A 57671-nucleotide genomic window follows, 5' to 3' on the forward strand; every position below is an offset into this window, starting at 1 on the left:
TACCTCTGAATTTGTTAGAGGATTTGATGATAAAGTAGTTGATTTTTTTGTGAAAGTATTTGCAGTTGGAAATGTGGTGATTGGTCACGTCTTAGCTTGGTTTGATAAAGATATTGTGGACGGTTGTGTAAAACTATTTACTCGTTTTATGCAATTACTTGGTGATGTTTTTAGAAAACCTCAAGGTGAAAGATCTCAGAGTATGATCGCATGGTCTGTGATATTATTAGCCATCATATTAGGTATCCTTATTTAGAAATAACGAAACAAACGTTTATAGATAGATTATGAGTCAATTATTGCTCACTTTATTAGTATTCGTTCCTATTTTAGGAACACTTTTTATTCTCCTACTCCCAAATAGTTTTAAAGATCATTTTGGGAAAATTACTATTGCAATAAATAGTTTTCAGTTAGTGGTAGCTTCTTATATCGTTTTACAATACGAGGGCTTCCATGAAACGATGAATGGCGTTTTATCTTTGGATAACTTTCAGTTTTTAGAAAAGTACCAATGGATCGAATTAAATTTGGGAAGTTTTGGTAGACTATCTGCCGAATATCTTCTTGGAGTCGATGGAATTAGTAACTCAATGGTGCTTTTAGCAGCTATAGTGTTATTGATAGGGGCTATATCATCATTAGAGATTAAAAATAAGAGAAGAGGCTTTTATGCTTTATATCTATTGTTGAGTGGAACAATTATGGGTTGTTTCTTAGCATTAGACTTTTTCCTATTCTATTTATTCTTTGAGTTTATGTTACTTCCAATGTACTTCTTAATTGGTATATGGGGTGGTAAGAACAGTGAATATGCATCGATAAAATTCTTTATCTATACTTTAGTTGGATCTATCTTTATCTTGGTCATTATGATTGCTTTAGCTGCATCAGTGATAGACCCTGCAACAACAGCTGTTCAACTTGGTTTGGTGAGCAATTTAGATCAAGTCACACCAGATATTATTTCTAAAGTACAGCAAATGCTTATTTCTGGTAATATCGGACAATCTGACTATGTAAGAACGTTTACTTTAGTCCACATGATGGACGCTAAGAACTATATTCCTGATTCCATTTTATCATTAGATTATGGAGCAACACTTTTTGGTACAAATGTTCGTTTTGTAGCCTTTTTAATGGTGTTTATTGGTTTTGCTATCAAATTACCAGTGGTTCCATTACACACTTGGTTACCTGATGCACACGTAGAAGCACCAACTTCTATCTCTGTTGTGTTGGCAGGTGTTCTTCTTAAAATTGGTGGTTATGGTATGCTTAGAATTGCTTATTCAGTATTCCCTGATGGAGCACAGTATTTTGCTTGGTGGATTGCCCTCTTTGGAGTCATATCCATTTTATATGGTGCTTTTGTAGCTTTAGGTACTCATAATTTAAAACGTTTGATTGCCTACTCATCAGTTTCTCATATGGGATTTGTGATGTTAGGTATTGCTTCTTTAACAGCTGAAGGAATATCGGGTGCAATGTTCCAAATGTTTTCTCACGGAATTATCTCATCAGCATTGTTCTTAATTGCAGGTGTATTGTATTATAGAACAGGCGATTTAGAAATAGAAAGTTATAGTGGTTTGTCTTCTAAGATGCCAAGGTACACGATGTTGGCAACAATAGCCTTTTTTGCCTCTTTAGGTTTACCTGGCTTCTCAGGTTTTATGGCAGAACTATTTGTATTCTTGGGAGCATTTAATTCCTCAGCAGTCAATCACCTAATCCCTCGTTGGATGACGATTACAGCAGTTTTAGGTTTAGTTCTTAGTGCAGCTTATTACTTATGGGCAATGCAAAGAATTTTCCTTGGTAAATATTTTATCAAAAATAAGTCTTGGGAAGAGAAATTAGGAGATCTTACCTCAAGAGAATTGTTGATGTTGGCTCCTTTGGCTATAATGACACTTCTATTAGGTATCTATCCGAAACTATTAATCAACTTAATTGAAGGATCAATTACAGAATTAGTGGAGTTTGCCAACTTTGTTGGTGCAGATTATATTAAAACAATAATAGGGGGATAACGATGGAGTTAGAATTATCAGGGAAACTAGATATTATTTTAAAAAGTTTACCTTTTTTAAAGTCTGAAATATGGATTGTACTATTGATAATAGGATGTATCATTATTGATTTACTTCCTTTAAATTTCAATAGAAGAAACCTTTATTTAGTGTCTTTATTAGGGGTTTGTCTTGATATAATTGTATTGTTATTCTTTGTTGATGCTAACAGTTCTACATTTACCTCTTTTACTATAGTCAATTCTACATGGACCGTTAAGACAAGAGTTTTATTGGATGTCTGTAGTATTTTATTTTATTACTTTTTGTGGAGTAATAAGACGAAATACGATGATCAAAATCAAAAAGTATCAGGCGAATCAGAATGGGTTGCTTTGAGCCTTGGAATGTTATTGGGAGGTCATGCATTAATAGTATCGAATGATTTTATTTTTGCCATTTTAGCATTAGAATTGATTTCCTTACCCTCTTACATTCTCACTGCATTCAAAAACAATAAAGTATGCACAGAAGCTGCGATTAAATATTTCCTATTTGGTGCAGTATCTACAGCTATCACTATTTATGGTGTTTCCTTAATCTATGGTATTTCATCAGCCATAGATTTGGTTTCATTACAAAATCCGCCTGTTCAACACTCCTTGTTGTATTCAATAGGATTAATATTAATTACCATTGGATTTTTGTTTAAACTCGCTGGATTCCCAATGCATATTTGGGTACCAGATGTTTATGAAACTGCTCCTATTGAAGCTGTTGCTCTATTTTCTACCTTACCAAAGGTAGCAGCAGCTGTATTTTTATTCCGTTTTTTCGAAAATATCGATATTACTCAGAACAACTTCCTAAGTTATTTTATCTTGATTACAGCCATTGCTTCAATGTTTGTTGGTAATCTTTCTGCCTTATATCAAAAAGGTCTTAGAAGATTGATGGGGTATAGTTCTATTGCACATGCTGGTTTTATTTTAATTGCTTGTCTTAATACGCAAGAGATTTCATACAACGCATTATTTTATTTCTTGTGTACTTATGTGATCGCAAATTTTGCCTTCTTCTTTTTTATTAATGAAATCGAAGTTCAAAAAGGTAACGATTATATTACTTCACTTAAGGGTACAGGTTGGACGAATAGTTCTCTAGCATGGGGGCCTGCTATAGTTGTTGTCGTCATATCATTAATCGGTTTACCACCAGCAGCAGGTTTTACAGCAAAATTATTGATTTTTACTTCGCTTTGGGAGGTATATCAAATGAATGGTGATACATTTTATATGGTCGTCATGATGCTAGGTCTATTAAATACAGCCATCTCAATTGCCTATTATATTAAAATTCCATTTTCAATTTATTACAGAAAAGGTAGTTCTGAATTAGCAATTTCTTCTCTAAGTAAACCTATAATTTTTATTTTAGGCTTAGGTTTGTTTATATTGTTTGTAGCTCCTGCTATATTATTATAATTACACAAACAACACAACTATGACTGATATATGGTCTTCCATATTTTTAGTATCTATTTTCTTATTATTGGCACTTCTAATTTTTCATCAATATAGAATCATAAAAAAGATGAAGTTTGAGTCTGATAATACCGTAAATAGGGATTATAAGATGCTCAATCTTTTGATGGAACATTCTCCTGATGTAATTTTTTCAGTTGATCAAAATTTTAATTACCTCGCTTTTAATAATTCACACTTTAAGACCATGAAAAATTCTTATGGAGTGAAGATAGAATTGGGTAAAAATATCCTTGATTACATGAGGGTGAAAGATGATGATGATAATGCAAAAAAAGACATTCAGAGAGCATTAAATGGTGAATCATTTTCTATTATAAGAACATATGGAGATGAAGATCATAAAAGGTCACATTTTGAGGCTACCTATACACCTATAAAGGTAGACGAGACGGTAAGAGGTGCAGCCGTTTTTGTAAGAGATGTCACAGAACAACATTTATCAAACTTAAACATTCAACGTTCTGAACGAAAGTATAAGCTGTTATTCCATTATAACTTTTTGGGTACATTAATCATGAAAGATGGTGTAATTAATGATGCGAATGATAAAGCAGAGAGCTTTCTTGGAATGGAAACCCACGAGTTAGTAGGTAATACGCTTTCGGATTTATTTCAGATTCAAAGTGATGCTACAGTTGAAGATCAAATCAAAGAATTTTTTACTACCTATATCCACCCAAGTGGTGAGAAGTTATATTTTGTCATTAGAGAACAAACAGTATTTGATTTTAAAGAAAATCATCAAACGGTTTTTATCGAAAATGTTACAAGTAAATACAAAGCAGAACAAGAATTAATTAAAGTCAATCTACAAAGACAAGTATTAATTGAATCGGCAAAAAGTTATATCTTCTCAATTAATACAGACTTTAAAATTGAGACCTTCAATACTAAATTTAAAGAATTATTAGAGGAACAATTGAATGTGCAATTAAGTCCCAATATGAATTTGAAGTCTTTTGATCATGTAAAACATTTAAACTTTTATATTGAGCAAATTCAAATTGCAATTGAGACGAAGAAACTTCACGAAGTAGAATACGAAATATCCAATAATTTAATTCTACAGTCTGCCATATCTCCTTTATTGGATAAAGAAAACAACGTTTCTGGTGTAGCAGTTTACAGTATTGATATTACAGAAGAAATCACTCAGAGAAGAGAAATTAATTTACTTAATACTTCATTAGAACAAAAGGTAAGGGAGAGAACTTCTGAATTAGAAGAACAGAGGTTGAAGCTCGATTTAGCCATGAATGCCGCAAAAATTGCCGCTTGGTCTTACATTGAGGGTGTTGGTTTTGAATGGGATGATAAGTTCTCAGAAGTTTTAGGTTTTGTTCATGGAATAGAATATGCTAATTTCAATAATATTATTGATATAGTTTTAGATGAGGATAAGAAAAGAGTTCTTGATATTGTAAGTCAAATACGAAATAAAAAGATAGAGGAGTTTGATTTGACTGTAAAAATTGATCACCCAGAAAAAGGTGAGCAATATATTCAATTATATGGAAGATCATCGAATAATGATCGCTATGAAATGTATGGTGTATCTTGGAATATTACAGAACAGAAGAACTCCGAATTTGAACTAGAAAAGGCCAAAGAAGAAGCAGAAAAATCGAATCAAGCTAAATCGATGTTCTTAGCCAATATGTCACATGAAATTCGCTCACCATTAAATGCAATCATCGGATTTAGTAATATTCTTTTTAAGAAATCAGAAACATTACAACTTTCTGATGAATACCTTGAACAGTTGAAATATATCTACCTCAATGGAGAATATTTATCAGAACTCATCAATAACCTTTTGGATTTATCTAAAATTGATGCTGGCAAACTATCAGTTTATCTGGAGGATATTGATATAAGAGATCTTATCAATATGGTTGTCAAAATTCATGAAGTAACAGCCAATGAACGATCTATCAAAATTCATCTTCACATAGATGAGAAGATTCCAGAAAAAGTTCTTTTAGATTCAACGAAAAGTAGACAGATTCTAACCAATCTACTTTCTAATGCTATCAAGTTTTCTAAAAAAGACACTTCAATATTTGTGGATATTGTTAGAAGTGAAGAACAGATTCTTATTCAAGTAAAGGATCAAGGTATAGGTATACCGAAAGATAAATTAAATCTAATATTTGATTCATTTGAACAGGGTGATAACTCTGTCACTAGAAAGTTTGGAGGAACAGGTTTGGGACTGGCGATTACTAAGAAATTAGCAAGCATGATGAAAGGTAGAGTAGAGGTCTACAGTGAAGAAAATATTGGGACCACTTTTTCTGTGTACTTACCTTTAAATGTAAATCAGTCTAAAATTGCTCATCAGTCTAATGTAGCCAAAGAAGAACAAGATTATAATTTTAATTTTGATGTTTTGGTTGTAGAAGACAATAAGATGAATCAAATGATGATGTCGGCACTTCTTAATCAACTTAAAGTAAATATAGCTATTGCCAATAATGGAGAAGAAGCTATTAATATGATACAGAAGAAATCTTTCGACTTAATTTTGATGGATTTACACATGCCTATTCTTGGTGGGATTGATGCTACTAAAATCATACGATTTGAATTAGGACTACTTGATGTTCCTATCGTAGCTTTAACAGCAGATACTTATTGGGATAAAAGGTTTGATGCATTCTCTGCAGGCATGAACGATTATTTGACAAAACCTTTAAGTAGGCCATCGTTAATTCATATTCTTGATAAATACTTGTTGGATAATGAAAATAAAGAGATGAAATACCTCGATCCAATAAAGCATAAGGAAATCATTAAAGAATTAAAAGAGATAACGATTACAAAATCTCAAAATGATAATGAAAAACTTCGTAGACTAAGATCTTTACGTCATCTGCTTCAGGATTACGATACTGGTTTTGTAGAATACATAGATTTTGTAACAAGTGCAATAGCTAATAATAAGGAGATTGAAATATTCTAATATCAAAAAAATAAAAAAGCTCGGAAATTAAATCCGAGCTTTCTTTTTTATTTGAAAAATATGGAATCTGTTTTTACTTCTGCTTCCAATTGATGTAGAATTGAATACAATCCGAAATATGTACGATTCAAATACAAACCATCTCTTATACCTCTTGGTTTTTTAGATTTTCTCAAGATATTCTGGTTTTCCTGATTTTCTGCTAAAGCTTGAATTTCTTCAAAATAGGCAGCCTCTCCAAAATCAAAAGTATCATGATGGAAAGGTCTAGCCAAAATGCTTATCATAGACTTAAATAACTGATCAAGGAACTGTTTGTCAGACTCAGAATCGTCATCATATATAAATCGCATACTAGCAAAAACTGACTTCCTTTTTTCTTCATTGTTCATGTTTTCAGGAATCATCAGATCGAAATAATTTCTGTAAAAATCTGATGGTATTTCTTTAACACAACCAAAGTCAATAATTCCCAAAAGGCCATCTTCTGAAATAATGAAATTACCGGGGTGAGGATCTGCATGTACTTCTTTTAGTTGATGTACTTGGAAGTCGTAAAAGTCCCACAAAGCCTGACCAACTTTATTTCTAATTTCCTGTGATGGATTCGTTTCTAAAAATTCATTTAAGTGTTTTCCTTCCAACCAATCCATAGTTAAGATTTTCTGTGAAGAATACTCTTTATAATAGTTTGGGAAATAAATATTTTTGATGTGCTTACAAGCTTCAGTAATTTTTTGTGATCTCTGTAATTCAAGTTCGTAATCAGTTTCAGAAAGTAGCATCACTTCAACTTCTTTCATATAATGATTTACATCTTGTTCATTAAGACCCATCATTCGAACAGCAATGGGTTTTACTAATTTCAAATCTGAACTAACACTTTCAGCAACTCCAGGATATTGAACTTTTACTGCGTATTTTTTTCCATCTTTTTCAGCAAGGTGAACCTGACCAATACTTGCTGCATTTACTGCTTCTTTAGTGAAAGTATCAAATAGTTCGTAGGGTGCTTTACCAAAAGACTTGATAAAAGTTTTATTGACTAACGGTAACGATAGAGGTGGGGCAGAATATTGTGACATCTGAAACTTCTCAATGTAAGCCTGAGGTAACATATTCTTATCCATACTCATCATTTGAGCAACTTTTAAGGCGCTTCCTTTCAGTTCGCTCAAAGCTTCGTACACATCAGTAGCGTTTTCTTTGTGTAATTCTTCTTTGCCTGAATAATCGTTATCGAGAACTGTTTTTGCGTAATGTTTGATGTAATTCGTACTCACTTTCGCACCTACCTTCACAAAACGAGATACTCTCTGAACTTTGGAAGATGGTATAGTCTTTTGGATTTTTTTATCAATTTCGGTCATAATTATTTTTGGAATATAAATTTAGCGAGTTGAAAAGCCGAATCTGCGAAGTTTGGTCCAATGAGATCCATAATTAAATGCACACTTTTCTCTACTGCTTCATCGGTATTTTCTTTTTCATTTGATGAGTCTTCTGTCCAATATTTTGTGATTAAAAAGAATTGAGTCAGCATCACATTAATGTAATAATCTTGTACAAATACTCTGTCTTCGATCTCACCACTTGATAAGCCTTCTTGTATCAATTGATTAAAATATGGTGATACAGTATCAACAATATTTTCTCTTCGATCGTTTATCTCCTTTAACTCAAATAATGAATGAATGTTTGATGAGAACGTAAAGAATTTATCATATTGATTTAAACATACAGTGTAATTAAAGAAAAAGGATAACAGTTTCTCTCTGATTGAGTACTCTCCAAAATTGGGATCGGTACTCGCATTATGATATGCTTTGTGAATCGTGTTGTTCCAGATATTATTTTCTAAAGTGATAAGTGAATAATTTGTCAAATTGATAGAATCATCAACTTCTATTTCTTGAGACTTAATTAACTCATTTATATTATTTGGCCTTTTAGAATTAGACGAAATATAGTTGATATAAGATATTTCAATCTTTTTTTCAAATTTCTCCATAAGAGTTTAGGTATTTTAATTAATAGATGTTAATTTCATTCTCGAAGTTTGTTTGTTAGTTTAGTTTATTAAAGTGGAAGGAACCTCTGATTTTCGGGGGTTTCTTTTTTTATATAAACTAATCAAGGAGATAATTGTTAAAATTGTATTTAATAGAGAATGATATTTATTTCATTATCACCATAATAAAATTAAGATATAGTTTTAAATCATAGACACTATAACGGTAAAATTTTATCAAACGAGTTGAATTTTTTTAAGTTTTGCTTAAACGTAGAAAATTGAATCAAATAATAGTATTAGAATTCTATAACATTAGAAAATTTTAATTTTCATGCGATTCTTTAACTTTGTGAGTTACTTTTACAAAAAGAATAATCAATTAAATTTTCAATAGATCGTGAATAACAAGCAAAGTGCAGCTCTATTTGACAAAGCACAACATACTATTCCGGGTGGGGTTAACTCTCCAGTAAGAGCATTTAAATCTGTTGGTGGAACTCCTCTTTTTATCAAAAGTGCTCAAGGAGCATATATTACAGATGAAGACGACAACAGTTACATTGAGTTAATTAACTCTTGGGGACCAATGATTCTTGGTCATGCTCACCCAGTGATTACTTCAGCTGTACAAGATGCTGTAAATAATTCATTATCATTTGGAGCACCAACATCTAAAGAGATCGATATCGCAGAATTAATTTGTGATATGGTTCCATCTATTGAAAAAGTAAGAATGGTAAACTCTGGGACGGAGGCGACAATGTCTGCTGTTCGTGTAGCTAGAGGATATACTGGAAGAAATAAAATGATTAAGATTGAAGGATGTTACCATGGTCATGGTGATTCATTCTTAATTGCAGCAGGTAGTGGTGCTGTTACTATGGGTGTACCTAACAGCCCAGGTGTAACTGAAGGTACTGCAAAAGATACATTACTTGCTCCTTACAATGATATTGAAAAAATTAAAGAGCTTGTAGCTGAAAATAAGGATGAGATTGCTGCCCTTATCATTGAGCCTGTTCCAGGTAATATGGGGTTAGTGCTTCCAAAGGATAATTACCTACAAAAATTAAGAGATATCTGTACAGAAGAAGGTATCGTATTGATTTTTGATGAAGTAATGACTGGTTTCCGTTTGGCTAAAGGTGGCGCACAAGAAGTATTCGGTGTTACTCCGGATATGACAACTCTTGGTAAAATTATCGGAGGCGGAATGCCTGTAGGTGCATACGGTGGAAAGAAAGAAATTATGGATTTTGTTGCTCCAGCAGGTCCAGTATACCAAGCAGGTACACTTTCAGGAAATCCTGTGGCAATGGCTGCCGGATTGAATATGTTGAAATACCTTAACGACAATCCATCAGTATATACTGATTTAGCCGCTAAAGGTGAGAAACTTGCAAAAGGTGTTCAATCAGTATTAGATAAACATGGTCTTCCTTATAAGGTCACGCTATTAGGTTCTATGATTTGTATCTTCTTTACAGATCAAGAAGTAGTAAACTTTGCAGATGCTCAAACTACTGATACGGCTAAATTTGGTAAATTCTTCCATCAGATGTTAGCTAATGGTGTATACTTACCACCATCACAATATGAATCTTGGTTCATGTCAAATGCATTAACTGATGAAAACTTAGATCAGATCATCGATGCTGTAGATAAATCATTAGAAGCTATTAAATAATCCTTATGTCTCAGAGAAGAAAAGGATTTCAAGATAAAAAGAATGTTGTCACTTGTAAAAAATATAAGTGGCAGCATTTAGTTATTTACGGTTTTAGGTTAGAGAAATCTAAATGTCCTATTTGTAAAAAACATCCCGAATATACTGATAAGGAAAGGATGTTTATAGATTTGGGCTTAGGTTTTATTTTCGCAAGCATTTTTGTTACCTTGCCGATCGTATTCGATGAAATGGGTCTGATCTTAGGACAGCTTGGTTCTTTGTTGATCGTTCTTGCCTTAGTTTTATCAATCAGATCTTATTTTAATAACTCTTTCCCGAAAAAGAAAAAGTAGGGATTAATATTCAATTATGAGAAATAAAGTTCAAAAAGTTCTATTGGGTGCTGCTTTACTTACCTCAATAGGATTCGCAGCAAATGCACAAGAGGCTCCAAAAAAGGAGGCTCCTGAAAATTGGTTCAATCTAAATTATGAAAACGACGGTGTTTACGGAGTAGGAACTGAAAGAGCATATTCTGAAATACTTAAAAATAAAAAGTCTAAAAAAGTTGTAGTGGCAGTTATTGATAGCGGTATTGATATCGACCACGAAGATTTAAAGGATGTTATCTGGAAAAATGAAAAAGAAATTGCGGGTAACGGAAAAGACGATGACAATAATGGATACATCGACGATGTAAACGGATGGAACTTTATTGGTGGAGCAGATGGCTCAATGGTCAATGAAGAAAACCTTGAAGTTGCTCGTTTATATGGAACATTAAGCAAAAGATTTGAAGGTGTTGCTGAAGAAGAAGTAGCTAAAGCTGATAAGAAAGATTATCAACTTTGGTTAGAAGTAAAGAAATCTTTTGAAGAAGGTTTAACAAAAGCGGAAAACAATTATAGCCGTTATGCTACTTTCTTACATCAATTCCAAAGAGGTAAAGCTTTATTTATGGCTTACTTCGATTTAGATGATGAAAGTGAAATTCCTGGTGCTTTAGAATCTTTAGAATCAGAAGATGAAGTATTATTAGGAATGAAAGAAATGACTTTAGGTCTCCTTTCTCAAGGTGTGACTGATGAGCAAATCCAAGAAGGAGTAGAGTACTTCGAAGGTCAGGTTAAATATAACTACAACCACGAATTGAATACTCGTGAAATCGTAGGTGATAATATCGATGATAAATCTGAAAAAGATTACGGTAACAATAAAGTAATGGGTCCTGATGCAATGCATGGTACTCACGTTGCAGGTATAATCGGAGCATCAAGAGGTAATAACATCGGTATGGATGGTGTTGCTGATAATGTTGAAATCATGGTAGTTAGAACAGTACCTAACGGTGATGAAAGAGATAAAGATGTTGCTAACTCTATCATTTACGCTGTGGATAACGGTGCTCGTGTTATCAATATGAGCTTCGGTAAGCCATTTTCTCCTTCAAAAGAAGCAGTTGATAAAGCAGTTAAATATGCTGAATCTAAAGGTGTTTTATTGGTACATGCAGCTGGTAATGATCACAAAAACACAGATGTAGAAAATAACTTCCCTAGAGATAAATATAATTCAGGTAAAACTGCTAAAAACTGGATTGAAGTAGGTGCTTCAACTTGGCACACAGATGAGAAATTACCTGCGTATTTCTCAAACTATGCTAAGAAAAATGTAGATTTATTTGCACCAGGTTTTGATATCTATTCTACTGTTCCAGGTTCTGAATACCAAAACTTAAATGGTACTTCAATGGCTTGTCCAGTAGTTGCGGGTTGTGCAGCTGTATTAATGTCATATTATCCTGAGCTTTCAGCTACACAGGTGAAGAAGATATTAATGAAAACAGTAACTCCATTAAAAAATAAAGAGGTATACTTGCCAGGTTACAATAGCTTAGAAGAAGGTCAGGAGCCAGAAAAAGTAAAATTTGGTTCTTTATCTATCTCAGGAGGTGTTGTAAACCTTTATGAGGCAGTGAAGTATGCTGAAAAAATTTCGAAATAATTAGTAGTTAATTCGAACAACAAAAAAGGGATGTTATCTAGTAACATCCCTTTTTTGTTGTTTTATTTTTTTAGGTTTCCTATTCCACTAATATATTATCAATTAATCTAACCTTACCCAAATGTGCGGCAATAACAATTGCGTATCCTTCAGGTAATTGATAGTCATCCACTTTTTCTAAAGTATCAGTAGAGACAATTTCAAGATATTCTAAATGGAAAGAATGATTTTTATGAATTGTAGAAATTCCCCATTCAAGTACTTCTTTAGGTGCTTGGTTATCCTTCAACATATCTTTCATTTTAGTAATTGTTTGATATATGTAAGGGGCAACTTCAAGTTCTTCTGCTTTTAGTCTTAAATTTCTTGAAGACATGGCTAAGCCAGTTTCTTCTCTCACAGTTGGTACACCTATAATATCAATTTGAAATGATAGATCTTTCACCATCTTTTTAATAATAAGGTATTGTTGTAGGTCTTTCAGACCAAAATAAGCTTTGTCCGGTTGTACCATATGGAATAGCTTACTAACTACAATGCCTACACCATTAAAATGCCCAGGTCTAAATGCACCTTCTAATCTTGTTTCTAAAGATCCAAAATTGAAACCCAACATACTGTCCTGAGAAACGCCATTAGGATACATCTCTTCGACATTAGGAAGGAAAACAGCAGAACAACCTGCTTCTTCTAATAATTTAAAATCTTTTTCATGCTGAATGGGATAATGCTTTAGGTCGATCGCATTATTAAATTGGGTTGGATTAACGAAAATACTGCAAATCGTTATCTCATTTTCTTTAATAGAATTCTTAATTAATGTGAGGTGTCCATCATGTAATGCACCCATCGTTGGGACAAATCCAACAGAAATATTCGTTTTTCTACAGTTATTAATAAAATTTTTTAACGTGCGAACTTGATCAAAAATGTCCATTTTAAGGCTTGATTTTTATAAATTTATTTATTAAGTAAAAAGACTTATTTAGTATAGTTTACTTTCAAAGGTTGAATTTAAGTAAGTTCTTCCGTACTTTTGCGTAGAAAAGGTGTAAATACGGTAAAATATGTCGAAATTAAAAATTCTTTACGTTTCAAGTGAGATAAATCCATTTTTGAAAACTTCTGAAGTTGCAGATTATGTGAGAAAGCTTCCTCAACATATGCAAGAAAGAGGTATGGAAATCAGAATTATGGTTCCTAGATTTGGATTAATCAATGAGCGTAAGAACAGATTACATGAAGTGGTAAGACTATCGGGAATGAATATTGCCGTGGGCGAGGATGAAAAACCACTTACAATCAAAGTAGCTTCGATACAAAGTGCTAAATTACAAGTTTACTTTATAGATAACGAGGATTATTTCCATAGAAAATCAGTTTTCAGAGATAAGAAGAGCGATGAGTTTTTCTCAGACAATGATGACAGAGCGGTTTTCTTCTGTAAAGGTGTAATTGAAACAGTGAAGAAACTTGGTTGGGCTCCAGATGTTGTACATTGTAATGACTGGTTTACTAGTTTCATTCCATTGTATTTAAAGACTTCTTACAAAAATGATCCAATGTTCAAAAATGCTAAAACAGTATTTACTGTTTATGATACACATTTTGATCATAAATTCGATCATGAGGAGTTAGCTAAAAAAGTAAAAATGTTAGACATTGACGATTCAATGTTGACAGAGCTTTCTACTGCAGATTATAACAGTTTCATTAAAATTGGTTCTGAGTATGCTGATAAAGTAACTAAAGGATCAAATTCTATCAATGGAGAAGTAGAAGAAGTATTATCTACTTACGGTGAAAAGGTAACGGAAACGGAACCTGAAGGAGAGGAATATGCTGATTCTTATTATGACATTTATACTGGGTTGACGGAATAGTTACCCTATAAATCATATTTTCACAAAAAAAAGGTTATTGAATATGTCAATAACCTTTTTTTATTTGTGTACGTCTAGATAATTTACAATTTTTGTCCCACCGTATTTATACTTTGCTTTCAACCTTTTTGGTATTACCATTGTCTACAAAGTAAGAACAGAAAGCCTTTATATTTTTGAGTAAAAAAATCAAATGAGTAATAAATTTTTATTAAAAGCATTTTCGCTAATTTTTATAACATTATCTTTTTCTTGTACGAGAACGGATTTACAGACAATTGTTATTGGAGGTGACTTAATTGACGATCAAACTAAGATGTGTTATGTGGATACTTTGGAAATTGAAATCCAAAATATGCACGTCGATTCAATCATTACAAAAAATTCAAATTACTTTTTAGCGGGCTATATAGACGAAGGCACTAAGATAGGTAAGACAACTACTGCAACTTATACACAATTAAGTATAGGATCAGAGGAAGGACTTAATTTTGAAGATAGGACTTTAGATTCTATTGAATTTGCCATTGCATTAGAAAGAACATCTATTTATGGAGATACCTCAAAGAATATCACATTAGAGGTATATGAGATCACTGAAGATATCGAAGGCGATTCTGTATTGTATTTTGCAGAAGACTCTGTGGCTACAGATGCCAATGCGATTGGTTTCAGAACATTTAAGCCATCTGATATCGGATCAACAGATACAGTAAGAATTACTCTAGATAAAGCTTTTGGTCAAAAGATTATTGATAATGCCGAGTATGCAGATCAAGAAGACTTTAGAAGTAAGATCAAAGGTTTAGCTATTAAAGTAAGACAAGGGCAAGAATCAGCTTGGTGTGGTAAATATTCATTAGATAACTTCGGTACAGTGGTAACTATGAATATGTCATACATGGCAGAGAACGGAGAAGATACGCTAAGAACACAATACTACTTTGGTTTTAGCCAACGCTTTAATCAAATAAAATACGAACCAGGAACGCTTACTTCAGGTATTAATGTCGGAGATATTGTAGATACCGAACAAACGAATAACTTAGGTTATGTCATTGAAGGTACAGGTATGGTTGCTAGTTTAAGATTTCCTACACTAATCGATTTATTTAAAAAGCCACAAGGTGTAGATGGAGATAGTTTAAGGGAAGTGCATTTAAACCGAGCCGACTTGATTATTTCTCCGGTAGGTGTAAATGATGACCAAGGAAGAATATTCCCTGATGATAATACCCCACCACCATTGACAATGTTTTTTGGTTTTAGAGAAGGAGAGAATATTAAAAGAATATCTGATGATAATAGAAATTACAGATATTTGCAAGCACAATCTCCAGCTTCTGGTGACCAATCGATTTCATATAGTGGAAATATACAAGCATTTTCTCATGCTAAACTTGCACAATATCTTCAAGAACGTACAATAAATGAATTTTATGACGTACCTTTGAGCGATGATGGTTTAGTTATCATCCCTGCACAACAAAATCAAAACGTTAGGAAATTGTTTTTTGCGGATGATAAAAGTACCTTATTAAACCCATTAAATGGACAAACTATGCGAATGAGACTCGTTGTCTATTATGCTGTTTTTAATGACGAGTCCTTTCAGTGCAAGTAATTATTATTCATCTAAAATTTTTTAATTATGTGCGGAATTGTCGGGTATGTTGGGCATAGAGATGCTCTAAATATTCTGATTAAAGGCCTTGAACGTTTAGAATATAGAGGCTACGACAGTGCTGGTATTTCTCTTATCGATCAAGATGATGTTAAAGTTTTTAAGTGTAAAGGCAAAGTAGCCGATCTTAAAAAACAAATTGATAATAAAGACACTAAAGGTACGACAGGTATAGGTCATACTCGTTGGGCGACACATGGTGCCCCTAATGATGCTAACGCTCATCCACATTACTCTTCTGATAGTAATTTGGCAATGGTGCATAATGGTATCATCGAAAATTATGAGGCTTTAAAAAGTCAACTTATTGAAAAAGGACATGTTTTTCATAGTGACACAGATACAGAAGTATTTATTCACTTTATAGAGCAAGTTCAAAAAGATAACAATTGCGACTTAGATGAAGCAGTAAGAATTGCTTTAAACGAGGTTGTGGGAGCATATGCTATTGTAATCACTCAAAAAGATAAACCAGGTCAATTGGTAGCAGCCCGTAAAGGCTCTCCATTGGTGATTGGTGTTGGTGAAAAAGAATTTTTCCTTGCATCGGATGCTACTCCAATCGTAGAGTACACAAAAGATGTAGTTTATATTAAAGATGAGGAGGTTGTATTACTTAAGGATGGTAATATGACAATTACTGATGTTAAGAATCAGGTCCAAACTCCTTACTTACAGACACTAGAACTAGAATTAGAAGCTATTGAAAAAGGAGGATATGATCACTTCATGATGAAGGAGATTATGGAGCAGCCTAAATCAGTTTCTGATTGTTTAAGAGGTAGAGTTATCTCTGAGAAAAACCACGTTAAGTTAGGTGGTATCTTTAATCACTTTGATGATTTATTAAATGCGAAACGTATTATTATTGCCGCTTGTGGTACTTCTTGGCATGCTGGCTTAGTTGCTGAGTATATTTTTGAAGAATTAGCAAGAATTCCAGTAGAAGTAGAATACGCTTCAGAATTTAGATATAGAAATCCAATCATCGGAAAAGGAGATGTATTAATTGCTATTTCTCAATCTGGTGAAACAGCGGATACTTTGGCTGCAATGAGTTTAGCAGAATCCAAAGGTGCAGTTGTTCTTGGAGTTTGTAATGTAGTAGGTTCTTCAATTGCAAGAAACTCACACGAAGGTGCTTATACTCACGCTGGACCAGAAATTGGTGTAGCAAGTACAAAAGCATTTACAGCACAGTTAACAGTTCTAACAACAATGGCTTTAATGTTAGCTAAAGAAAAAGGAACTTTAACTGAAGCACAATTACACGATTTATTGGTGGAATTAGAAAACATTCCATCTAAAATTGAAAAAGTGCTTAAAACAAATGATGCTGTAAGAGAAATGTCTGCCTTGTACAAGGATGCAAAGAACTTCTTGTATCTAGGGCGAGGCTTTAATTTCCCTGTAGCATTAGAAGGTGCCTTAAAATTAAAAGAAATTTCTTATATTCATGCTGAAGGCTATCCTGCAGCTGAAATGAAACACGGTCCTATTGCACTTATCGATGAAGAAATGCCAGTAGTAGTTATTGCTACTCGTGATAGTTCTTATGACAAAGTAGTGTCCAACCTTCAAGAAGTGAAAGCAAGAAGTGGACGAGTGATTGCCGTAGTTACAGAAGGAGATGCCTTAATTCCAGGTATGGTGGATCATGTCATTGAAGTACCAGATACTCATGAGGTACTCATGCCAATGATTTCATGTATTCCATTACAGTTATTGTCTTATCATATTGCAGTGATGAGAGGATGTAATGTTGATCAGCCACGTAACTTGGCAAAATCAGTAACAGTAGAGTAAAACAATAAGTAGCCTCCTAATTCAAAGGAGGCTACTCATATAAAAATATTATGCAAGAAGAATTTAGCTATAACACAGGACGATCTGATATTGTTCTTAAAGAGTATGGAAGAAATGTAGAGAAACTAGTAAAGTATATTTCTTCATTGGATGACAAAGCTTTAAGAACTCAATATGCTTATACTTTAATTGCTTTGATGAAACAATTACATCCAATTCAAAAGCAATTAAGCGATAGCCAACAGCGTGTATGGGATCACCTGACAGTTATGTCTGAATTTAATTTGGATATAGACGCACCTTATCCATTGCCAACAGAAAACCAAATGCATAAGAAACCACGTAAAGTGGCATATTCTCAAACCAACATCAGGTTTAAACACTTCGGTAAAAACTTGCAAAAGATGGTGGAGAGTGCATTAGAACAAGAAGGCGAGGATAAAATAGAAGAAGCAATGGTGAAAATCATTAAGTTGATGAAATCATTCTATTCTATGCAAGTAAATGACCAAATCGAAGATGAGGTGGTGATCAATACCATTAATACACTTTGTAAAGGGAGATTTAACGTTCGTCCATTAAAACAAAAATATCCAGATGCTTTTAAGAATGTAAAAATCCCAGCAGGAAATGTACTAACACAAGGTGCAACTTCAACTGCAAAATCAAATAATAGTAATTCTTCTAAGAAGAAGAGAAGAAGGAAAAGAAAATAATTATCCTCTTAAATAAGTGGTGACATAATATAAAATACCAAGTGATAGTAAAAAGAAAGAAGTCATCTTCGTCAATTTTAAATATCTACTTGAGAGACTTAGCATAGCACATAATAGACAAGCTAGGATAGAAAAAGTTAAGTCATAATTAAGGGTGTAATCGTAATGGATTGGACCCTTTATTGTTAATATAGAAGAGGCAAGAAGGTAATTGATGATGTATGAACCCATAATGTTACCGAAGGCAATATCTTGTCTTTTTCTTCTCATTACCGAAATAGTAGTGATAATCTCAGGTAAAGAGGTACAAATTGCCATGATACTTACCCCAATGAATCGAGCACTTAAATTAGAGTATTCACTTAGTAGTAGTGCTTCAATCACAGAAATATAAGCACCCCCTCCAATAATAAGTAAGCCTACAATAATATCACGGGCTATACTATGATGATGTAATAACCCTTGAGGTATTTTTTTAATTAAATAGATTTCTTTTTTATTCTTACTACTCGCGAATATGATAATATAATAAGTGATTAAATACCCAATCAAATAAAATGCATCAAAAGGAGTGAGGAAGTTATCTTCGGCGTTAAAAAAGAGTTTCTTATTCAGTAGAAAAAATAAGAGACAACCACTTCCTAAGGCAAAAAGGGTATCTCTCCAGATATTTTTTGATAACACTCTAACTCTTATGATTAGAGCCGAAATTCCTAAACCGAATACAATATTAAAGGTGTTGCTACCTATAATAGTACCAAAAGCCAAGGCTTCCGCATCTTTGTAGACGGATATGGTAGAAACACAAATTTCAGGAATTGAAGTACCTAATGCTACTACTGTTAGACCAATATGTACCCCAGAAAAATTAGATTTTCCACTTAGTGCTGTAGCACCTTTTGTTAGTAATAAGGCACCATATCTCATTAGTAGAATACCAGAGATACCTAAAAAAATATGGAAAAGAAGTGTATCCAAAAAATATTATAGTTGTAAAGTGAAATGATCTGCATCTAGATGAGTTGGAAACTTCTCTCTTAGATTATGAAGTTCTTTATAGTTAAGAGTAACTATTTTTATTTCATCATTCTCATTTAACTCATTAAGTGCTTTACCTTTTGCTGAATAAACAGCAGACTGACCATTGTAATTTACTTGGTTAGGGTCTTGTCCAATTCTATTTACACCAACTGAGTAACTTAGATTCTCAATTGCTCTAGCTTTCAGTAAAGTATTGAAAGCATCAATCCTTGGTGCTGGCCAATTGGCTACACATACAAGAATGTCATAATCATTATTAGTGTTTCTACACCATAATGGGAAGCGTAAATCGTAACAGATGATGGGGTTTATTCTCCAGCCTTTCCATTCTTCAATAACCTGGAAATTACCTGGTTCAAAAGCCATATGTTCTGAAGCCATTCTAAACAAGTGTCGCTTGTCATAATGTGATATATGACCATTAGGTCTAGCAAAGATCAAACGGTTGTACACTTTGCGATCTTGTCGAACAGGATAGCTACCCAATATTGCGGCACCCATTCTTTTTGATTGCTGTAACATCCACTTACTCGTTGTAAGACCGATGGGCTCTGCTTTTTCAGCAGCTTCATTATGGAAGCCAGTAGTAAATAATTCTGGTAGCACCACCAAATCAACATTTTCCTCAATGGTCCATAACTTCTCTTCTAAAGTAGCAAGATTAGCTGTAGGATTCATCCACTCAGGATTAAATTGAACGATAGCAACCTTAAAGTTTTCTTGATGGTGTGACATATATAATTAATTATCTAATCTACCTGTAAAAACAACGTAAAAATAATCACCTGTAGCGGCATTCTGAAATACTGCACCACCAAATGTGTTTGAATTTCTATTTTCAAGTGTATTTCTACATCTCGAAGCCATAATATTGACGATATCAGGGATAGGATCAAGAATATTATAAGCGGCATAGGCTGTACAACCTCTTAGGTCACTACTTCCTGTGACACTTTGAATTCTTTTTTTGTGGTATCCGTTTTCTTCTTCTTCTTTAGTCAGTTGCTCCCTATTCATCGGATTGTCTGCTAAGTTAGCAGCGAATCTTTTCGCTTCTTCAAAGTATGCAGCGTTAAATTCAAAAGTAGTCAAATCTTTAGATTCTCTGTATTTATTTAGTTCATCCATAAAATAACTATCAAGAGAAGTTGGTGTGTTCCAACTTACTTCTTCTTCTTTACAACCAAAGAATAAAACAGGGACGATAAGCAGTAAAAAAAATCTCATTTAAAATAATTATTATAAAAAAAAGCTCCTAAATCTTAGGAGCTTAAATTTAATTATTTTTTTGGAAACCTCATTCTATAACCATGGGCTACTTTGCCTTTAGTGATATTATTTAGCTTTCCTTTGATTAATCTCTTTTTGATAGGAGAAAGGTGATCTGTAAATAAAATACCTTCGATGTGATCGTATTCGTGTTGAATTACACGAGCCGTCATCCCTGTAAACTCTTCTTCTCTTTCGTTAAGTTCATCGTCTAAGTATTTAATGATAATTCCTTCTGGACGAATAACATCACCATTTACACCAGGAATACTTAAACAGCCTTCGTCGAAACTTACATCCTCTCCAAATTCCTCGATAATCTCAGCATTAATGAAAGCACCTTTATATCCTTTCTCTTCACTTTCCTCATCAATCATTAAATTAGAATCGATAACGAAAATTCTTTTGCCAATACCTATCTGAGGGCCTGCAAGTCCAACGCCAGAGGCACCACCCATAGTTTCGAACATACTATCAATTAGTTCCCCTATGTTTTCTAATTCTTCCTTAGAATAATCTTTGGCAACTCTTTTAAGAATTGGATCTCCGTATGCGACTACTGGATAAATCATTTATATATATTTTAATGGATTAAAAACTATTTTGATCTAAAAAGGATTGCAAGATAATAGCAGCACTTATCTTATCCACATTTCCTTTTACTTTTCTATCTTTTTTCTTCATTCCACCGCTAATCATAGACTGTTCAGCCATTTTAGAAGTAAAACGTTCATCGATATAAGTAATCGGAATATTGGGGAATTCAGCCGCTAACTTCTTTCCAAAATTTTGAGTAGGCTTTGTGTTGTCTGTTGCTTTTCCATCTAAACCCTTTGGAAGTCCAATAACGAAGTGTTCTACATCTTCTTTCTGAACATATTCTTTGATGAACTTCATAATCACATTTGTTTGTACTGTTTCTAAAGACGAAGCAATAATTTTTAATGGATCAGTAACGGCAAACCCTGTTCTTTTTGTTCCGTAATCTATGGCTAAAATCCTTCCCATATATGTATTATAATGAAGCCTTCGCTTTTTCGACTTCTTTTTTACTATTCCCTACAAAAATTTGATTATCTGCAATAATAACAGGTCTTTTTAAAAAAGAGTACTCCTGAAGTATTAACGATTTATAATCCTCCTCAGATAATTCTTTTTCATGCAAGCCCATTGGTCTAAATTGACGTGATCTTCTGCTAAATAAAGATTCGTAACTACCACTCAATGCTTTCATTGCATCTAGTTGGTCTGAAGTAATAGCTTCTGTTTTGATATCTTGAAACTCATCAAATTTATCTTTACCGATTTCTTCAATAATTCTTTTACAAGTAGAACAAGTGGATAGGTGATATATCTTTGTCATTATTTGTTGATAATTTCTTGGATGTTTTTGTAAATGTTGTTAGCTATATTATCTACTGGGAGATCGTTAGGATCTTTGCCAAAAGGATCTTCAATTTCTTCAGAAATGGTAACAATACTCATCGCCACATAATAAATGATGATAACAGCAGGTATGGTCCACCATTCTAAATTCTCAATTAAACCTAAAGGCATAATAATCGCATAAATGTAGATATATGCTTTTAATAAATAATTATGCGATTGTGGCATTGGCGTTTTATGGATACGCTCGCACTTACCCATAATGTCAATTAACTCATCAGAATTCTCTATTAATTTTAAATATTGAAAATCTGTGATTTCGCCTCTTTCATAAACGGTTTTTAATCGTTTAATAATTAATTGATTAATACCATTAGGTACATGTTCCCACTTCTTTAATTCATTAGAGATTTCTTCTCCAACAAACTCAATTTCTATATAAATAACTCCACTTCTTAAATGTTCTTTTAAAACATAGGGAAATGCAGCTATTAAGTTCAATATTTCTGTCTTTTCCTTACTGTCAGGTAATAACTGATTGATTTGTAAGGCATAGTTTCTTGAAGTGTTGACTAATCCACCAAGAACTTTTCTCGCTTCCCACCATCTATCATAAGCAGTATTATTTCGGAATACTAATAGTATACCTAGAATAGCACCCATTAAACCAGGTAGTGTAAAATTTGATTCTATGTTCACATGTCCTAATTCATGTATAGTACATAGAATTGTTGTTGGTATTGCAATCCAAATTAAATCAACAGCGAGTCTTCTTATTAAATATCCTTTATAGGAAAATATTAAAAAGAAATTGGATTGAGAAAAGTTCTTTTTAGGCATAAAAATCTAATTATCAATTTACATTGTCAAATGAACAATTTAACAAATGTAGTTAATCAATTAAAGTTTTATGCATAATTTTCGCAGAACCTTTTACGGTTACTTTATTCGCTTCAGACTTGATTACTGTAGTGATAACTGCCGTTTTTCTTCTTGAATCAATTTCACTGATTTCAAATTCTGCTGAATACGTTTCTTCTACAAACATTGGTCTTAAGAAATCCATTGTTTGAGATAGATATACAGATCCATTACCTGGGAATTCTGTACCTAATACTCTAGAGAAAATTGATGCAGATAAAAAGCCATGAATGATAGGCTTTTTAAAGGGTGTTTGAGCCGCAAATTCTTCATCTATATGAATTGGATTCGTATCTCCTGTAAGTTGAGCGAATGCGTTTACTTCTTCTTGAGTAAACTTAAAGTTGACTTGATAAGATTGTCCAATCTCTAGCATATTTCTATATTTTGATGATTTAATTGAGATAAATTTTCATAAAAAGATGATGAAAGTCTCTTTTTTAAAAATATTATCATTAATTTTACGATGTAAAGTTCAAAACTTGTATAAAAAAATCATTTTATCAAGTGACTTTACCTCAAATTAGAGTTATCTTTTTTCATTTTCATATTTACTGAACTAAAGGTGTTGTCAATGACAAGGCCTTTTTTTATAAAAAAAAGTGGAAAAATTTAAACTATTAGTTCATAAAATAGTTCCTATTTAAAAAAATTCTAAATAACTTTGCCGACCGTAGTCATAGTATCTTTTGATACAAGTTCGATTGTCGAGTTACTAAGATTTTTTAATACGAATTTCTAACAATTAATCATAAAGAAAAATGCTGAAGATCAACGATCTAAAAGCTTCAATTGAAGACAAAGATATACTTAAAGGGATCAACCTTGAGATAAAGGAAGGCGAAGTTCACGCGATCATGGGACCAAACGGTTCTGGTAAAAGTACTTTAGCTTCTGTATTAGCAGGTAGAGAAGATTATGAAGTAGAAGGTGGCGATGTTGATTTCGACGGAGAAGACTTGTTAGAAATGTCACCTGAAGAAAGAGCACAAAAAGGTTTATTCCTTGCTTTCCAATACCCAGTTGAAATTCCAGGTGTTAGTAATACTAACTTCTTGAGAACTGCAGTAAACGAGGTAAGAAAAGCTAGAGGTGAAGAGCCTTACAATGCTGCCAACTTCATGAAAGAGATGAAAGAGAAAATGAAGATTGTATCTATCGATAAGTCTTTAATGAACCGTTCTCTTAACGAAGGTTTCTCTGGTGGTGAAAAGAAAAGAAACGAGATCTTCCACATGGCAATGTTGGATCCGAAATTAGCTATTCTTGATGAAACAGATTCAGGTCTTGATATCGACGCTTTACGTATCGTGGCTAATGGTGTAAACACTCTTAGAGATGGTAAAAGATCATTTGTTGTAGTAACTCACTACCAAAGATTGTTGGATTACATCGTTCCTGATTTTGTTCACGTTCTTTACAAAGGTAAGATTGTAAAATCTGGTACTAAAGAATTAGCTCTTGAGCTAGAAAAAAAAGGTTACGATTGGATTATCCAAGAAGTAGAAGGTAACAACTAAACTACCATCTTACATGAGTACAGTAATTGAAAACGCAGCACTTAAAAATAGTGCTTTAGAATATATAGAAGAAACTATTGAAGCAGTTCCTGAATTAGTTGAAGTGAGAACTTCAGCTGCAGAAGGATTTGCTGAAAATAACTTTCCTTCTATCAAAGATGAAGAGTGGAAGTACACTAATGTTAAACAATTAGTTTCTGCTAACTATTCTTTTGATGTTGATAGTGTGAATATCACTACAGAAGATATCAAGGAATATTTAATTGATGGAGTAGAGGTATTGGTATTTATCAATGGTAAATACAATCAGAACCTTTCTAATTTCACTTCTTCTGAAAAAGTTTACATCAGTACCTTTGCTGAAGCTTTAAACTCTGATAAGAAATCACTTTTATTAGATAACTTCGGAAAGCATGCTGATAACAATCTTCCTTTTGTAGCTTTGAATACTGCATCAACAACTGAGGGTGTATTTATTCATGCTAAAAGAAATGCAATTAAGGAAGAGTCTGTGATGATTTTGAATGTTGTTACTCAATCAAACTTGGTGATTCAACCACGTTTATTGGTAATTTCTGAAGAAGGAACACAAATCTCTTTTGCCGAAAGAAATGCGGTAATCAATAATGCTGAAGGTACATTGGTAAATGCAGTTTCTGAAGTAACTGTTGCTGAAAGAGCAAATGTTGCACATATCAAAATTCAAGATGAGGATCAATCTACTCAACTTGTGACAGTAACTGAAGCAAAACAAGCTGATAATTCTGTATACGATAATGTAACAATCACTACAGGAGGTAAATTGGTTAGAAATAATTTAAATATCTCTTTAGGTGAGCATTGTGAAGGTCATATGACAGGTTTATATCTATTAAATGAGAAATCATTTGTAGATAACCATACAATGGTAGATCACAAGATGCCTAACTCATACAGTAATGAGTTATACAAAGGTATTTTAAGTGGTAAATCAAAGGCGATTTTTAATGGTAAAATCTTTGTTCGTCAGGATGCTCAAAAAACAAATGCATTCCAATCGAATAAGAACATTTTATTATCTCCTGATGCTGTTGTGGATACTAAACCTCAATTAGAGATTTGGGCAGATGACGTATCTTGTTCTCACGGTTGTACAGTAGGCGCATTAGACGAAGACCCAATGTTCTACCTAAGAGCTAGAGGTATCTCAGAAGATAAAGCAAGAGCATTATTAACGTATGCATTTGCTGGAGATGTTATCGAGAAGATCAAAAATGAGCCAATTAAGAGATTGGTTCAAGAAATGGTTGCAAGGGAAATGGGTTATCCATTAGACTAAGCAAACCCATGATATATAAGAAGAGTATCAATAAGCATGAATCAATTCATGTTCTATTGATACTTTTTTTTTATGCACTTTTTGGTTTGTGAGACGAAATTACCATGGTTATTTCTCTTGTGATTTTATCCAAATCGTCTGCACTACTTTTTAAGTGATCTAAGATTTCTTTTGCCATAATTTCATCTGAAGTATTAAATAATTCGATCAGTCCCATAATTCTACATAAGGGACCTCTTACTTTATGAGAATTAAGGTAGCAGTATTTTTCAATGGCTTTATTTTGAGTAGATAATAACGTTTTTAGCGTTTGAATTTCTTTGGTTGTGGCAGTAATTTCTTTTGAGTCAACGTTACATTCATCAAGATTATGTTGAATGTTTTTCATAAACATCATAATCTCAGTTTTTAAAACATCGATACGTTTTATTCTAGCAGTTATACTATCCAAAAGTTCTTTTCTTGTAAATGGTTTAGTGATGTAATCATCGGCCATTAAATTCATGCCTTTTCTTATATCTTCTCTGTTACTTTTAGCAGATAAAAATATAAAAGGTACACCTACAGCTAACGGATTTTTTCTTAATTCTTTAAGAAATAAATAGCCGTTCATGGCAGGCATCATGATATCACACAATATGATATCAGGAATGTCATTCTTTAAAATTTCTAAGGCTTCAACACCACTTTGGGCAGATAACACAGTAAAATCGTTCAATTCTAGTATATCAACAATACTATCCAGTAAGTTCTTTTCATCGTCGATAACAAGTACAGTAGCATCCTTCATTATCAGGCGTTATTTAGGTCAATGGGGTAAATTCAAAACATTAACACTTGTTTGCTGATAATAAGTTTCCTTACTGACCAATTAATGAAAAAGCGGCCCAATAATATGGAGATGTGTATATTCCACCTTGGAATAGTTTAATTTTTGCTTTTTGAAGAGACAATGATATATCATCTGATTTTGCCAATTCTTGATAAAAATATTGCATGAATAAGGCGGTGGATACATCATTGATTGTCCACAGAGAAACTAAGGAATTTTCAACTCCTGCAAACTTCAATGATCTAGATAAACCAATTAACCCTTCCCCTTTACTTACCTTACCTAATCCTGTTTCACAAGCAGATAAAGTCACTAATCGAGCTTTTAATTTTAAATTATAAATGTCAGAGGTGTATAATAAATTCTCGTGATTGTCATTTAATAAATAGATGAAAGATTGATTGGGGTTTTCCTCATTTACCACTCCATGTGTTGCGAAATGTAAGTAGCTACAATTCTGAATGGATTCATCCTTTAATAGTTCAATTTTAGCATTTTCATAAACATAATTTGATGTTTCCCATCCATTTGATTTTGTAATGGTTTTTATCTCGTTCACTTCACTTAATGTACCTGTTAAAGGATCAAATTCATTGTTACCTAAGCTATCTAAAAAATTAACAGGAGCAAAGCACGCAAGTGTATGTTGGTACTCCATTTCGTTATTCATTTGAGAAAGTGCTATAGTAGAGGAGAAGTTGTAAGAAACCGCATAGTCTTTGGCCAAGTAAGGTAAATCTTTGATATCACTATCTTCATTGATTGAATAAGAATATAAAATGTCTAAGGGTATATTATTTATCTTTCCATCAGGAATAAATAAAACCTTACTTATGTTTTTATTAAAGTTAAATGGTAATAATCTATCGGTTAAATAGACGCTTGACATTTTTATAATTTCATCAAAATTAAATTTTAACCCTGTCTGTAAGCTGACAATCTCATCTTTAAACTCATTATCGAAAGTTTCGGTATAGAGGTATAGTTTGCCTCCTGTTACTAAAAATATATAGAGTAATTCTTCTGCATCAGAGATAAAGTAACTTACCAAAGCAGTGTTTTTGGGTAAAGCTTTTTGAACCTCCTTTAAAGTAATGGTCTGATCACTATATTTTAAAGCAAAATATTCTGGAAATTCTGCTTCCAAATTCTTTATAAATATTTCTAATTCATATTCTGCATTGATAAGTAATTCTCTTAAAGAATCTCTTTCCGTTAAATTTACTGCATTGATAATGTCTTTTTCCAATGCCGTAATATCATCTTTTAATTTGTCTTCTTGCTCAACTATGTCTGATGGAATTCCAGCAAACGTTTTTGCATGACTTTCTTGTATTGCTTCTTGCAATGAAGCCGATTTACTCCACTCCATAAAGTCAAAAGCTTTACTTTTCCACTTATTTTTTGATAATGAAGCTTCCGAGAGAGCAAGGGATAGTCTAATACCATTTGCATAAATCTTATTGGTTATTTCAGAAAGCCTTAATTTATCTTCCTCACTTTTTTGATTACCCCTTATTTTTTTTGTCAGTTGATGCGCCAATTCTAAACCTTGAATACCAATTGCCAAATCGTGTGGGTTCAAAGATTTGCTATAATGAATTTTTTCTAGAGTGGAGGCTTTCTTCTGTAAAGCGATTAAATTAATAAATGGGTTATAATAATTATTTAAGTCTGGGAAATCATTTTTACTTATAGAATTAAATGATTGATTATTGGCAATAAGTGCTTTTTGATATAATTCAAGAGCCGATTTAAAATCCCCACTATCAAAAAATAGATCCCCTTTTTTGATATATATATTCGCAATTTCAGGATGCTTCTCTCCAAAAACATTTTGATACAATTCTAAAGCAAATCCATAATATTCATTGGCAAGATCTGCTTGTCCTTTCTTCAAGTAGGCATCTGCAATAAAAATATAAGTAAAGGCAACATTAGGATGATCGTCTCCAAAAGTATTTGCCCAAATATCAGAGGCTTTTTCGAAGACCTCAATAGCCTTATCCAAGAAAAAGTTCTTTTGAAGTAAAATCCCTAAATTGATATAAATTGAAGCTATTGTTGGATGGTTTTCATCAGGATAAACTTTTAAATAGCTTTCTAGAGCTTTTTCATAATTTACTTGAGCCTTAAATGTATCATCATTAGAATGACACAAGCCAATATTGACCAAACAGTTGGCCTGAACAACTGGATCTTTGCTGCTTCTAGATAACACGAGAGCCTGATTTAAATAGTCTTCTGCTTTGTTATTTTCTCCAATTTGCCAATAGGCAGTACCCAATAACGATAAGCATTCAATAAACATCTCACTTAAAGCAAGGTCCTTTTTAAAACTCTCAAATTGTCTGTAGCCTTTAATAAGAATTTGAATGGATTCAGCAGGGAAGCCTTCATTCTGTAATAAGTAGGCTTTTGTATTGATTACATTTAAATAGGTTACATCATTGATATCTACATCTCTATCTAAAATTTGATAGGCTTTTGTATACAAATTTTGTTTTCCGAGTACCTTACCCTCTAAAGCGGTTTTTTGGTTGAGTAAATTGTCATCATCAATACTAGATAATACAGATAAAGCTTTGTTCAACTGACCATATTCATACAGCAGCTTAGCGGAGTCTAACTTAGTTTGCGCTAGTAGAGTAGAGGATATTAAAAAAAATAATATAGTGATACCTTTTTTCATCTTTTAAAACTGATGTTTGATGAATAAATTAAAAACATAATCCCTGTTTAAAGCATCAGGGTTTTTGGGACGTTGTTGAGCAGCATACGCTCCCAATAGAGTAATTGATAAATGTGGTGAGAAATAATAACTCCCTTCAATTAAAGTATTGATTGTGAGTCCTTCACTGCCATCCACAAGGTAATTCCCATTTTCTATCGATTCCACATATCCTTTTTCCAATTTATAAATACCTAGAACACTTGGAGCAATAGACCATTTCGATGTTTTGATAGTATATTTTAAACGAGCACTTACATCCATCTTTCTATCTAAATGTCTAGTGGATTCATACCTATTTGCAATCCAATCTGCTCTTGGGTGATCTCTCCAATAGAAAGGATCGTATTCATGATTATCCAATGCATTTAAAGGATGTTGATACCCAACAGAAAAATGCCAATTTTTGGTGTAAAATGACACACCTATAAGTGCATCATAAGTACCTAAAGAGGTTTGATAAAACATGGGAAGAGGTCTGCCATCTAATTCTAAGTTAGCATCATTGGTAGGGATTTTTCCACCAACAACTACATTACCAGACCAAATTGAATTTTTAAAAAATTGATATGAATATGATAAAGTGATATCGCCAATACCTTGAGTAGTTGTTAAAACAGATTCTTTTATAGAATAGAGTCCTTTAGCTTGTAAAGTACTTCTTTCTGATAAATAGTAATCAAAACTCAAGCCCACACCATAATCTTTAAAATCATGTTTGTAATGCTGATAGTAAGCACTATAAGTTACAGCAAATTTATTTACAACAGATGTTTTGGTGACATTGTCATTTACCGGATTTAAGGCTCCTGTAGAACACACCCCGGCGTCACTACAGCCTTGAGAAAAACCGAATGTAGAAAAATAGAAAAGTAGAATAGTAGCTAGTAGGAATTTTAAATACATATTTGAAAAATAACAGGTTTAAAGAGTATTTTTAGAGCGAGCTTAGTAATTTAGTGTGTAAGCTAATAATAATTGAACTAAATTCTAAAATATGTCCAATCTAAAAGCATTAATTTTTTTACTTTTTTTCTGCTTTGTTCGAGTTCATGCACAAACAAATTATCCTAAATTTTATCAAGCATCATGGGAAGATATCGTATGGGTAGACTCGGTTTGGAAATCATTAAATGAAGATGAAAAAATTGCTCAACTATTTGTAGTGCCACATTATACCAAAGGGAGTTTGAAGGAAGTGAAAATGTTGGTGAAAAAGTATAATGTGGGAGGAGTGATTTTTTTTAAAGGGAATGTTGAAGATCAAATACAAGCTATAAATGAACTGAATCGGCTAGCAAAAACTCCACTAATACACACATTAGATGCAGAATGGGGTTTAGGTATGAGGTTACCTAAATCTGGGATATCTTATCCTTATGCCATGACTTTGGGGGCAATAGAAAACGATTCTCTTATTTATCAGATGACTTCTCAGATTGCAGAACAATTAAAGCAAGTAGGCGTTGGAATTAGTTACGGCCCGGTGGTGGATATCAATAATAATCCTTTAAACCCTGTTATCAGTTATCGTTCTTTTGGAGAGGACAGAGATCGAGTGACAAGTAAAGCTGAAATGTATTTCAAAGGCTTGGAAGACCATAAAGTATTATCGGTGATTAAACATTTTCCAGGTCATGGTGACACCAATGTTGATTCTCATAAGGATTTGCCTATTATCCCTTTTGATAAAAACAGATTGGATAGTCTAGAGTTATTTCCTTACAAGCAACTGATTCAAATGGGAGTTGGTGGTGTGATGACAGCACATTTATCCGTACCTCAATTAGATAAAAATTATCCCTCATCATTATCAAAAAATATCGTCAATAACTTGTTGAAAGAAGAGCTGAATTTTAAAGGACTTATTTTCACAGATGGAATTTTAATGGATGCCATCACCAAAAGATATGATGGTTATGGCAAAGGAGATGCTTTAGCTTTGGAAGCAGGAAACGATGTTGTTGAATTTACCAATCATGTGGGTAGTGCTATAAAAGAGGTAAAAAAGAGAATTAATGCAGGTACACTCACTTGGGATCAAATTGATCAAAAAGGATGGAAGTTTTTATTACTGAAAAGGTGGGCGATGTTGGATCATCAAAAAGGAAATATGAATACACAACCTCGATTTGATATCCAAAAAGCCAAAACGCTTAAACAAGAATTATGTGATGAGGCAGTGACCTTACTTTTTGATAATAGTGAAAAGCGTGCCTTTTCTAAAGGAGATAAAGTGGCAATTGTAAACATCGGCAAGAATAGCGATACTCATTTAAAAGATAAATTAAGTAATCAAGGGTGTACAGTAAAGTCCTATTACCTCTCAAAATATGCTTCGGAAACTGACTTGAAGAAAGTTGTTCAACAACTCAAACAATATGATCAAATTATCACTCAATTTGGATCGTTTTATATGAGTCCTAGAATGAAAACTATTGCCGTAGAAATTGGGCAGGGAAGTAAAGCCGATCCTAATCAGAAATATCCATATGGTATAACTTATAGTATGTTGAAATATATGGAACTTACTGAAAAGTTATCACAGCATCATGCAGTATTTTATGGGAATGCTTATGTATTAAGATCATTTCCTAATATAGAACATCTTTCATCTTGTACAGTGGCTTATCAGGATCTACCTGAGTTGAGAAATGCATATGCTAAAGCCATCACTGACGAAATACCATTCAAAGGAGTGTTGCCAGTATCTATTGATAAAAGGTTTAAAGTCGGGACAGGAATCAAAAAGTAATTATGAGACAACTATTTATATACCTATTAGTATCTATCTTATTTTCATGTCAAGCTTCTGATGAAAAGAAAGAGGTGATACAAAAACCTAAAGAAATAATTGTAGGGGCAGAGCAAACTGAAACTTATCTACCTTTATTGAAGGATAAAAAAGTAGGATTGTTGGTCAATCAAACCTCACAGATACAAGGAAGACATATTGTTGATTCTCTATATGCTTTAGGTGTAAATATCGAAATGATTTTTGCTCCTGAACATGGTTTCCGTGGAGATGAAGATGCAGGTGCACATGTAAAAGATGCAGTTGATCCCAAGACAGGAGTGAAGATTTATTCAATTTATGGGAAAAATAAACGACCAAGTCCTGAACTTTTAAAACAAGTAGATATAGTACTTTTTGATATACAAGATGTAGGTTGCCGTTTTTATACGTACATCAGTTCCATGCATTATATGATGGAGGCTTGTCAAGAAGCCAATATTCCAATGTTGGTATTGGATCGACCAAATCCTAATGGAATGTACATTGATGGACCAGTGCTTAAAGAAGAATTTTCATCTTTTGTTGGAATGCATCCTATTCCAATTTTACATGGACTAACTGTGGGTGAATTGGCCAAAATGATTAATGGGGAGAAATGGTTAAGAAGTGAAGAAGAATGTGACTTAACCGTTGTCCCAGTCAAAAACTATGATCATTCTATGGCTTATTCTTTACCAGTAAAGCCCTCACCCAATTTACCTAACGATCAATCAATCTTAATGTACCCTTCTTTGTGTTTCTTCGAAGCGACACCTGTAAGTATCGGTAGAGGAACTGATTTTCCTTTTCAAGTGATTGGATATAACAACAAAGAGATGGGTGAATTTACTTTTACTCCAAGATCTATAGAGGGAGCTGCTAGTAATCCAGTTCTAAAAGGGGAACAATGTTTTGGCGAAGATTTAAGAAAAGTAGCTGAGGGAGGATTAGATCTTAGTTATATTATCAAATGGAATGAACAATTTAAGAAAGAGACCAATGAAAGTGTGATCTCCAAAAAGAAATGGATGGATTTATTATCAGGTACTGATCAATTAAGAAAGCAAATAGAAGAGGGGAAATCAGAAAAAAAGATTAAAATCTCATGGAAAAGTGACCTAGATAACTATAAATCAATGAGAAATAAATATTTAATTTATACGAATTCTAAATAATAAAATACCTTAAAATATTTTAAATCTGTTAACAGAAAAAGGTGATCGTCTTAAATGAATAGCCGTTCATTATGATATAAGTTAAAAAAATATCTCATATCATTATGAACTACACAGCAGAAATTCAAGGAATGTGTCCGTTGGCACAGATGGGGGGAAATGCGCATAGAAATGCTCCAATTCCAGTAGAAGGAAATATGGTTCACGCCAAAGACGTTACAGATATTTCGGGTTTATCTCATGGTGTAGGTGCTTGTGCTCCACAACAAGGTGCATCAAAACTTACTATTAATGTTAAAAATGGGATTATTGAAGAATGTTTAATTGAAACAGTTGGTTGTACAGGTATGACACACTCTGCTGCAATGGCGTCAGAAATTTTACCTGGTAAAACAATATTAGAAGCATTAAATACTGACTTAGTTTGTGACGCTATTAACGTTGCAATGAAAGAAATTTTCTTACAATTTGTTTATGGTCGTACACAATCAGCTTTCTCTGAAGGCGGTCTTCCAATTGGTGCAGGTCTCGAAGATCTTGGTAAAGGTTTAAGATCTCAAGTGGGTACTTCATACGGTACTAAAGCAAAAGGTGTTAGATATTTAGAAGTAGCAGAAGGTTATGTTACTCAATTAGCTATAGATGAAAACGACGAGGTGATTGGTTATCAATTTGTTCACCTTGGTAAAATGATGGAAATGATTCAGGATGGTCAAGATGCCAACGATGCTATGGAAAAAGCAAAAGGTACATATGGTCGTTATGATGAAGCAGTGAAATACATTGACCCACGTCATAACTAATCCTCAGTACATTAAAGTTAATTAATCAATCATCAAAAAGAATTTCAATCATGGCATTATTTGAAGGATACGATAGAAGAGAAGCAAGTATTAAAGTTGTTTTAGATCAATATGGTTTTGAGTCTATCGAAGATGCAAAAAAATTAGTAGAAGAAAACGGAGTAGATGTTTACAACATTGTGACAGAAACTCAGCCAATTGCATTCGAAAATGCAAAATGGGCATATATTTTAGGTGCAGCTATCGCCATTAAAAAAGGACAAACAAAAGCGTATGATATTGCCGCTACTTTAGGTGAAGGTATCCAAGCTTTCTGTATTCCTGGTTCAGTAGCTGACCAACGCAAAGTAGGTTTAGGTCATGGTAACTTAGCTGCTCGTTTGTTAAATGAGGAAACTGAATGCTTCGCTTTCTTAGCGGGTCACGAATCATTTGCTGCTGCAGAAGGTGCAATTAAAATTGCCTTATCAGCTAATAAAGTTCGTAAAAACCCACTAAAAGTAATCTTGAATGGTTTAGGTAAAGATGCCGCTTATTTAATTTCTCGTATCAATGGCTTCAATTATGTGAAAACACAATTTGATTACACAACAGGAGAATTAAATGTTTTAGAAGAACGTCGTTTCTCTAAAGGCCCAAGAGGTGAAGTAAATTGCTATGGTGCAGATGATGTACGTGAAGGAGTTGCTATTATGCATAAAGAAGGAGTGGATGTATCCATTACTGGTAACTCTACCAACCCAACACGTTTCCAACACCCTGTAGCAGGAACTTATAAAAAAGAACGTTACGAGCTTGGTCAGAAATACTTCTCAGTAGCATCAGGTGGTGGTACAGGTAGAACACTTCACCCAGATAACATGGGTGCTGGACCAGCTTCATATGGTATGACAGATACTATGGGTAGAATGCACTCAGATGCACAGTTTGCAGGATCTTCATCAGTTCCAGCTCACGTAGAAATGATGGGTCTTATCGGTATGGGTAATAACCCAATGGTAGGTGCATCAGTAGCTGTTGCAGTAGCATTACAAGAAGCATTATCAGCAGAGACTGTTTAATATTTCGATATATAACATATGAAAGGGTGTCTTATTTTTGGATAGGGCACCTTTATTTATTTTCAGATAATTGCTTTACCTCATCAATTGATAAGCCGGTAGCTTCTGCTACTTGCTCAATACTTAACCCCATTTTTAAGATTTTTTTGGCAGTTTCAATTGCTTTCTTTTGAGCACCTCTTCTCTCTCGGGTATCCAAAGTGTTTATATAATCTCTAAATCGTTTTAAATCTTCATCATATATTTCCTGATCCTGTTTTGGTAAGGCAGTATATTCAGCAATTTTTAAAACCTTTCTAAATATGTGTTCTTTTAAAACAGTTGGCATTTGTTCGAAAGTGGTGATATTATTAAGTAAATAGAGCCATTTATCGAAGTTTGATTTTAGTTCATTTTCTTGTTTTCTGAACTTTGGAAGTTCTAAGTATACAAACTTCAGTTTATCATAAAATACTTTATTTTTCTGGTTTTTTAGTTCAACAATGTGATGAAAGTCTTCGTCATTTTCATCAAAAATAAAGTCCATGATGGATATAACATACACAGCTTTCAATTCATAATCCCATCCTTTCCCTTTTTTAGCTTGTTCCTGAATAGGAAAACTAGAATAATAAATCGTTCGATCTTTAAAATGTGTTTGCTCAGCACGTTGTAATTCAACAATGAATTTTTCACCTAATTCGTTCTCACAATATAAATCATAAATTGCTTTACGGTCAGTATCATTAGAAGGTAAATGTTCTGTAGATTTATAATTCAATTCATATATTTGATCTTCTGCAGGAAGAACAGAATTCAAAAAATCAATTAGAATATCCTTATTGGCTTCTTCTCCAAATATTTTCTTAAAACCGAAATCCGTAAATGGATTGATATATCTTGAATTACACATGATGAGTTTAATTTTATGCTGTAAAGATACATTTTTTTGTTTTGCCTAAGTAAAAATTAGATACATTCATATTATTATTTTGATGATCTAAGTCTAACATATAAATACACATTGGTTGATATGGAAGGAAAAAAATACCATGGTATTGGGAGAGGAGACAGATGGGGAAAATCAATAAAAGCAAAAGAAGCAGAATATGGTAAATCTTTTAGACTAGCTGGTGAATTAGAATGGTATGATAATAGAAGGGGAGCTGCTAAAGCAGAAGCTAAAGCAATTAAAGAAGATGGTATAGATAACGTTTACAACAAAAATGAGGGACATAAAAAATTAATTGAATAATATGGATTTAATAAAAGAATACAATCATGAAGCAAAGGAGGATTTTTATGTTTTGCTTATTGATAAATTGAAAGAAAATATTGACATATTTAATGAATATAGAATTGAAAATATCGTAATAAAATCTAATGTAGATTCATCAGATGAAAAAAATATAGATCTAAGGTTATTGGTTAAATATAAATTTTTAAAAAAACTATCTATTGCAAGTCTATATCATATTTCTTTAGAAGGGTTAGAAAAATTGACAACATTAGAAATGTTACATTTATACCCGTTAAGTGGTCAAAAAGTTGATTTTTCTTCATTGAAAAATATTAAAAATTTATTCATTAAATACACAAAAAATATCATTGGTTTAGAAAATCTCACAATGTTAGAGAGAATTACTATTCATGATGCAACATCTCAAATTTTAGATGACTTCATTTCATTAAAAAAACTCAAAAGGTTAGAATTAGTTAGACCAAAATTTGAAAACACTAAATTTTTATCAAAACTGAAAAACTTGAAATGCTTATTTTTATATCAAGTGGCTACAAAATCTCAAATTGATATCAAAGATATTACAAATTCTAAGGACTCGTTAATCCATTTAAAACTTCAATTATGTAGAAATATTGTTGGGTTTGATTCAATAAAGGACTTAAAACAACTTATAAGACTACAAATAATAGATAGTACTCCATTACCTTCTGCTAATTTCGTTAATGAATTACCTAAGTTGACGACATTGACAGTGATAAGGAAATCTTATTTTGAAGATGGTAATTTAGATGATTTAAAGAAAATAGAATACGTAACCATCGATAATAAAAAACATTATAGTTTAAAGAAAAAGGATCTTGAAAATGAAAACTTTCCTCCTCCAATTGAATGTTGTCAATAGATTTAACCTGTTATCAAATCAAGTCAAGTGACCAACACTTAATTTGGCAGTCTAATCAATCACTAAAAGAAAAGTTTAATTACAATCAAATCAAAAGCAGAATACAAGTAATTTCTTCTTAAATTTACCTTTTGAAATACCATTATTCCCTTCACAAAAAAAGTACAATAATGAAAAATGATTTAATACGTTTTGATTGGGCAATGAAACGCCTATTAAGAAATAAGGCGGATTATATAGTTTTAGAAGGATTTCTTTCAGAATTAATGGAGGAAGATATCATCATTGATAGTATATTAGAAAGTGAAGGAAACCAAGAAACAGCTTCTGATAAGTTCAATAGGGTTGATATTTTGGTTAAAAATCAAAAAGGAGAATATGTTATTATTGAAGTGCAAAACCAATTAGAGTACAATTATTTTCAGAGAATGCTTTATGGTACATCTAAAGTCCTTACAGAATACATTTCTTTAGGTGAGTCATATCAACATGTAAAGAAAATTTACTCAGTAAATATTGTTTATTTTGATTTAGGTCAAGGTGCAGATTATGTTTATCATGGGAAAACAAACTTTAAAGGTATTCACCAATATGATAAACTAGAGCTATCTGGTAAACAAAAAGTATTCTTGGGAGAAGATAAAACTCCATCTGACCTATTTCCTGAATATTACATCATTAAGGTAAACCAATTTGATGACGTTGCTAGAAATACTTTAGACGAATGGATTTACTATTTCAAAAACAACGAAATTAAAGACAATTTTAAAGCAAAAGGACTAGAATATGCTAAAGAAATTTTAAAAGTAGATAAAATGTCAAAATCTGAACAGGTAAGCTATAAGAATCACATCGTTAACCTTATGGATGAAGCTAGTAGAGAGCGTACTTTGGAAATGGAGGCGATTATTAAAGAGAGGGAAATTGGAAAGAAAGAACAATCAATTGAAACAGCTAAGAACTTTCTTACAATGGGGTTGTCAATTGAACAGGTAGCTAAAGGTACTGGACTGACAGTTGATGAAGTAAAGGCACTAACCAAATAATAGATACCACTTTTAGTTTAGGATGGCTTCCTATTTTTTAATACATTTTAAATGGTAAAGTTTAAACGTTTCTATAAAAAAAACTTATTCCCAAAACCAGTTTTAATAAATTTTGCTGATAGATAATTCAAAGGACCTAATCCAAAAAAAGTATTTGAAGCAAACTGTACCTAAGAGACGCAAGCGGAAACATAATGTCCATTGTAAAAGACGGCAATATTTCCGAATTGCCTATATATGGCAGCAATCGTCTAGGACAATACGAAACCTCCGATCTAGTACCAAGGTCATCAAGTACATTAGGCCAAAGAAGATTTGAGTTTAGTAATCATTTAGGTAATGTTTTGGTTACTATGAGCGATGAGGGTGATATATTGTCTTATTCAGATTACTATCCTTTTGGATTGAATATAGAAAGTCGTTCTTGGAGGAAAGAAGGGTATAGGTATGGGTTTAATGGGAAAGAAAATGATGCAGATTTAAGTAGTTCTCAGTTGATTCAAGATTATGGCTTTAGGGTGTATAATCCGGTGATTGGGAAGTTTTTGAGTGTGGATCCTTTGGCAATGTCATTTCCTTGGAATAGTACATATGCCTTTGCAGAAAATGATGTAATTAGAAGTATTGATTTAGAGGGTGGAGAAAAATTAATTGTCACGCCAAGTTCAAAAGCTATTTACAATAAATTTATTAAAATTATTAAAAGTGATAAAATACTAAAAGAACGAGTATATGACCCTATTTCCAAACCTGAGCTTAAAGACAAAATTCACATTTACTTATTAACAACAAGACATTTTGGTAGTGGACTTGGTATCGGAGGTGCTGATGGAAGACATATTAAAGGATCAGAAGCAAAAGAAATGAGTTTAAGTATTGATGATTATGATTCCGGTAATTGGAGAGATCATGATAGTTATGAAATAAATGCTGATAGAAAAATGTTATCACAAGCAGGTTTAACAGATAAAAACAATAAAGGTAAAGATATTCTTAAAAAGACTTTAGTTTCTAAACAAAAACAAAATATTCAGACGCCGTTAGTATTAGTTTACAGTAGGCCATTAACTGAATATGATCAAATGGAATCAATTTTACATGAGCTTTATATTCATGCAAAATATTTTGAAGAGTCAGATAATGAAAAGGATCATATAAGAGAATTTTCAGAGAAGTTTTATAAAAATAATAATTTACCTCCTAGATTATCACCTGGCTCAATTGATGAACTACCAAATGATAATGATTATAAAAAATTGTGGAACAGATTTAAGAAAAAACTTGATGAATATAATAAAGAAAATACTGATAATTAGTATTATTACTTTTTCTTCATGTGAAAAAGCAAATAAAAAATATCCAATATCTCAAAAGGTTTTAGGAGATACATTAACAATGCATTATTATCAAATTGAAGATAGTATTCAGAATAGGGTATTAAATGGATATTGGGGATATTCAAAGCAATCAAAAACTATTTATTTCCAAAAGGTAAATGACCCAGATAATTTATATTCAATTTTTTCATTCAATGACCACAATTTAAACAAGAAAGTGACTTATTGTGGACCTTTATATTCGAAAACCTATTGTTATGAATCTGAAGCTAAAAGAATTGATGATAGCGATGTTTATTTGGTAACCTTTTTAGTTGAACCTATTGAAGGTGTAAATACAACATGGAAAAAGCATTTGAAATTTGCTACTTATGGAAAATTTATTTATTCACTTGATAAAGGCCCAATTTGGTTTAATTATAATCCAAAGATAGATTATACAATTCTCCCTTGGAGTGATGAATGGGTTCGTAAAAATGAAATGTAAAAGAGCTTTTTTAGAGTATGTTATTATAATTGAAGTTTCTATGTAGGAACCAACAAAAGCATAACTAAAAAATTTAGTTATAGGTCAAATTATAAAATATTCTACTAATCACAATGTTAAGCAAAAGCATTATTATGAACTTGATAATTGTTTAAGTTTCTAAACTCTTAACAACAAGCCAATCTATGTGGAGATAGATTGGCTTGTTTCATTAAGAAGAATAAGTTTGCTTAGTTTTAAAATCCCTCAATACCATATCAAGAAAATGTTAAATCATTTTTCTATGTCTCGTTCAATTTCATATAGGTTTAGAACCTATTTAAAGAGTACTTTATTAAATATTGAGAGCTTAATTATCATTCAATAATATTAATAGAAGAACAAAGCTTGCTTATTAATACCAACTTTGGTTTCTTTGATATACCTAACAAATGAATGATAAAGTTATTTAAACTTCTTATTGAAAAATTTAATTCCCACATACAGTCTTGATAAATTCAAGCCGATAGGTAATTCAAAGCACCCATTCCAAATAGAAGTATTTGATGCCAACCGTCACTTTGAGGTGCAATACCCTCACAAGCACGATTTTTTTGAGGTATTATTTTTAACTCAGGGATCAGGACTTCATGTAATTGACGACAACGAATACAAGGTTGAACCTCCTTGTATGTTTTTTTTAAGTCCTGGTCAAGCACACAAATTGGAATTATCAAAAGACATTGCAGGCTATATATTTCTATTTACAGCGGAGTTTTATTTAATCGATAAGAGTAATAAAAACAAGCTGCTTGAATTTCCATTCTTCTTTAATTTAAAACAGGAGAACCCTCCCCTTAAATTAGAGAAACCTAATGATGTGGCATTTATCACTCAGTTGTTTGTTAAGGGTTGTGACGAGATGGATCAGACAGATGTAGTTTCTCACGAAATGGCTAATTCTATTTTAGATTTGATACTAAATACTTGTAATCAGATCTATCCCAAAGAACAAAGAGCTATCGAAAAAGGTAAGGGGCATTTGATTGTCAAGCGTTTTAGAGAATTGATTGAGGAAAAATACCAAGACAATTTATCGGTGAGAGATTTTGCAGAATTCCTTAATGTAACTGAAAATCACTTGACGCAAACGGTTAAAGGACTGACTGGGAAAACATCAAAAGAATTAATTAAAGATAAGCAAGTGCTTGAAATTAAGCGACTTCTAAAGCATACTGACATGTCGGTAACGCAAATTTGCCACTATCTAAACTTTAAAGATCAATCTTATTTTAGTAAGTTTTTCAAGAAGCTGACAGGGCAGACGCCAAATGCCTTTAGAGAGGAATCATTGAAAAGTACCTAAACTTTATTTAAAATCACCACAAACTTATTGATTATTATCTCCACATTTGTGATAGACAAAAAAGCAATTCATTAAAAATATTATATACAATGGCAAATTACTTCAATACACTTCCGTTAAGAGAGCAGTTACACCAACTGGGACAATGTAAATTCATGGACAGCTCAGAGTTTACAGATGGCGTTGAGGCTTTAAAAGGAAAGAAAATCGTAATCGTTGGTGCTGGTGCTCAAGGATTAAACCAAGGTTTGAACATGAGAGACTCTGGTTTGGATATCTCTTATGCTTTAAGACAAGTAGCAATCGATGAGAAAAGAGCATCTTTTGTAAACACTTCTGAGGCAGGGTTCAAAGTAGGTACTTATGAAGAAGTAATTCCTACAGCTGACTTGGTAATCAACTTAACGCCAGACAAGCAACATACAAATGTTGTTGAGTCAGTAATGCCATTGATGAAACAAGGAGCTACATTATCTTATTCTCACGGTTTCAACATCGTTGAGGAAGGAATGCAGATCAGAAAAGATTTAACTGTAATCATGGTGGCACCTAAGTCTCCAGGTTCTGAAGTTAGAGAGGAGTACAAGAGAGGATTTGGTGTTCCAACTTTAATCGCAGTACACCCAGAAAACGATCCAGAAGGAAAAGGTTGGGCACAAGCGAAAGCTTATGCAGTAGCTACTGGTGGTGATAGAGCAGGTTGTTTGAAATCTTCTTTTGTTGCTGAGGTAAAATCTGATTTAATGGGTGAGCAAACTATCCTTTGTGGATTGTTGCAAACTGGATCTATCCTTTGCTTCGACAAAATGGTTGAAAAAGGTATTGATGCTGGTTGGGCTGCAAAATTTATCCAATACGGATGGGAAGTAATCACTGAGTCATTAAAGCACGGTGGTGTATCAGGTATGTTAGACAGATTGTCTAACCCTGCAAAAGTAAAATGTTTCGAAGTGTCTGAAGAATTGAAAGACATCATGAGACCATTGTTCCAAAAGCACCAAGACGATATCATTTCAGGTGAGTTCTCATCTACTATGATGAAAGACTGGGCTGAGGATGACAAAAACTTGTTGAACTGGAGAGCATTGACAGGTGAGACTAACTTCGAGAAAACGGCTCCTGCTGATGTTGAAATCACTGAGCAAGAATTCTACGACAAAGGTTTGTTGATGGTTGCTATGGTTAGAGCTGGTGTTGAGTTGGCTTTCGAAACTATGGTAGAAGCTGGTATCATCGGTGAGTCTGCTTACTATGAGTCATTACACGAAACTCCATTGATTGCTAACACAATCGCAAGAAAGAAATTGTACGAAATGAACAGAGTAATCTCAGATACAGCTGAGTACGGTTGTTACTTGTTCGATCATGCATGTAAGCCATTATTAGCAGACTTCATGAAAGGTGTTGAAGCTGATATTTGTGGTAAAGACTACAACGAAGGTAAAGACAACGGTGTAGACAACGTGACATTGATCAAAGTAAACGAAGCTTTAAGATCTCACGAAATTGAAGCAGTAGGAGCTAGATTAAGAGGTGCAATGACTGCAATGAAGCAGATTGCTTTAGGATAAGAAATAATTATTATTCTTTATAATAAATAAAGGCTCCCTTTTTGGGAGCCTTTTTTAGTTTATGATGTGTTAGATTTTAGAAAATTATTTTACAATCAACTCAATAGTTATTTCACTTTCAGAAATGAGGTCTGCTTTTCAATGGTCTAGGACAATTTTTACAAAATTAGAGTTAGTTAAATTTATTGGATTCGAAGATTTGAAATAAGTATAAAAAAAGGAAGGTGATTTAGTTAAATTTCATAGTAAATAGTTTAGTTTTAAAGTATGAATGTCGGTAATTAAATAGGATTTTTTAAAAGTCAAGACTTCAAGCATTAAACCTTAGGTTAATTCTACAACTATAAATACATATGACACCATCCACTGTAATACTTATCATTTTTTTATATTTTATTATACTATTTGCCATATCATTTTTTACTTCTGAAAAAGGAGATCAACAATCCACCTCTTTTTTTACAGCCAATAAATCATCTAAATGGTATTTAGTTGCATATGGAATGGTAGGAGCAACCTTATCGGGTGTAACCTTTATTTCTGTACCTGGAATGGTTGCTAAAGGAGGATGGGGTTACCTACAGTTTATGATGGGAAATATGGTGGGTTATCTCGTCATCGCTTATGTTTTAATCCCTTTATTTTATAGTAAAAATTTAATAAGTATCTATGAATATCTGAAAGATAGGTTTGGGCCGATAGCTTCAAAAACTGGGTCTTTATTTTTTATATTATCACAAACTATTGGAGCGGCATTTAGGTTGTATTTGGCTGCTTTAGTCTTGCAAATAGCATTCTTTAATGCTTTTAATATTCCATTTTTCATTTCCGTTTTGGTCATCATTTTACTGATTTGGTTATATACTTTCAAAGGAGGAATAAAGACGATTGTTTGGACAGACACTTTGCAAACTACATTGTTGCTACTCGCTGCAGTTTGGACAATTTATACTATTGCAAATGATTTAGGTTTAAATGCTTCAACGTTGTATTCTACAATTGCTGAAAGTGAAATGTCAAAGGTATTTGATTGGAATTGGCAATCACCAACGTTCTTTTGGAAGCAGTTTATGGCAGGGATGTTCATTACCATTTCTATGAATGGCTTGGATCAAAATATCATGCAAAAGAATTTGACCTGTAAGAATCCAAAAGAAGCTCAAACGAACGTATTGTCTTTTGCTGCTGTGTTCTTTTTATCTACAGTCATATTTCTTTCACTTGGGGTTTTATTATATGAATATGCTGGCTATTACGATATCAGTTTACCAACTAAGGCAGATGAACTATATCCAACCTTAGCCCTAAATTATTTTGGAACATTTACAGCGGTAGTTTTCTTGTTAGGTATCATCGCAGCAGCTTTTTCAAGTGCCGATTCAGCACTTACCGCTTTAACAACATCATTTTGTGTTGATATTTTAGGAATGAACTCAACCACAAGTTCAAACCTAAAAAGGAAATTAGTGCATTTAGGGTTTAGTTTCTTGTTATTTTTAGTGATTGTGATATTTAAATCATTTAATAACGATAGTGTAGTATCTGATGTATTTAAAGCGGCAGGGTATACTTATGGTCCGCTTTTAGGACTATTTACTTATGGAATTTTTACTAAAAAATCAGTAGATGACTCCAAGGTGATTTTTATATGCCTTTTATCTCCTGTACTATCCTATATCATCAATTTAAATTCAGAGACGTTACTATTCGGATATAAATTTGGCTTTGAAATATTATTAGTCAATGCAGGTATTACAATATTAGGTTTATCAATGATACCAAAGAAATAGTTTTATGTAAGTCGTTTTTTGTAATTGGTCGAATTAATCTGATAAATAGTTCAATTAATATAGTTTTGTTATTATCGCTCTTTTGATCAAAACCATCGAAGTTTAAAGAGTTGGATTTTTGAAAATGAATTGAATTAAATGGAAACTCGCAAACGAATTTTATCACTTGATATATTTCGAGGATTAACTGTCATCCTCATGATTTTAGTAAACAACCCTGGGAGTTGGTCGTTTATCTATCCACCATTAAAACATGCAGCATGGCACGGCTGTACACCAACGGATTTAGTATTTCCCTTTTTCCTTTTTATAGTTGGTGTATCTATTTCTTTCTCTATGTTTAATGCGAAGGAAGATAAATTAAAACGACCAAAACTTTTAAGAAAAGCCATTTGGAGAGGAAGTAAATTAATTGGTATAGGATTATTTATTTCTCTTTTCCCTTTCTTTGACTTTTCCGTAATGAGGATCCCTGGTGTACTTCAGAGGATAGGATTGGTCTTTATCTTTGCCACTTCTATTTTCCTTTATTCCGACATCAAAAAAATTATTGGAATCATTTTCATCCTATTAATTTCTTATTGGGCAATCATGACACTCATTCCTATACCAGGAATTGGAGAGGCAAATTTGGATGATCCTAACAAAGTTTTATCTGCCTATTTAGACTTTAAATTGATGGGAGGGCACTTATGGAGTGGTACAAAAACATGGGACCCTGAAGGGTTATTGTCAACATTACCAGCCATAGCAACAGCATTACTAGGTGTTGTTGCAGGTATATTGATAAAAACAAAGAGAGATGATAAAATAGTAAAGCTTTTAGTATTTATTGGAGTAGGCCTTCTTATCTTGGGTTATTTCTGGGGTATAGTTTTTCCAATTAATAAAAGCATATGGACTTCAACATATGCAGTATATACAGCAGGTTGGGCATATCTTACTCTAGGTATCTGTTACTATATTTTTGATGTGAAGCAATATTATCCAAAGGTAAGTATTGTGCCAAGAGCATTTGGTTTAAACCCTATGATCGCTTACGTTGTTGCCGAACTCTGTGCTAAGTTATTGTATCTAATTCAAATAGAAGGGGTTTCAGTAAAAGAACATCTTTACCAATTAATTATGAATGTAGGGTGGAGTAACGAGATGGGTTCGCTTGTTTTTGCTTTAAGTTACTGTAGTTTGATTTATGCATTTGTACATATCTTATACAAAAAGAATATAGTAGTAAAAGTATAAGTGATGTTGAAGTGAAAAAATCATCATAAAACAAAAAGCCATTTGATGTCGACATCAAATGGCTTTTATATATTCTAGAATGAATTCTAGTTAAGCTCAGAAACAATATTAAATGTATCTCTAGCTATCATAACTTCTTCGTTGGTTGGAATTACACAAACTCTAACACCTGCATCATCAGGAGAAATGTCTGCTTCAATACCCATTACCTTATCATTCTTTTCATCATCTACTTTAATGCCAAGGCCTTCTAATCCTCTTAGGATTTCTCTTCTTGCCATAGCAGAGTTTTCACCAATACCACCAGTGAAAATGATAGTTTCTACACCACCCAATGAAGCTAAATAAGTACCAATATACTTTTTAACGTCATAATGGAACATTTGTAATGCTAATTTAGCATCTTCATTTCCTTTAGCGGCTGCGTTAGATACATCTCTGTAATCAGAAGAAACTCCTGAAATACCTTGTAAACCAGATTTTTTATTAATCAAATTAGAGATGCCGTTTAAATCTAGGTTTTCATGTTCCGCAATAAACGGAATAGCACCCGGGTCGATTGATCCACAACGAGTACCCATCATTAAGCCGTCAGTAGGAGAGAATCCCATAGAGGTCTCAATTGATTTACCATTTTGGATGGCAGCTAGTGAACCTCCATTACCCAAGTGACAAGTGATAATCTTTGAAGTTTTATCATCTCCGTAAATTTCTTTTGCACGTAAAGAAACATATTGGTGAGAAGTACCATGGAAACCGTACTTTCTTAAGCCATATTTCTTATAAAGTTCAATTGGTAATGCATAAATAGCTCTGTGTTCTGGAATACTGTGGTGGAATGCAGTATCGAAAACACCGACTTGTGGAATTCCAGGAATAGCTAAATCCATAGCCTGAACTCCTTTAATGTTAGCTGGATTGTGAAGAGGTGCTAATTCAATACATGATTCAATGCCATGCATGACATCATCATTAATTAGTACACTTTTAGAGAATGCTTGTCCACCATGAACAATACGGTGACCTACACAAGTTAATTCGTCTAAATCTGAAATGATCTCCATTTCTTTATCCGTTAAAACACTCAAAAGGAATTCAATACCTTTAGCATGATTAGGGATGTTTAGTTGGAGAGTCTCTTTTTTGCCTTTGGCGTTTTTAACTGTAATGGACGCGTCTGTAAGTCCAATTTTTTCAATTAAACCTTTACCGATTACTTCCTCAGAAGGCATGTCGATAAGTTGGAATTTAATTGATGAACTTCCAGAGTTAAGTATGAGAATTTTCACTATTTAAATGAATTTACTTTGTATATAATTTTTCGTAGTCACAATATCATATTATGAATCTTAAAAAATGGGGATTAAAATCATCATTTTGGAATTATTAATGATTTAGGACATTAGTTGATATAATTTCTATTATCAAATAGTTTTTTGATGATTTCAAAATAGAACACAAATAATTTTAGAGAATAAAAAACACGAGGAGATCTTTTTGTCTTAATAATAAAAAAGCTACCTCAAAAGTGGAGGTAGCTCATTCATTTTATTTTTTAATTATTATTAGGCCTCTATTTTTACACCTAACAACAATACATCATCAGTTTGTTTTTCTGGTTGAAGACTATCTGCATTTTTCCAATTCTCGAAATAAACATTAAATGCTTCTTTTTGTTCAATCATTGGTTTTTCAGAAAGTTCAAGAATCATTTCCTTTAATTTTTTACTGGAAATTTTTCTGTGATTTTCTCCTCCAAATTGATCTTGATAACCATCTGAGAATAAATAAAAGCTAGTAGAGCTATTTAAGGCAATACTATGTTCTTTCATCACCATTTTATTTATTTCGGTACCTAAACTTAGGCGTTCTCCTTTGACGGTGTATATCTTTTTGTTTTGAACAAATACCAATGGAGTATGTGCTCCAGCAAAAGTGACTTTCTTAGCTTTTCTATTCCAAACAATAATACCTAAATCCATACCGTCTTTGGAGTCTTTGTTGTCCCCTCCAAGAACGTGAGTAAGATTTTGTTGCATCTCAATAATGATTCTAGCTGGGGAAGTTACACCTCTTAGATTTACAATTTTATCTAAGAATCCACCTCCCATCACTGACATCATCGCACCAGGTACACCATGTCCTGTGCAATCTGCAGCAACTAAAACAACTTTATTTTCTTTTTTGTTTTCTGCAACCCAATAAAAATCACCTGAAACAGTGCTTTTTGGTTGATACATTACAAAGAAATCTTTGAACAAACGTTTAAATTCTTCTAATGGAGGTAGAATATTACTTTGAATTCTTTTGGCATAATTGATACTATCTTGCAGATTCTTCGTGACGATGTTAAGTTCTTTGTTCTTTTCATCCATCATGTCACGTTGAGCTGCTATCTCTTCATTAATTTGTTCTAGCTCTACGTTTGTTTCTGTCATTTGATCATTGACAGCTCTTAGTTCTTCTGCCTGAGAAGTAATTTCTTCATTCTTATGAAGTAACTGAGCAGCCTGAGTTTCTAACTCTTCTTGTCTTTCCTCTAACTCAACAGTAGCTTCTTGTAATTCAGCAGTTCTTTCAACCACTTTTTCTTCCAATTCTTCTTTGGCTTTGGCTTCCATTTCAAGCATTTGCTTGATCGCTTCATTTTTTTGTTCTCTATAAACGGCGTATTTTTTACTTAACGCTAAGAATAAAAGTGGAGCAAGGAATAAATCGCCGAAATCTAAAGCATGTTCCGTGAAAAAGTTATCAGGAAGTTTACCCGTAGCAAATCCCACAAAAACAAATAGTCCAATACAGTAAAAACTCCATGCAGTGATATAATATCTAGCAATTCTTTGGCCTTTGCTGTAAGCAATAAAGCCAAGAATTAACGACATAATACTAAATGGTATTGAGATAGTTGTCACTAGCTTAATTGCTGCATAGTATGATAAGAAAATGCTAGTAAAAACTGTGGCTATACCGAATATGAAACCAACGATATTCATACCAAATGCTACCTTCGAAAGTTTCTTTGTTTTTAGGAAGTATAAGTTAAAAAGAGATTCACCCAACATCCATAAAGCAATGGATAGTGGTGTAATCATATTGGCCATTTTCGGGAAACTCGGGAATAGATATTGGAACGTATGCCCTGTTAACGAGAAGGTAAATAATATTTTCGCTATTAATGGTAAAGGGTATAATAGATAAGAAAAATCTTTTGTAGGTAAGTATGTTGTTACACTTAAAATACACAACATTAATAAGACACCTAGTATAATACCGTAAGTTACTTCATACTTAGAGTTAACTTCTGCATAATTCCAAGGTTTATAGAAAAATACTGGAAGCTTTACAATACCATCCGTTTTTACTCTGAAATAAATGGTAGCAGATTCTCTTGCTTGTAATTTGATAGGAAAAATGTAATTATGATGCTCTATGGGTCTAACATCAAAATTTACGTGATCACCCGTAACAAAATGATTTTCGAGTTTCTTATTTTTTACTAGATAAAATTCGATTTCATCCAATGGAGCATAAGGAACTTCTATCAACCAATCACTCACTTCTTCATCCATGTTTTGAATATCAACTTTAGCCCATAAAGAACCTTGGCCATATTCGAAGTTAACATTGGAGTTACTATTCCAGGGAGTGAATTTACTAAACGAAGGGACTGAGACTGATTCAAAGTCTTCTTCATTTAATTGATCCATGTAGTAATAAATAAAAGGAGCACCGTTGACAGATTCTTGTTGTTCCGATAAGTAAAGTACATCCTCCTGTAAAGCCGCAAAAGATAACATTGGGAATAAAATGCCCAACATTACAAATTTGAAAAAAAGTTTCATATCCTTTTTCGATGGAGTTTAGTTATTAATAAGTAGATGAAGTAAATTTACTATCAAAGTTCTAGTGTAAAGTGAGTCATTTATTGTAATAAATTGATTAGTAAGAAGGTAAATGATCACGTTAAGATTTAAAACTTTATTATTGAAAATAATTTCCTCGAAAAGTGCAAAAATAATGCCTAAGTATTTTTTGTTCAATCCCTATTGTGAGTTGGCAATCGTCAAAAACGCAAAATTTTATACTCCTAATAAACAGTTTAAAGCTTTAGTAAATGATTTATCACCTTTAATGATTTGGCTGTATGACTCTAAAATAAAGATTTTGAGTGATATACAGGTAAGTGAAGAATGGAAAAAGGATATTAAAAAGTTACATGAGTTTAAAGTTGATTTTGCAGATTTTGATACTCTCAAAAGTAAGTCAATCAAAATAGAAGACTTAGAGGTATGGGGGAAGTCACTTGATTATTTAACGATCTTATCTAAACCAACCTTTAAAGTGAAAGGGCTCGAAACATGGAGTGATAACGATAAGAAAGTTTATGATCGATTCACAGGATATAAAGTCTTAAAATCGTTAGTTAACTCTACAAATACGAATTATATAAGTAAGGATTTGTTAGGTACTTTTTGTAAAACTAAAGAAGAGGTAATACTTAAGTTTCAGCAATTGTTTGCTGGGGAAAATAAAGGAGTAGTTTTTAAATTGCCTTTTAGTTCTTCAGGTAGAGGATTAATGCTTCTTAGAAAAGAACATATTAACCCTGCGATAGAATCTTGGATTGAAAGTGGATTATCAGAACATGGAAGAATATTGGTAGAACCTTGGCTAGATAAAGTTACTGATTTTTCAGTATTATTTAACTTTGAAAGTGAGGAGATTAAGTTCTTAGGAATTTCCGTTTTTGAGTCTTTAGATTCAGGTCAATATGGGGGAAGTCTTTTAGGTAGTTATGAAGATCTACTTCCTAATACTATTTCAGTCCAAATCCCCAAATTAATTGAAGATCTCAAAGGTGCTTTTCGTAACACCAAGGAGTTTAAAGGGTTTAAAGGTAGGTTAGGAGTGGATGCTATGATTGTAAGAGATGTTATGGATAATTTGATTTTGCACCCTTGTGTAGAAATCAATCCAAGAACAACTATGGGACATATTTCTTTAGGTTTAAAAAAGGCTGTGTTAAACCCAAATCGTGCGAAATGGGTGATAACGACTAAACATCAAATAGCTAACTTTAAAACTTTTGAAATCGAAATGAGGAAGAAATATCCCTATCAAATAGAAAACAAAAAGTTAGTATCAGGTTTTTTTCCTCTAGTTGATGTAAATTTGACAAAACAATATTATGCATACGTTTTAGCAGAATAGGCTAGACCATTTTTTATGAAAAAATATAGACTAAGATTAAACGAAATCAATTTTAGATTTTTACAAAGTATTCTATTGAAATTAGCTGAAGCATATAAAGAACGTATGCCGGAAGATATAGGTCATCAGTTACTTATTGAGTTATATGATGCTAAATTTAATATTTCAATATTTGATATCCATAAGGAAAAGGTAATGCAATTAAATCGTTCTCAAGTGATGGCATTACACCTTTTTTTGGAGGAAATTCCTTTGAAAGGGGAAGTGGATATTATCAGAAATCAATTGTACAACGATTTTGATAAATTCCTAGCTTAATCTAAAGAGTGAGACAAGAGTTCTTGTCCGAATTTTATAACACTTTCCATCATGTAAGGGTGGGATAAAGAATGTCCACTTTTATCAATGATATTCAGCTGACTGTTCGGAAGCATTTCATGGAGTTGAAGTGCGGATTTTGATGGAGTAACCAAATCATTTCTACCATGAGTGATATAAACTGGACAGATAATTTTGGAAGAGGTAATTAAATCTTCAATAGATTGATTGTTAAATAAGTAGGGTGATTGCAAAAAGTAATGATTTTCTATTCGAGCACAAGCAATAGCATATTTAGTTGGACTCCATTGATAGAGCTCTTCATAATTTGAATGAGGGTGTTCTGAAGCAAAAGACTCCCAAAGAAGCCAATTGGTACAAAATTTCTCAAAATCATCTCCATCCATAGCTTTTCTGTATGAATTTAAGAATTGAGTTAAGCTTCTTCTATCCACTCCATCGTGTAAAACGGAAGCAACATCGGCGTACATTGTTGGGGTAGCACCTGTAAACAACCATTCCAACTCATTTTGATTACAGAAAAATATTCCCCATAAATTCAATCCTTTTACCCTTTCTTGATGCAATGAGGTATAGGCCAAGGCTAACGTAGATCCCCAACTGCCTCCAAAGATATACCATTCATTAATGTGAAGTGTGTTTCTAAGAAGTTCAAGGTCTTTCATAAGATGAGCTAAAGTATTATTCTTTAAACTACCTAAAGGTTTACTATTACCACTACCTCTTTGGTCGATGCCGATCAAACGAACGGCAGGGGTGTTCTTGAAAATTTCTATATAAGAGTCGCCTAGACCTGCTCCGGGACCGCCATGTAAATAGAGCACAGGAACACCCATCGGGTGACCCGATTGCTCATAATACAGTTCATGACCATCTTCAGTGATTAAATATCCGTGGTCGTAGGCATTCATTATTAAGGTTATTCTGGTTTAAGTTCTTCCAACTCATCCACCTGCATGGTCCATTCTTCCCATAGCTCTGTGGCTTCATCAAGTTCTTCTTTTACTTTCTGATACTGAGTATTTGTTTCTGCTAATTTATCAGGATTTCCGAATATTTCAGGATCTCCCAAGGAACCTTCAATTTCTTCTTTCTTTTCTTCAAGTTCCATGACCAATTCTTCGTATTTTTCCATTTCAGATTTGGCCTTTTTCATTTTCTTTTGCCACTCTTTCAAGTTGTAATTGACATGCTTTTTCTTCTCCTTTTTAGGTTTAGATTCTATATTGCCATCTTCTTGATCAAGCTTTTCCAAAAGTTCTTTTTCCTGATCCTGACGTTGTTTCCATTCTACCCATTCTAAATAAGTGCCAGGATATTCTTTTAACTGGCCATCTTCGATATACCAGATCTTGTTGGCTACATGAGAAATAAAGTGACGGTCGTGTGATACAATCAAATAAGTACCTAAATATTGCTGAAGAGCTTGAATAAGAATATTTACAGATGGAATATCTAAGTGGTTGGTCGGTTCGTCAAGCATCAAAAAGTTGGCTTCTGAGATAAGTGTTTTAGCTAATGCAACACGAGATTTCTCTCCGCCTGAAAGTACTTTGATCTTCTTGAAAATCTCATCACCTCCAAATAAGAAACATCCAAGAATGCCTCTTAATTCTTGCTCTGTTTTATCAGACCCAGCTTGCTTTAGTTCATCAAGAATTTCATTTTCAACATTTAGATCCTCAAGTTGGTGCTGTGCATAGAAGGCTGTAATCACATTATGACCACCTTTTCTTTCACCTTTGTCAAAATCTTCGCGAGCAGAAATTAAACGAAGTAGGGTAGATTTACCTTTACCATTGGCGCCAATGAGGGCTACTTTATCACCTCTCATTAATTGAAGGTTCGCATTTTGAAATATGATTTTTTCATCATAGGCTTTGTCGAAATCAACCAATTCAGAAATAACTTTTCCTGGCTGTTGGTTAAATTTAAAGTCCATGTTGATTTCCGGATTGTCATTCCTAACATCCTCAATCATATCCATACGATCGAGCATTTTTACTCTAGACTGTACTTGTTTTGCTTTTGTAGCTTTCGAACGGAAGCGCTCAATAAAACGCTCTGTTTCTTTTATTTTTTGTTGCTGATTTTCGTATGCATTCTTTTGAAGCTCAGCTCTTAATTTTCTTTCTTCTAAATAGAATGAGTAATTGCCAGAATAGGAGGTTAAACGACCTTGTGATACTTCTACAGTTTGATTAATAGCCCTGTCTAAAAATTCTCTATCGTGAGATACAATTAAAACAGCACCCTCGTAGGATGAAAGGTAGTTTTCAATCCACTGTATTGAAGGAAGGTCCAAGTGGTTGGTAGGCTCATCAAGCATTAAAACGTCGGGTTTCATAAGTAATAGTTTACCCAACATTACACGCATTCTCCATCCACCAGAGAAACTATGTAAAGGTCTTTCTAATTCATGGTTTTTAAATCCAAGGCCTGCCAAAATTGCTTCTGCTTTAGATTTAACGGTATAACCTTCCATAGCTTCAAATTTTTCTTGTAATGAAGCTAATTTTTCGACTAATTCTTCCTTATAATCCGTTTCCATTTCAAGAAGGATTTCATCGATCTGTGCTTGAATTTTTAAGACAGGACCAAAAGCTTCCATCGCAACACTAAGAATAGATTCTTCAGTTTGATAGGATAGGAGATCTTGATTTAGGAATCCGATAGTACATCCTTTAGGCATTGTAATCGAACCCTCATCAGGAGTCAAATCGCCATGGATTAATTTTAACAATGTGGTTTTACCTGCACCATTGTGGCCCACAATACCTATGCGGTTTTTAGGGTAAACAGTGAGAGAAGCATTTTGATACATGGTTCTGCTTCCGAAGTGAAAAGATACATTGCTAATCGCTAACATAAGGAAATTTATTAATCAAAAAATGGAATTACAATTTAGAAAAAAAGACCTACAACACGAATGTTATAGGTCTTTTGTTATTAGAGGAGGTTAATTACTTAACTTTCTCGATAACTGCTTTGAATGCTTCAGGGTGGTTCATAGCAAGGTCAGCAAGAACTTTACGGTTCAATTCGATACCTGCTTTGTTTAAGTTACCCATGAATACAGAGTAAGACATATCACCGTACATACGAGTAGCAGCGTTGATACGTTGGATCCATAAGCTACGGAAGTTTCTCTTCTTTTGTTTACGACCGATGTAAGCATATTGCCAGCCTTTTTCAACTGTGTTTTTTGCTACTGTCCAAACATTTTTACGAGCACCGTAATAACCTTTTGAGAACTTAAGGATTTTTTTTCTTCTAGCGCGAGACGCGACGTGGTTGACCGATCTAGGCATTTTTTTCTAATTTTAATAAGTTTTGTAAATCAATTTGTTTGATAAAGTAATTGTGAATCTTTGGATTATAACCAAAGCATTTTTTTCACGTTTACAGTATCCGCCTTGTCTACCTCACCCATCAAAGTTAGGTTACGCTTTTGTTTCGTCGTTTTCTTAGTTAAGATGTGCGACTTGTAAGCGTGCTTTCTTCTGATCTTGCCAGTTCCTGACAACTTGAAACGTTTTTTCGCTCCAGATTTAGTTTTAACCTTTGGCATTTTACCTTTCAGTTATTAAGAGCCTAAACTCTTAAGGTGAAACAATAATTAAACTACGCGATTACCTACGGCAGCCAATAGCCTCGGTATTTCGCTTGCATTGATTTGTTATTTTACTAACAAAAAATGCACACCTGCATAAAACAAGCGTGCAAATTTAATCAATATTCTTTGTAAATCAATACCTAATAAGGTTTATTTACTTAAATTATTTCTTAGGAACGTTTGGAGAGATAAACATGATCATTCTACGTCCTTCAACACGCATTTGACCTTCGATTTTTCCGTGTTCCTGAATTTTTTCAGCAAAACGTTGTAAAAGTTCTCTACCTCTATCTTTGTAGATGATTGTACGTCCGTGGAAGTGAACATACGCTTTTACTTTATTTCCATCGTTTAAGAACTTAACGGCGTGCTTAGTTTTAAAGTCTAAATCGTGTTGGTCTGTATTAGGACCGAAACGAATTTCCTTCACTACTGTTTTGGATGCTTTAGCCTTTAACTCTTTTTCTCTTTTCTTTTGTTCGTACTTGAATTTCGAGTAGTCAATGATTTTACAAACCGGAGGTTTTGCATTGGGTGAAATTTCTACTAGATCTAGATCCAAGTTTTCAGCGAGTTTTAAAGCCTCGTCTCTTGAAAATACACCGTTTTCTACATTGTCACCAACTAGTCGAACTTCTCTGACTCTAATTTGATGGTTGGTTCTATGAGAGTCTCTTGCCATTTAAGAACTTAATTTCGTTTGAAAATTTTTTAAAATTATTAAATTTTTGATTCTAAAATTAACTACTTTTGAATTAAGTTAACGGAATCATTAATTTCACCGCTAAGGTACTAACTTATTTTTTTCTTTAACTATAAATATCTCAGAAATATGTGAAAAATCAGATTTTTTGAGAAAACATAGAAACATTAACAATCAATTCAAGTTTTAACTAACATGAAAAAATACATTTTTTATTTACTATCATCTATTCTGCTTATCACATCATGTAGCAAAGAAGAACCCATAAATCCAGTTACATCGTTTAGTAATGATAAAGAATATTTAAAAGAGTTGATGAGTCAATGGTATCTTTGGAATGAAGAATTACCAGCTCAAATTAATACAAATGCATACAGTGATCAATTCTCTATGCTGCAAGCACTTAGGAATGAGCAAGACAGATGGTCATTAATACAAGATAAAGCTGCATACGAAGCTTATTACCAATCAGGTACTGTAACAGATGAAAACTCTGGAGCACATGGTATTTATTTATCGGTTTTCGAAAATGGCGATCTTTATTTAAGATTTTCTTATCCTGGTTCTGAGGCCTTTGAAAAAGGTTTGACTCGTGGCACTAAAATCAATAAAATCAATGGTGTTGATGTCAATACTGTATCGGACGAAGAACTCAATAATTTATTAGGAGAGAATGTAAAAGGAGTAACCAATACATTTGAAATTACTATTCCTGAAAGATACGTATATGATGACGAAGGGGTACTTGTAAAAAAAGAAGAAGAAACTAAAACTGTAGACATTACAAAAGAGGCTGTAGTTATTGCTCCAGTAGTTCATAAAAACATTATTAATGTAAAACGTGATGGACAAGTAGTTAAAGTTGGACACATCGTATTTATGTCATTCATTGAAACAGCAGAAGAAGCATTAAACACAGCATTCGCTGAATTTAAAGCTGCAGGAGTTTCAGAAGTGATTCTAGATTTACGTTACAATGGAGGTGGACGAGTAAATATTGCTGGTCAACTTTCAGGGCTCTTAGCTCCAGCTTCAGCAAATGGAAAAGATCTATTTAGATACAGACATAATGCTCTTCAAGTAGAGCAAAACAGCGATTATAAATTAGAATTGGAAGATGCCAATTTAAATTTAGATCGTGTATTTATGTTGACAACTGGTGGTACTGCATCAGCAAGTGAGTTAATGATAAATGCATTACGTCCTTTTATGGATGTACAAGTTGTAGGTGAGAGAACACATGGAAAACCAGTAGGAAGTTATGGTTTTGAAAATAATGATTTTATCTATTCAGTGATTTCACTCAGAATATTAAATGCAGATAACGAAGGAGATTATTTCGATGGTATTCCTGTAAACCAAGAAGCATTTGATGATCCCACTTACAATTGGGAAGATACTAGAGAACCAATGTTGTATCAGGCATTACAAATGATTATGAATGGTGCTTATGATGCAGGTAATGCAGCAAGAATGGGGCATCCAACATTGAAAAATATGGCTGATCATGCAGATAAATATAAGGACGTATTTATTGTGGATCAGATAAATGAATAAACAGATATTGATTTAATAAACGAAACCCTTCAAAATAGTATTTATTTTGAAGGGTTTTTTTATACCTTTGTGAAAAAGTGGAAGATTTACACTTTCATCAGAATTATAGAAGTATTTGTTTTGTTGATCTTTTAAAATAATTTCGAGACAAGAGAAATCTCTATACCC

General features: G+C 33.0%; 51 protein-coding genes (1 of these 51 running past the window's edge). 29 read left to right on the plus strand and 22 right to left on the minus strand.

What is annotated here, in order from left to right; translation table 11 throughout:
• The 4 genes in view from KMW28_RS09205 to KMW28_RS09220 are tightly spaced (at most 31 nt apart) and all read left to right on the plus strand, a layout consistent with a single transcriptional unit that may run on beyond the window.
• Positions 1-256, plus strand: the 3' portion of a protein-coding gene (locus KMW28_RS09205) for an NADH-quinone oxidoreductase subunit 5 family protein (protein WP_260157753.1). 1796 nt of this gene lie to the left of the window's left edge; only the last 256 of its 2052 coding nucleotides appear in the window; its start codon lies off the left edge, out of view; its stop codon occupies positions 254-256.
• 31 nt (positions 257-287) lie between these two features.
• The gene (locus KMW28_RS09210; RefSeq protein ID WP_169665402.1) at positions 288-2036 is read left to right on the plus strand and encodes a complex I subunit 4 family protein; all 1749 of its coding nucleotides are present in this window, start codon (positions 288-290) and stop codon (positions 2034-2036) included.
• 2 nt (positions 2037-2038) lie between these two features.
• Positions 2039-3499: an NADH-quinone oxidoreductase subunit N gene (locus tag KMW28_RS09215; protein WP_169665401.1), complete on the plus strand. Its 1461-nt coding sequence runs from the start codon at positions 2039-2041 to the stop codon at positions 3497-3499.
• A 19-nt stretch (positions 3500-3518) separates the two neighbouring features.
• Positions 3519-6527: a hybrid sensor histidine kinase/response regulator gene (locus KMW28_RS09220; protein ID WP_169665400.1), complete on the plus strand. Its 3009-nt coding sequence runs from the start codon at positions 3519-3521 to the stop codon at positions 6525-6527.
• A 47-nt stretch (positions 6528-6574) separates the two neighbouring features.
• Here KMW28_RS09220 and KMW28_RS09225 read toward each other — a convergent pair whose 3' ends face one another.
• On the minus strand, positions 6575-7897 hold the full coding sequence (locus tag KMW28_RS09225) for an ABC1 kinase family protein (protein ID WP_169665399.1): 1323 nt from the start codon (positions 7895-7897) through the stop codon (positions 6575-6577).
• A gap of 2 nt (positions 7898-7899) precedes the next feature.
• Entirely contained in the window at positions 7900-8538 is a 639-nt protein-coding gene (locus KMW28_RS09230) for a hypothetical protein (RefSeq protein ID WP_169665398.1), read from the minus strand.
• A gap of 400 nt (positions 8539-8938) precedes the next feature.
• Here KMW28_RS09230 and hemL point away from each other — a divergent pair, with 400 nt between their 5' ends.
• The 3 genes from hemL to KMW28_RS09245 are packed head-to-tail and all read left to right on the plus strand — an operon-like array spanning position 8939 to position 12214.
• On the plus strand, positions 8939-10228 hold the full coding sequence (gene hemL, locus KMW28_RS09235; RefSeq protein ID WP_169665397.1) for a glutamate-1-semialdehyde 2,1-aminomutase: 1290 nt from the start codon (positions 8939-8941) through the stop codon (positions 10226-10228).
• A 5-nt stretch (positions 10229-10233) separates the two neighbouring features.
• Positions 10234-10563, plus strand: a complete 330-nt coding sequence (locus KMW28_RS09240; protein ID WP_169665396.1) for a hypothetical protein — start codon at positions 10234-10236, stop codon at positions 10561-10563.
• A gap of 16 nt (positions 10564-10579) precedes the next feature.
• Entirely contained in the window at positions 10580-12214 is a 1635-nt protein-coding gene (locus KMW28_RS09245; protein WP_169665395.1) for a S8 family peptidase, read from the plus strand.
• Positions 12215-12293: 79 nt separating this feature from the next.
• On the opposite strand, the gene panC is transcribed toward KMW28_RS09245, so the two are convergent.
• Positions 12294-13151, minus strand: a complete 858-nt coding sequence (gene panC, locus KMW28_RS09250) for a pantoate--beta-alanine ligase (RefSeq protein ID WP_169665394.1) — start codon at positions 13149-13151, stop codon at positions 12294-12296.
• A 130-nt stretch (positions 13152-13281) separates the two neighbouring features.
• Between panC and KMW28_RS09255 the strand changes: the two genes are divergently transcribed.
• From KMW28_RS09255 to KMW28_RS09270, 4 genes are all read left to right on the plus strand, one after another.
• Positions 13282-14097: a glycogen/starch synthase gene (locus KMW28_RS09255; protein WP_169665393.1), complete on the plus strand. Its 816-nt coding sequence runs from the start codon at positions 13282-13284 to the stop codon at positions 14095-14097.
• Between the two features lie 193 nt (positions 14098-14290).
• Positions 14291-15721: a DUF4270 family protein gene (locus KMW28_RS09260; protein WP_169665392.1), complete on the plus strand. Its 1431-nt coding sequence runs from the start codon at positions 14291-14293 to the stop codon at positions 15719-15721.
• Positions 15722-15748: 27 nt separating this feature from the next.
• Positions 15749-17587, plus strand: coding sequence for a glutamine--fructose-6-phosphate transaminase (isomerizing) (gene glmS / locus KMW28_RS09265; protein ID WP_169665391.1), 1839 nt, complete (start codon positions 15749-15751; stop codon positions 17585-17587).
• 50 nt (positions 17588-17637) lie between these two features.
• Positions 17638-18303, plus strand: a complete 666-nt coding sequence (locus KMW28_RS09270; RefSeq protein ID WP_066208019.1) for a DUF4290 domain-containing protein — start codon at positions 17638-17640, stop codon at positions 18301-18303.
• Here the strand turns inward: KMW28_RS09270 and KMW28_RS09275 are convergent, their stop codons facing one another.
• From KMW28_RS09275 to KMW28_RS09310, 8 genes are read right to left on the minus strand one after another with little or no spacing between them, the layout of a single operon-like run.
• On the minus strand, positions 18304-19281 hold the full coding sequence (locus KMW28_RS09275; protein ID WP_169665390.1) for a sodium:calcium antiporter: 978 nt from the start codon (positions 19279-19281) through the stop codon (positions 18304-18306).
• Between the two features lie 6 nt (positions 19282-19287).
• Positions 19288-20079 carry an amidohydrolase gene (locus KMW28_RS09280; RefSeq protein ID WP_169665389.1) on the minus strand — a complete coding sequence of 264 codons (792 nt, stop codon included), beginning with the start codon at positions 20077-20079 and terminating at the stop codon, positions 19288-19290.
• 6 nt (positions 20080-20085) lie between these two features.
• Positions 20086-20571 (minus strand): hypothetical protein, encoded by a 486-nt coding sequence (locus KMW28_RS09285; protein WP_169665388.1) that lies wholly within the window; start codon positions 20569-20571, stop codon positions 20086-20088.
• Between the two features lie 53 nt (positions 20572-20624).
• The gene (gene def / locus KMW28_RS09290) at positions 20625-21185 is read right to left on the minus strand and encodes a peptide deformylase (protein ID WP_066208012.1); all 561 of its coding nucleotides are present in this window, start codon (positions 21183-21185) and stop codon (positions 20625-20627) included.
• A 19-nt stretch (positions 21186-21204) separates the two neighbouring features.
• On the minus strand, positions 21205-21621 hold the full coding sequence (ruvX, locus tag KMW28_RS09295; protein WP_066208010.1) for a Holliday junction resolvase RuvX: 417 nt from the start codon (positions 21619-21621) through the stop codon (positions 21205-21207).
• Between the two features lie 7 nt (positions 21622-21628).
• Entirely contained in the window at positions 21629-21976 is a 348-nt protein-coding gene (locus tag KMW28_RS09300) for an arsenate reductase family protein (protein WP_169665387.1), read from the minus strand.
• The gene (locus tag KMW28_RS09305) at positions 21976-22839 is read right to left on the minus strand and encodes a bestrophin family protein (protein ID WP_066208007.1); all 864 of its coding nucleotides are present in this window, start codon (positions 22837-22839) and stop codon (positions 21976-21978) included. The genes KMW28_RS09300 and KMW28_RS09305 overlap by 1 nt, the downstream gene beginning before the upstream one ends.
• Before the next feature lie 52 nt (positions 22840-22891).
• Entirely contained in the window at positions 22892-23296 is a 405-nt protein-coding gene (locus KMW28_RS09310) for a MaoC family dehydratase (RefSeq protein ID WP_066208005.1), read from the minus strand.
• Positions 23297-23681: 385 nt separating this feature from the next.
• On the opposite strand from KMW28_RS09310, the gene sufC reads away from it, so the two are divergent.
• Together sufC and sufD are read left to right on the plus strand one after the other, a co-directional pair.
• Positions 23682-24440 carry a Fe-S cluster assembly ATPase SufC gene (sufC, locus tag KMW28_RS09315; RefSeq protein ID WP_169665386.1) on the plus strand — a complete coding sequence of 253 codons (759 nt, stop codon included), beginning with the start codon at positions 23682-23684 and terminating at the stop codon, positions 24438-24440.
• A 13-nt stretch (positions 24441-24453) separates the two neighbouring features.
• Positions 24454-25758, plus strand: a complete 1305-nt coding sequence (gene sufD, locus KMW28_RS09320; protein WP_169665385.1) for a Fe-S cluster assembly protein SufD — start codon at positions 24454-24456, stop codon at positions 25756-25758.
• A gap of 70 nt (positions 25759-25828) precedes the next feature.
• Here the strand turns inward: sufD and KMW28_RS09325 are convergent, their stop codons facing one another.
• From KMW28_RS09325 to KMW28_RS09335, 3 genes are all read right to left on the minus strand, one after another.
• On the minus strand, positions 25829-26548 hold the full coding sequence (locus KMW28_RS09325; RefSeq protein WP_169665384.1) for a response regulator transcription factor: 720 nt from the start codon (positions 26546-26548) through the stop codon (positions 25829-25831).
• Between the two features lie 70 nt (positions 26549-26618).
• Positions 26619-29282: a CHAT domain-containing protein gene (locus KMW28_RS09330; protein ID WP_169665383.1), complete on the minus strand. Its 2664-nt coding sequence runs from the start codon at positions 29280-29282 to the stop codon at positions 26619-26621.
• Positions 29283-29285: 3 nt separating this feature from the next.
• Positions 29286-30227: a hypothetical protein gene (locus tag KMW28_RS09335; protein ID WP_169665382.1), complete on the minus strand. Its 942-nt coding sequence runs from the start codon at positions 30225-30227 to the stop codon at positions 29286-29288.
• 91 nt (positions 30228-30318) lie between these two features.
• Between KMW28_RS09335 and KMW28_RS09340 the strand changes: the two genes are divergently transcribed.
• The 4 genes from KMW28_RS09340 to KMW28_RS09355 all read left to right on the plus strand — a co-directional run bounded on the left by KMW28_RS09340 (position 30319) and on the right by KMW28_RS09355 (position 35136).
• Complete coding sequence (locus KMW28_RS09340) at positions 30319-32076, plus strand: glycoside hydrolase family 3 protein (protein ID WP_169665381.1); 1758 nt, start codon at positions 30319-30321, stop codon at positions 32074-32076.
• A gap of 2 nt (positions 32077-32078) precedes the next feature.
• Positions 32079-33272, plus strand: coding sequence for an exo-beta-N-acetylmuramidase NamZ family protein (locus tag KMW28_RS09345; protein WP_169665380.1), 1194 nt, complete (start codon positions 32079-32081; stop codon positions 33270-33272).
• Positions 33273-33376: 104 nt separating this feature from the next.
• Positions 33377-34075, plus strand: a complete 699-nt coding sequence (locus KMW28_RS09350) for an iron-sulfur cluster assembly scaffold protein (RefSeq protein WP_169665379.1) — start codon at positions 33377-33379, stop codon at positions 34073-34075.
• 50 nt (positions 34076-34125) lie between these two features.
• Positions 34126-35136, plus strand: coding sequence for a GGGtGRT protein (locus KMW28_RS09355; protein WP_169665378.1), 1011 nt, complete (start codon positions 34126-34128; stop codon positions 35134-35136).
• Between the two features lie 52 nt (positions 35137-35188).
• On the opposite strand, the gene KMW28_RS09360 is transcribed toward KMW28_RS09355, so the two are convergent.
• A complete protein-coding gene (locus KMW28_RS09360) occupies positions 35189-36028 on the minus strand; it encodes an Rpn family recombination-promoting nuclease/putative transposase (protein WP_169665377.1) in 840 nt (279 codons plus the stop codon).
• A gap of 120 nt (positions 36029-36148) precedes the next feature.
• On the opposite strand from KMW28_RS09360, the gene KMW28_RS09365 reads away from it, so the two are divergent.
• From KMW28_RS09365 to KMW28_RS09405, 9 genes are all read left to right on the plus strand, one after another.
• Positions 36149-36370 (plus strand): hypothetical protein, encoded by a 222-nt coding sequence (locus KMW28_RS09365; protein ID WP_169665376.1) that lies wholly within the window; start codon positions 36149-36151, stop codon positions 36368-36370.
• A gap of 1 nt (position 36371) precedes the next feature.
• Complete coding sequence (locus tag KMW28_RS09370; RefSeq protein ID WP_169665375.1) at positions 36372-37259, plus strand: hypothetical protein; 888 nt, start codon at positions 36372-36374, stop codon at positions 37257-37259.
• 170 nt (positions 37260-37429) lie between these two features.
• Complete coding sequence (locus KMW28_RS09375) at positions 37430-38305, plus strand: Rpn family recombination-promoting nuclease/putative transposase (RefSeq protein WP_169665374.1); 876 nt, start codon at positions 37430-37432, stop codon at positions 38303-38305.
• A gap of 194 nt (positions 38306-38499) precedes the next feature.
• Positions 38500-39621: an RHS repeat-associated core domain-containing protein gene (locus KMW28_RS09380; protein ID WP_169665373.1), complete on the plus strand. Its 1122-nt coding sequence runs from the start codon at positions 38500-38502 to the stop codon at positions 39619-39621.
• A complete protein-coding gene (locus KMW28_RS09385; protein ID WP_169665372.1) occupies positions 39590-40129 on the plus strand; it encodes a hypothetical protein in 540 nt (179 codons plus the stop codon). Before KMW28_RS09380 ends, KMW28_RS09385 begins: the two co-directional genes overlap by 32 nt.
• A gap of 460 nt (positions 40130-40589) precedes the next feature.
• The gene (locus tag KMW28_RS09390) at positions 40590-41474 is read left to right on the plus strand and encodes an AraC family transcriptional regulator (RefSeq protein ID WP_066207981.1); all 885 of its coding nucleotides are present in this window, start codon (positions 40590-40592) and stop codon (positions 41472-41474) included.
• 89 nt (positions 41475-41563) lie between these two features.
• The gene (ilvC, locus tag KMW28_RS09395; protein WP_169665371.1) at positions 41564-43045 is read left to right on the plus strand and encodes a ketol-acid reductoisomerase; all 1482 of its coding nucleotides are present in this window, start codon (positions 41564-41566) and stop codon (positions 43043-43045) included.
• Positions 43046-43398: 353 nt separating this feature from the next.
• Positions 43399-44835, plus strand: a complete 1437-nt coding sequence (locus KMW28_RS09400; protein ID WP_169665370.1) for a sodium:solute symporter — start codon at positions 43399-43401, stop codon at positions 44833-44835.
• 138 nt (positions 44836-44973) lie between these two features.
• Complete coding sequence (locus KMW28_RS09405) at positions 44974-46077, plus strand: acyltransferase family protein (RefSeq protein WP_169665369.1); 1104 nt, start codon at positions 44974-44976, stop codon at positions 46075-46077.
• Between the two features lie 86 nt (positions 46078-46163).
• Here KMW28_RS09405 and KMW28_RS09410 read toward each other — a convergent pair whose 3' ends face one another.
• Both KMW28_RS09410 and KMW28_RS09415 read right to left on the minus strand, forming a co-directional pair.
• Positions 46164-47366, minus strand: a complete 1203-nt coding sequence (locus KMW28_RS09410; protein ID WP_066207965.1) for an acetate/propionate family kinase — start codon at positions 47364-47366, stop codon at positions 46164-46166.
• Positions 47367-47642: 276 nt separating this feature from the next.
• Positions 47643-49919, minus strand: a complete 2277-nt coding sequence (locus KMW28_RS09415; RefSeq protein WP_169665368.1) for a 7TM diverse intracellular signaling domain-containing protein — start codon at positions 49917-49919, stop codon at positions 47643-47645.
• 175 nt (positions 49920-50094) lie between these two features.
• Between KMW28_RS09415 and KMW28_RS09420 the strand changes: the two genes are divergently transcribed.
• Together KMW28_RS09420 and KMW28_RS09425 are read left to right on the plus strand one after the other, a co-directional pair.
• Positions 50095-51288 (plus strand): hypothetical protein, encoded by a 1194-nt coding sequence (locus tag KMW28_RS09420; RefSeq protein ID WP_169665367.1) that lies wholly within the window; start codon positions 50095-50097, stop codon positions 51286-51288.
• Positions 51289-51303: 15 nt separating this feature from the next.
• Positions 51304-51606, plus strand: a complete 303-nt coding sequence (locus tag KMW28_RS09425; RefSeq protein ID WP_169665366.1) for a hypothetical protein — start codon at positions 51304-51306, stop codon at positions 51604-51606.
• Here KMW28_RS09425 and KMW28_RS09430 read toward each other — a convergent pair.
• From KMW28_RS09430 to infC, 5 genes are all read right to left on the minus strand, one after another.
• Positions 51603-52538 carry an alpha/beta fold hydrolase gene (locus KMW28_RS09430; RefSeq protein WP_169665365.1) on the minus strand — a complete coding sequence of 312 codons (936 nt, stop codon included), beginning with the start codon at positions 52536-52538 and terminating at the stop codon, positions 51603-51605. The two genes, KMW28_RS09425 and KMW28_RS09430, sit on opposite strands and share 4 nt — an antisense overlap.
• Before the next feature lie 8 nt (positions 52539-52546).
• Positions 52547-54496 (minus strand): ribosomal protection-like ABC-F family protein, encoded by a 1950-nt coding sequence (gene abc-f / locus KMW28_RS09435; protein ID WP_169665364.1) that lies wholly within the window; start codon positions 54494-54496, stop codon positions 52547-52549.
• A 94-nt stretch (positions 54497-54590) separates the two neighbouring features.
• Complete coding sequence (gene rplT, locus KMW28_RS09440) at positions 54591-54938, minus strand: 50S ribosomal protein L20 (RefSeq protein WP_066207953.1); 348 nt, start codon at positions 54936-54938, stop codon at positions 54591-54593.
• Positions 54939-55003: 65 nt separating this feature from the next.
• Complete coding sequence (rpmI, locus tag KMW28_RS09445) at positions 55004-55198, minus strand: 50S ribosomal protein L35 (RefSeq protein ID WP_044200946.1); 195 nt, start codon at positions 55196-55198, stop codon at positions 55004-55006.
• A 208-nt stretch (positions 55199-55406) separates the two neighbouring features.
• On the minus strand, positions 55407-55925 hold the full coding sequence (gene infC / locus KMW28_RS09450) for a translation initiation factor IF-3 (RefSeq protein ID WP_066207949.1): 519 nt from the start codon (positions 55923-55925) through the stop codon (positions 55407-55409).
• 216 nt (positions 55926-56141) lie between these two features.
• On the opposite strand from infC, the gene KMW28_RS09455 reads away from it, so the two are divergent.
• Entirely contained in the window at positions 56142-57503 is a 1362-nt protein-coding gene (locus KMW28_RS09455; RefSeq protein ID WP_169665363.1) for a S41 family peptidase, read from the plus strand.
• Positions 57504-57671 lie beyond the last annotated feature (168 nt).

The organism is Flammeovirga yaeyamensis, assembly GCF_018736045.1.
GTDB lineage: Bacteria > Bacteroidota > Bacteroidia > Cytophagales > Flammeovirgaceae > Flammeovirga > Flammeovirga yaeyamensis.

Coding starts and splice junctions, on each gene's coding strand:
- panC (WP_169665394.1), bottom strand. CDS start 13,151: ATGGACATTTTTGATCAAGTTCGCACGTTAAAAAATTTTATTAATAAC.
- KMW28_RS09375 (WP_169665374.1), top strand. CDS start 37,430: ATGAAAAATGATTTAATACGTTTTGATTGGGCAATGAAACGCCTATTA.
- KMW28_RS09400 (WP_169665370.1), top strand. CDS start 43,399: ATGACACCATCCACTGTAATACTTATCATTTTTTTATATTTTATTATA.
- KMW28_RS09405 (WP_169665369.1), top strand. CDS start 44,974: ATGGAAACTCGCAAACGAATTTTATCACTTGATATATTTCGAGGATTA.
- ilvC (WP_169665371.1), top strand. CDS start 41,564: ATGGCAAATTACTTCAATACACTTCCGTTAAGAGAGCAGTTACACCAA.
- KMW28_RS09210 (WP_169665402.1), top strand. CDS start 288: ATGAGTCAATTATTGCTCACTTTATTAGTATTCGTTCCTATTTTAGGA.
- KMW28_RS09455 (WP_169665363.1), top strand. CDS start 56,142: ATGAAAAAATACATTTTTTATTTACTATCATCTATTCTGCTTATCACA.
- KMW28_RS09225 (WP_169665399.1), bottom strand. CDS start 7,897: ATGACCGAAATTGATAAAAAAATCCAAAAGACTATACCATCTTCCAAA.
- KMW28_RS09215 (WP_169665401.1), top strand. CDS start 2,039: ATGGAGTTAGAATTATCAGGGAAACTAGATATTATTTTAAAAAGTTTA.
- KMW28_RS09230 (WP_169665398.1), bottom strand. CDS start 8,538: ATGGAGAAATTTGAAAAAAAGATTGAAATATCTTATATCAACTATATT.
- KMW28_RS09305 (WP_066208007.1), bottom strand. CDS start 22,839: ATGCCTAAAAAGAACTTTTCTCAATCCAATTTCTTTTTAATATTTTCC.
- KMW28_RS09310 (WP_066208005.1), bottom strand. CDS start 23,296: ATGCTAGAGATTGGACAATCTTATCAAGTCAACTTTAAGTTTACTCAA.
- KMW28_RS09325 (WP_169665384.1), bottom strand. CDS start 26,548: ATGAAGGATGCTACTGTACTTGTTATCGACGATGAAAAGAACTTACTG.
- KMW28_RS09415 (WP_169665368.1), bottom strand. CDS start 49,919: ATGAAACTTTTTTTCAAATTTGTAATGTTGGGCATTTTATTCCCAATG.
- KMW28_RS09335 (WP_169665382.1), bottom strand. CDS start 30,227: ATGTATTTAAAATTCCTACTAGCTACTATTCTACTTTTCTATTTTTCT.
- KMW28_RS09255 (WP_169665393.1), top strand. CDS start 13,282: ATGTCGAAATTAAAAATTCTTTACGTTTCAAGTGAGATAAATCCATTT.
- KMW28_RS09360 (WP_169665377.1), bottom strand. CDS start 36,028: ATGTGTAATTCAAGATATATCAATCCATTTACGGATTTCGGTTTTAAG.
- KMW28_RS09280 (WP_169665389.1), bottom strand. CDS start 20,079: ATGTCACACCATCAAGAAAACTTTAAGGTTGCTATCGTTCAATTTAAT.
- KMW28_RS09220 (WP_169665400.1), top strand. CDS start 3,519: ATGACTGATATATGGTCTTCCATATTTTTAGTATCTATTTTCTTATTA.
- KMW28_RS09425 (WP_169665366.1), top strand. CDS start 51,304: ATGAAAAAATATAGACTAAGATTAAACGAAATCAATTTTAGATTTTTA.
- sufC (WP_169665386.1), top strand. CDS start 23,682: ATGCTGAAGATCAACGATCTAAAAGCTTCAATTGAAGACAAAGATATA.
- glmS (WP_169665391.1), top strand. CDS start 15,749: ATGTGCGGAATTGTCGGGTATGTTGGGCATAGAGATGCTCTAAATATT.
- def (WP_066208012.1), bottom strand. CDS start 21,185: ATGATTTATCCAGTAGTCGCATACGGAGATCCAATTCTTAAAAGAGTT.
- KMW28_RS09370 (WP_169665375.1), top strand. CDS start 36,372: ATGGATTTAATAAAAGAATACAATCATGAAGCAAAGGAGGATTTTTAT.
- rplT (WP_066207953.1), bottom strand. CDS start 54,938: ATGCCTAGATCGGTCAACCACGTCGCGTCTCGCGCTAGAAGAAAAAAA.
- KMW28_RS09430 (WP_169665365.1), bottom strand. CDS start 52,538: ATGAATGCCTACGACCACGGATATTTAATCACTGAAGATGGTCATGAA.
- KMW28_RS09350 (WP_169665379.1), top strand. CDS start 33,377: ATGAACTACACAGCAGAAATTCAAGGAATGTGTCCGTTGGCACAGATG.
- KMW28_RS09240 (WP_169665396.1), top strand. CDS start 10,234: ATGTCTCAGAGAAGAAAAGGATTTCAAGATAAAAAGAATGTTGTCACT.
- KMW28_RS09245 (WP_169665395.1), top strand. CDS start 10,580: ATGAGAAATAAAGTTCAAAAAGTTCTATTGGGTGCTGCTTTACTTACC.
- KMW28_RS09330 (WP_169665383.1), bottom strand. CDS start 29,282: ATGAAAAAAGGTATCACTATATTATTTTTTTTAATATCCTCTACTCTA.
- KMW28_RS09340 (WP_169665381.1), top strand. CDS start 30,319: ATGTCCAATCTAAAAGCATTAATTTTTTTACTTTTTTTCTGCTTTGTT.
- KMW28_RS09270 (WP_066208019.1), top strand. CDS start 17,638: ATGCAAGAAGAATTTAGCTATAACACAGGACGATCTGATATTGTTCTT.
- KMW28_RS09380 (WP_169665373.1), top strand. CDS start 38,500: ATGTCCATTGTAAAAGACGGCAATATTTCCGAATTGCCTATATATGGC.
- KMW28_RS09345 (WP_169665380.1), top strand. CDS start 32,079: ATGAGACAACTATTTATATACCTATTAGTATCTATCTTATTTTCATGT.
- KMW28_RS09355 (WP_169665378.1), top strand. CDS start 34,126: ATGGCATTATTTGAAGGATACGATAGAAGAGAAGCAAGTATTAAAGTT.
- KMW28_RS09365 (WP_169665376.1), top strand. CDS start 36,149: ATGGAAGGAAAAAAATACCATGGTATTGGGAGAGGAGACAGATGGGGA.
- KMW28_RS09385 (WP_169665372.1), top strand. CDS start 39,590: ATGAATATAATAAAGAAAATACTGATAATTAGTATTATTACTTTTTCT.
- ruvX (WP_066208010.1), bottom strand. CDS start 21,621: ATGGGAAGGATTTTAGCCATAGATTACGGAACAAAAAGAACAGGGTTT.
- KMW28_RS09420 (WP_169665367.1), top strand. CDS start 50,095: ATGCCTAAGTATTTTTTGTTCAATCCCTATTGTGAGTTGGCAATCGTC.
- KMW28_RS09300 (WP_169665387.1), bottom strand. CDS start 21,976: ATGACAAAGATATATCACCTATCCACTTGTTCTACTTGTAAAAGAATT.
- KMW28_RS09260 (WP_169665392.1), top strand. CDS start 14,291: ATGAGTAATAAATTTTTATTAAAAGCATTTTCGCTAATTTTTATAACA.
- abc-f (WP_169665364.1), bottom strand. CDS start 54,496: ATGTTAGCGATTAGCAATGTATCTTTTCACTTCGGAAGCAGAACCATG.
- rpmI (WP_044200946.1), bottom strand. CDS start 55,198: ATGCCAAAGGTTAAAACTAAATCTGGAGCGAAAAAACGTTTCAAGTTG.
- infC (WP_066207949.1), bottom strand. CDS start 55,925: ATGGCAAGAGACTCTCATAGAACCAACCATCAAATTAGAGTCAGAGAA.
- sufD (WP_169665385.1), top strand. CDS start 24,454: ATGAGTACAGTAATTGAAAACGCAGCACTTAAAAATAGTGCTTTAGAA.
- KMW28_RS09285 (WP_169665388.1), bottom strand. CDS start 20,571: ATGAGATTTTTTTTACTGCTTATCGTCCCTGTTTTATTCTTTGGTTGT.